The organism is Psychrobacillus sp. NPDC058041, from assembly GCF_042885655.1.
GTDB lineage: Bacteria > Bacillota > Bacilli > Bacillales_A > Planococcaceae > Psychrobacillus.
The window spans coordinates 230,687-271,811 of record NZ_JBHVRO010000001.1; the positions used below are offsets into that span (position 1 = coordinate 230,687).

The following is a 41,125-nucleotide window of genomic DNA, read 5'->3' on the forward strand; positions in this document are numbered from 1 at the left end:
ATCCCTTTCTACTATTCATTTTGTTATGGTAAACTTAGTGCATTCGAATTGTAGGGAGGTATTGGCGTGAAAAAAGAATTTGTTGTCATTGGTTTAGGGCGTTTTGGAGGAAGTATAGTAAGAGAATTAGTTGATCAAGGCGCCGATGTGATGGCAATTGATAAAGTAGCTGATCGAGTAGATGAATTTGCTCCAATTGCTACCCAAGCAGTTGTAGCAGATACTACAGATGAAACAACATTAAAATCTTTAGGTATTCGAAACTTTGAACATGTAATTATAGCTATAGGTGATGATATTCAATCTAGTATATTAACTACACTAATGCTAAAAGAAATAGGAGTTAAAAAGATTACTGTAAAAGCCCAAAATGATTATCATGAAAAAGTACTTCGAAAAATTGGTGCAGATCAAGTAGTACATCCAGAACGCGATATGGGGATTCGTATTGCTAATAACATCCTCTCAAATAATGTTCTCGATTATTTAGAGTTGTCTGATGAACATTCAATAATGGAAATTAAAGTGAATGAAAAAATTGCAAGGCACACTATAATCGATTTAGATATTCGTGCGAGATATGGAATCAACATTGTTGCAGTGAAAAGAGGGAACAATATTATTGTATCTCCACAAGCAGATGAGCAGCTGCAATTAAATGATGTACTTATTATCATTGGTGCAGATGTCGATATTAATCGTTTTGAGAAAAAAGTTTTATCTTAATGGAAAATAATGGATATTTAACTCTTAAAGCAAAGTTCAGTGCTTCTAGTTGAAAGAAAAAAGGTTTCGAGAATGTCAAAAATCTCGAAACCTTTTGTCGTAGTGACCACTTTCTTATGCCATGAACAGGTTGATTGTCGCTACAGACGGAAGATTTCTTACCTCTATTCAAGGGTAATTTCTATAAAAAACAAATTAAAGATAGTGATCCATGCATCGAGTTGTTGCTTTCCGTTCCGGCGCTCGCTTTCCGCGGGCATGGCTTGAGCCTCCTCGTTCGTTTCGCTTCCTTCGGGGTCTCAAGGCTCATGCTATTCAAGGGTTAGGATTTGATGCAGTGCTACTTATAGATGTGGATGAAAGACACTATAAGGATACAAAGCAGGAGGCAAAATTATTATATGTTGGATGTATGAGAGCTCTCCATGATTTGAGGATATTCTATTCTGTAGAAGCATCACCTTTAATTCAAGTAAGTCATAGTGGGAATAATAAACAGTAGATAAAACGAAAGGTGTCGTGAACAGTCTTGTTTTTTTGTAACAAAAAGCTAATTAATGATTCTATAAATTGAAAGCCACCAGTTAGACTGGTGGCTTTCATTATTGTTTTGATTATAGTAATCTGAGGTTTACTACTACCTATTATACTTCCATTATGATAGGTAAAATCATTGGACGTCTTTTTGTTTTTTCATATAAATATGGGCTTAAAACATCAGTAATTTCATTTTTTAACTCTGACCATTCAGCAGGTTTATCTTGAATTGTAAAGCGTAAATGTTTGTTTAACATTTGCTGTGCTTCATTAATCATTGTACCTGATTCACGCATATACACAAATCCACGGGAAATGATATCAGGTCCAGAAACAATTTTTTTCTTTTCCATATCGGCACTTACAACTACGATGACTAAACCTTCTTCTGATAAAATACGGCGATCTCTAAGTACAATATTGCCTATATCGCCAATACCACTTCCATCAATATATACATCTCCAGAAGGGATCCGGCCAGCTACATGAGCTTCATTTGCACTTAATGCAAGAACATCCCCGTTTTCCATAATGAAGGTATTTTGCGGAAGTACATCACAGTCTACAGCAAGTTCTGTATGAATTTTTAACATACGGTATTCACCATGAATCGGCATGAAAAATTTAGGTTTCATTAGACGAAGCATAAGCTTTTGTTCTTCTTGAGAACCGTGTCCAGATGTATGAATATTATTCAGAGACCCATGTATTACTTCGGCACCAGCACGATAAAGGAGGTTAATTGTACGATTAACACTTGATCTATTACCAGGGATTGGAGAAGAAGAAAATACGACAGTATCTCCTGGCTGAATCTGAATTTGGCGATGAGTTCCATTTGCAATTCGAGAAAGTGCCGCCATAGGTTCTCCTTGACTACCAGTACATAAAATTAGTACTTCGTTAGCAGGCAAACGATTTAATGTACTAACATCGACAAATGTTTCTTTAGGTGCAGTAATATAGCCTAATTCACGACCAATTGTAATTGCGTTGTCCATACTTCTTCCAAAAACCGCTATTTTCCGGCCATGTTGTACAGCTGCATCTGTTACTTGTTGAAGTCTATGAATATTTGAAGCAAAAGTAGCGAAAATAATTCGTCCATTTACTTTTCTAAAGATGGAATCCATACTCTCTCCAACTTTACGCTCTGACATTGTAAAGTTCGGAACTTCTGCATTCGTACTATCTGAAAGTAAACATAAAACGCCGTCACTTCCGATTTCAGCCATTTTTGTCAAGTTTGCTGGTTCGCCAACAGGAGTAAAATCAAATTTAAAATCACCTGTATGTACTATATTCCCAGGTGGTGTTTTTACAACAATTCCGAACGCGTCAGGAATACTATGTGTCGTTCTAAAAAAACTAACTGCTGTTTTTCTAAACTTAATGACATCATTTTCTTCGATAACATTCATTTTAGTTTGACGAAGTAATCCATGTTCTTCTAATTTATTTCGAAGTAAGCCAAGAGCTAATTTCCCACCATAAACAGGTACATTGATTTGCTTCAATAAATAAGGTATTCCACCAATATGATCCTCATGACCATGTGTAATAAAAAGACCTTTTATTTTATCCACATTTTTTACTAAATAAGTGTAGTCTGGGATAACATAATCGATTCCCAATAAATCATCCTCTGGAAATTTAATCCCAGCATCAATCAAAATAATTTCATCTTGAAATTGAACAGCATAAGTATTTTTGCCGATTTCGCCTAGTCCGCCGAGGGCGAAAACTGCTGTTTGATCATTCTTTACAAACTTCATAGATTATATCTTCTCGACTTTAAAATTCAAACTTGCTTGTTCGTATTCTAAATGATTACCTTCAAGAAGTTGAATTAACTCGATATTATACTTACGATCTTTTAGAATAGAACGAACTTCACGCTCTGATTCTGCTTCAACATATAGGCTTTTTGTGTTTTCGCGAACTGGTACTTCTAGTGCATTTTCTTGATAATAAACTTTATAAATCATTTTATACTCTCCTTTTTCACGTTCAAAATAAATCAATTCTCTTTATATTATCATGCCGCTTATTTAAAATAAAGAAAAGCCCTCCAAAATATGAAGGGCATAAAAATTTAGGCAATCGTTTTTTTTCTGAGTATTCCACCGAGCCGTCTCAACAATTTCCTTTTCAGGCGTTTCAACATGGCCACCCACTCCTTGAACCCTATTATATATGGGATCGAAAAATATGTAAAGTATCTAAACTGAAAAGTCAAATAATTAGTAATATGAAATGAGGTTTTTTTATGGAGAAGAAAATATTATTTTTTGATATTGATGGAACAATATTAGACGAAGATAAAAATATACCTGTAGGAGTAAGTGAAGCGATAAATGAAGCAAAGAAAAATGGTCATGAGATAGTTATTGCAACAGGGAGGTCTCCTTTCACCGCAAAAAATGTTTTAGATCAATTAAACATAGACTCATTCATTTGTTATAATGGTCAAATCGTTCAGTTTAAAGGAGAAGTTATTCACAAAGGTATGATAGCTAAAAATGAGCTGCAGAGGTTAACTGATTTTGCAAAAAAACGTGAGCAACCAGTAGTTTATATGGATAGTTTCGAGTTTGTGTCGAATCTACCGAATAGTGAATACGTTTTCGAAAGTTTATCCACTTTGAAAATCTCGATGCCAAGAACCGAAGAAAAGTTTTTTTTATCAAATGATATTCATCAAGCACTAATTTTTTGTGATTTTCATGATCAAAAGCTATATGAAAAAACTTTTCCAAATTTAAAGTTTGTCCGTTGGCACCGAGTATCATGTGATGTTCTCCCAAAAGGTGTGTCCAAAGCCAAAGGAATAAAATTTCTTTTATCCTATTTAAATAAAACACCTGAGGATGCAATCGCATTTGGTGATGGACTAAACGATTTAGAAATGTTTGAATATGTAGGAACTAGTGTGGCAATGGGGAATTCCATAGAGGAATTAAAAAAATATGCGACATTAATTACAGATCATGTTTCGGAAAATGGTCTCATTAACGCAATGAAACAGTTACAACTCATTTAATAATAGTAAGGAGATTTACATGAGCAGTTCATCAATAAAACATGTATTAATATACGGAGATGCGTTTGTGGATTATATCGGAGATGACTCGACTAATAAGCAATTTAGCAAGTTTTTAGGAGGAGCCACAGTAAATGTTGTAGCTGGAATTTCCAGACTTGGTGCAAATTCATCTTTTATAACAATAACAGGAGAAGACCCAATTTCGAAGTTTGTTACTGAAGAACTTGAAGCAGAAAGGGTAGATCTGTCCTATGCATTAATAAATCCCGAAAAACGGGTAAGTGGTGTATATGTTCATTTGACCGAAAATAATGATCGAATTTTTCATTCATATGTGGATGAAACGCCAGATATTCAAGTAGAATTCTCGTTATTAGATGAAGAAGCTTTTCAAAAGGCATCTGTTTTTCATTTTTGCTCCGGCACTTTATTCCACCCAATAGCACTTAATACTACCAAACAGATAGTAGCTAAAATTAAGGATTTGAATGGATTGTTGTCTTTTGATGCAAATATTCGACCGTTAAGATGGAAAAGCGAAGAAATTTGTAGAGAAACAATTATTTCATTTTTTTCACAAGTAGATTTATTAAAATTAACAGAAGAAGAACTATTCTTTCTAACTAAAACGGAAACCTTGGAAGCAGGAATTGAACATATACAAATGTATCAAATTCCAGTTGTACTTATAACTGTAGGTGAAGAAGGAACTTATGCGGTAATAAATAATGAAATGACACATGTCCCAGTAAAAAAAGTAGAACCTGTTGATACGACAGGAGCTGGGGATGCATTTATGGCAGGTATACTTAATCAGATTCATTTGAAAGGTAAACCAAAAACCAAAGATGAGTGGGTAGACTATATTTCATTTGGTAATAAACTTGGTGCCATTTGTGCAACAAAGTTTGGAGCGTTGTCAGCAATGCCTCGAATAGAGGATTTGAATAATTAATAAGAAAACGTGCTCATTTACAGTGATAAATGAGCGCGTTTTAAGATGCTTTGCTTATTAGGAACATAATAATAGCGCGGATTTACGTTTCAGGTGGACGCGTTCCGCGGGAAGGTGACGGACAAACATCCGGCACAAGATTACCGAAAAAAATAGCTCGTGAAGTGATGCAATCACTTCACGAGCTAAAATACTACGGTAATAGTGTAGTCAGTGTTTCGTCCAAAGCACCTTGGAAATAGTAAAGACAAAATGCACTTAAAGGACGCTTGCGTTGTTCTTATTAAGATCGGTCATATGCTACTGCGTCTGGTATTTCTGCATACGGATTGATTTTATTAATATGGTCATAAAACATTATGCCATTTAAATGATCTAACTCATGTTGGAAAGCTATTGCAGTTAGTCCCTTTAAACGTTTTTTAAATGGTGTTCCGTCAGACAAAAATCCAGTAGCAGTGATACGTGAATATCTTGGAACATAACCTTCAATAACTTCATCTACAGATAGACAACCCTCACCAGCAGTAATATAAGTTTTTTCTACAGAATGGCTAATAATTTTTGGGTTAATTGCAACAAAGCTTACTATGTTATCTTCTTCATCTGTTAAATGTAATGCAAACATTCTTTTTTCAGCATTGACTTGAGGAGCTGCAATGCCTATACCTGGTCTTAAATTGTATTTTTCTACCATCTCGTCGTTTTGACTATTAATTACATACTCTAATAAATCAGATGCTAGTTTTTGATCTTCTTCCGATAATGGAAAATTCATTTCTGTTGTTTTTTTACGAAGAGACGGATGACCATCTCTCACAATATCTTTCATTAATATCATATGGATCGTCCTTTCAAAGTTCATATTTCTATTATATCGAAAAATGATCATTAACTAAACAAAAAGAGCCAATTAGTCAGTTGAATTTAGAAGCTAGAACAATTATAGTGAAATAAATATGGGAGGGTGTTTTGTGAAAAAAATGAAATATATTGTAACGGTGAGCTTAGTTTTATTGTTATCAGCTTGTTCTTTCAGAGAAAATACGGAAGAAAAGTTATCCAACATTTTAACTGAAATTTATAATTCAGAGTCGGATTATAGAGATGTGCAATTAGAACTTAGCGAAACTGAAAAAAAGGAACAAGCAAATTTTCAAAGTATGATGGAGCTAACAAAAGATCAAAAAGAGAAGTTGACAAAACAGGTAGAAGAAAATGCAAATTTATTGGAAAAGCGTTTAGAACTAGTGAAAAAAGAATCTGCATCTATAAAAAAAGCATCTGAAAAAATGGTAGATATTGATACACTTATTTCCAATACAAAAGATGATTCGGAAAAGGATAATCTTAAAAAAATGGAAGAAGCATTGAAAAATAGATATGCAGCCTACGATGCATTAACAGAACAATATAATAATCTTGCTAATTTACAAGATGAGTTATATAACATGTTAATAGAAGAAGACTCGGAAGTTAAGACGATTCAAGATAAAGTTGCAGAGGTTAATGAACAGAATGAAGTTGTCCAAAAAGCTGTAGAAAAATTCAACGAGCTTACTACACAATTAAACCAAGTAAAAGAGAAAGTTTTTGCTTCATTTGAAGAAGATAAATAACGAAAGCAGACTAAAGTAAGGTTAGCTTGAGGAAAAAGGTTTCGTGAATGTCAAAATTCTCGAAACCCTTTTGCTTTTTATAAGAGAGCACTCCTTGATTAGAAACTAGAGGAAAAAGATACCTGATTCAAGTGGAAGAACGGACTAGCGACAAGTCTCCTCCTTCGCTTGGAACTGAGCTAAAGAATAAGGTAAATAAAAAGCACCTTACGTTGAAAAACGGGTATAGAATACATAATTAAACAATATGAAGGTATTTGTGTGGGGTCTCTTTTGTCTCTCTAATCCCACTGGTCTCATGCTCCAGCACAAGCTTGCGCAAAAGCAAAATCCTATTTTAGTAGAAAAATTTCATAGAATAGTTACATCAAAAATCAAATTTATTATTTTTCTGTGCACTTAAGCATGAATTGTAAGGGAGTCTCGATGATACGTACGCGGAAAGCAAACATCTTTTTTCCAGATTCGCTTTGTCTTCCTGACTATTTTTTCAGAGGTTGTTTACAGTCTGAGTAACCAGTATTTGTGTTGTCTGTATTATATCAGATTGATAGTCTGATATAATACAGACAAAAATATGCACTAGTACAGCGATGAAGATTTTCAATTTTCTTTCAAAAGGAATCGTTCGTTTTAGATGATTGACCGAAGTTTTAAACTTGAGTATACTAGAAATGAAATATTGTTGTATTACTTATTGTAATAAGAAATTTTAATACAGAAGAAAAGGAGAGTTGCTATTATGGCTGCAAAAAAGTCACCGCAGTTAGATCCACAGAAAACGCTTCAAGAAATTGAAGAAAAGTTTGAAATGTTCCAGATTTTAAACGAAGAAGGGACAATTGTAAACGAAGAAGCAAACCCTAATTTATCAGATGAAGAATTAGTAGAATTAATGAGTCGTATGGTTTATACGCGAATTCTAGATCAACGTTCTATCTCATTAAACCGTCAAGGACGTTTAGGATTCTATGCTCCAACAGCTGGGCAAGAAGCTTCTCAGTTAGCATCTCAATTTGCACTTGAAAAAGAAGACTTTATCCTACCAGGTTATCGTGATGTTCCTCAAATCGTATGGCACGGTTTACCATTATGGCAAGCATTTTTGTTTTCAAGAGGACATTTCATGGGGAACCAAATTCCTGAAGGTGTGAATGTTTTCCCACCTCAAATTATTATTGGTGCACAATTCATCCAAGCTGCTGGTGTAGCTCTTGGAATGCAGAAACGTGGTAAGAAAGCGATTACAATTACATATACAGGAGACGGTGGATCTTCACAAGGTGATTTCTATGAGGGAATTAACTTTGCTGGAGCTTACCGAGTACCTGCGGTGTTTATCGTTCAAAACAACCAATATGCTATTTCTACACCTCGTGAATTACAAACAGCTGCGAAAACAATTGCTCAAAAAGGTATTTCTGCAGGTATTCCAAGTGTCGTTGTAGATGGTATGGATCCATTAGCAGTTTATGCTGCAACAAAAGATGCAAGAGAGCGTGCGCTTAGAGGTGAAGGGCCAACATTAATCGAAACTGTATGTTACCGTTATGGCCCACATACGATGGCTGGTGATGACCCAACTAGATATCGTACTTCTGAAACAGACTCTGCGTGGGAAAAAAGAGATCCACTTGTTCGTTTCCGTACTTTCTTAGAAGGTAAAGGTTTATGGAACGAAGAAAAAGAAGCAGAAGTTATTGAGAAAGCAAAAGAAGAAATTAAAGAAGCTATCAAAAAAGCAGATGGCGCACCAAAACAAAAAGTAACAGATTTGATTAATATCATGTATGAGGAAAATCCATATAACTTAGATGAGCAATTAGCTTATTACACAGAGAAGGAGTCGAAGTAACCGATGGCACAATTGACGATGATTCAAGCAATTACGGAAGCACTACGTACAGAGCTTAAAAATGATGAAAACGTTCTAGTCTTCGGTGAAGACGTAGGCGTTAACGGAGGAGTATTCCGTGCGACAGAAGGATTGCAAAAAGAATTTGGAGAAGATCGAGTATTTGACACTCCTCTAGCTGAATCAGGAATTGGTGGGTTAGCAGTAGGTCTATCTCTTCAAGGATTCCGTCCAGTTCCTGAAATTCAATTCTTTGGTTTCGTTTTTGAAGTAATGGACTCTATTAGTGGTCAACTTGCTCGTATGCGTTTCCGTACAGGAGGAGCATTTAATGCCCCTGTTACGATTCGTTCACCTTTTGGAGGCGGAGTACATACACCTGAAATGCATGCAGACAGCTTAGAATTATTAATGACATCAACTCCTGGAGTAAAAGTCGTTATTCCTTCTACACCTTATGATGCAAAAGGTTTATTGATCTCAGCTATCCGTGACAATGATCCAGTTATTTACTTGGAGCATATGAAATTATATCGTTCATTCCGTGGCGAGGTTCCGGAAGAAGAATATACAATTCCACTTGGTAAAGCAGATGTAAAACGTGAAGGAACTGATTTAACCATCATTTCTTATGGTGCAATGGTTCATGAAAGCTTAAAAGCTGCTGAAGAGTTAGAAAAAGAAGGTCACTCTGTAGAAGTTGTGGACCTACGTACAATTCAACCACTTGATATTGAAACAATTATTGCATCAGTTGAAAAAACAGGTCGCGCTATGGTTGTTCAAGAAGCACAAAAACAAGCTGGTATCGCTGCAAATGTAGTTGCAGAAATAACAGACAGAGCTATTTTAAGTTTAGAAGCGCCAGTATTACGCGTTGCTGCTCCAGATACTGTATTCCCATTCTCTCAAGCAGAAACAGTTTGGTTACCTGGAGTTAAGGATATAGTAGAAACAGCTAAAAAAGTATTAACATTTTAATAACACAATTTTTAAATAGAAAGGGTGAATACTATGGCATTTGAATTTCGATTACCGGATATCGGAGAAGGTATACATGAAGGCGAAATCGTTAAATGGTTTGTGAAAGCAGGAGACGAAGTTGCAGAAGATGATATTTTATGCGAAGTCCAAAACGATAAAGCAGTCGTTGAAATTCCATCCCCTGTTAAAGGGAAAGTTACGGAAGTTTTAGTAAGCGAAGGTACAGTAGCAGTAGTTGGAGACGTGCTAATAAGATTAGATGCTCCTGGATATGAAGATTTACATTTTAAAGGACATGACAACGAGTCTAATGCTGCAACTGAAAAAACTGAAGCACAAGTTCAATCTACAGCAGAAGCAGGTCAAGCGATTGATAAAGAAGCAACAAAAGCTCCTGAGAAGAAAGAATTATCAAATGAACAGCCAAAAGAAGTAGCGAAAGGTAGCAAACGCATAATCGCTATGCCATCAGTACGTAAATTTGCACGTGATAACGAAGTAAACATCGCTGAAGTTTCTGGTACTGGGAAAAATGGTCGTATTCTAAAAGAAGATATCGAAGCTTTCTTATCAGGTGATCAAAAGCCTGCTGAAGTTGCAATCGAAACAAAAACGGAAGAAGCACCGAAAGAAACGAAGATTGAAGAAAAAGCTTCTGCACCAATTTCATTAGAAGGTGAATTCCCAGAAACGCGAGAAAAGATTTCTGGTATTCGTAAAGCAATTGCAAAGGCAATGGTTCATTCTAAACACACTGCTCCTCATGTAACATTAATGGACGAAGTAGATGTAACAGAACTAGTTGTCCATCGCAAAAAGTTCAAAGACATTGCTGCTGAGAAAAATATTAAATTAACGTACTTACCATATGTAGTAAAAGCATTAGTTAGTACATTACGTGAATTCCCTCAATTGAACACATCATATGATGATGCAACAAGTGAAGTTATTCAAAAGCATTATTTCAATATTGGAATCGCTGCAGATACGGACAAGGGATTATTAGTTCCTGTTATTAAACACGCGGACCGAAAATCAGTATTTGCTATTTCAGATGAAATTAACACACTTGCAGGTAAAGCACGTGATGGAAAATTATCACCTTCTGAAATGAAAGGCGCATCATGCTCTATTACGAATATCGGGTCTGCTGGTGGCCAATGGTTTACACCAGTTATTAACCATCCAGAGGTTGCAATTCTTGGGATTGGTAGAATTTCAGAAAAACCTGTAATAAAAAATGGTGAAATTGTAGCCGCTCCTGTGTTAGCATTATCTTTGAGCTTTGATCATCGTATGATCGACGGTGCGACTGCTCAACATGCGTTGAACCATATTAAACGTTTGCTAAGCAGTCCAGAATTATTATTAATGGAGGCGTAAAAAATGGTAGTAGGAGATTTCCCGATTGAAACAGATACTTTAGTTATTGGTTCAGGTCCCGGGGGATATGTAGCTGCAATTCGTGCTGCACAAACTGGACAAAAAGTAGTAGTTGTAGAAAAAGAACATATCGGTGGCGTTTGTTTAAACGTTGGTTGTATACCATCTAAAGCGTTAATATCTGTTGGACATCGTTTTGAACAAGCGAAACATGCAGATGACATGGGTATTACAGCTACTGATGTGAAAATTGACTTTTCAAAAGCTCAAGCTTTCAAGGATAGCGTTGTAAAAAAATTAACTAGCGGTGTTTCTGGTCTCTTAAAAGGAAACAAAATCGATGTAGTCATGGGTGAAGCATATTTTGTTGATGCTAACACTGTTCGTGTAATGGATGAAAAATCTGCTCAAACATATACATTTAAAAATGCAATTATAGCAACTGGATCTCGTCCAGTAGAAATTCCAACGTTTAAATACACTAAACGTGTACTTAACTCAACGGGTGCTTTAAGCTTACCTGAAATTCCAGGAAACCTTGTTGTAATCGGTGGAGGTTATATTGGTACAGAACTAGGTTCTGCATTTGCTAACCTAGGATCTAATGTAACAATTATTGAAGGCGGCGATGACATTTTAGCTGGTTTCGAGAAACAAATGACTACTATCGTTAAAAAAGGCTTGAAGAAAAAAGGCGTTGAAATCGCGGTTAAAGCTTCTGCTAAAGGTGTAGAAGAAACTGAAACTGGCGTAGTAGTAACATATGAAGTTGGCGGAGAAGAGAAAAAAGTTGAAGCTGATTATGTATTAGTTACTGTTGGACGTCGACCTAACACTGACGAAATGGGTCTAGAAGAGCTAGGTATCAAATTTGCTGAACGCGGATTATTAGAAGTAGATAAACAATGCCGTACAAGCATAAATAATATTTATGCAATCGGTGATATTGTAGCAGGTCCTCAACTTGCTCATAAAGCATCATATGAAGGTAAAGTTGCTGCAGAAGCAATTGCTGGTCAATCTTCTGTTGTGGATTATTTAGCAATCCCAGCAGTTTGCTTTACAGATCCAGAAATGGCTACAGTTGGTTTAAATGAAGCTCAAGCAAAAGAGCAAGGATATGACGTTGCAGCTGGGAAGTTCCCATTTGGTGCAAATGGTCGCGCACTTGCACTAAATGCTGGTGATGGTTTCGTTAAACTAGTTTCTCGCAAAGAAGATGGATTACTTCTTGGGGCACAAATTGTAGGTCAAGGAGCTTCAGATATGATTGCTGAACTTGGTTTAGCAATTGAAGCTGGTATGACAGTGGAAGATATTGCAATGACAATTCACGCACATCCAACACTTGGAGAAATTGCAATGGAAGCTGCAGAAGTTGTTATGGGTCATCCAATCCATATTCTTTCAAAATAAAATTATAAGAAAAACTACTTGATAGATGGGATTTTCATCTTCAAGTAGTTTTTTTGTTTTCTATATTCACTAAAAATTCCTCTTCTAAGTAGGGAGTCGTTAGGCCAGCTGCTAAAGAATCAATTCTAGCTAGTAGAAAAGTTGCTAACTTTTTAAAATCAAATTTTTTATTATACATAATAATTAATTCAACATACCCCTTAATGATTCCTTTAATAATTACAGTCATATCAGGAACATGACTTTGTATTGTTGAACCATATGCCTCTACTAACAAAGCTTTTAAAGCATCATTTAGTTGTTTATCCATTTCTTTCATTAATATGAATAACTCTCTGTCATCAGGTTTTGTTTGTTCTCTCAAAAGCATTAATATAAAGTCGGAATATTGATCTATTTCTTCAAATTGAATACATAAAAATAGTTTAAGTTTCTCTTTTGGTGAACTATCCATATCAAATACGCTCGTAATTTTTTTAGAAACTCTGTCAATAAATAATTCAAATATGCAGAAAAGTAAACTTTCTTTTGATTTGAAATATAAATAAAATGCTCCTTTGGAAATGCCGCAAGCTTCCGTAATTTCTTGAACAGAAGTTGTTTCAAAGCCATTTTTTGCGAATAGTTCAACTGCTTTTTCAATTATTAATAATTTTTTATCTGGCAAATGAACACCCTGCTTTCTAAAAAGTTGACGAATGACTGACTGGTCATTTACTATTATAAAGTAATGTGACTGACTGGTCAAAATAAACAAACATGGGGGAGAATAATGAATTCCATAATTAACTTCGTAATGAAGAATAAATTAGCAGTATGGCTTTTAACATTAATAATAACTGTTGCAGGTATTTATGCAGGTACTCGAATGAAACTTGAAACAATTCCAGATATTACAATACCAGTAATTACTGTAACAACTGTTTACCCTGGTGCTACACCTGAACAAGTTGCACAGGACGTATCCGAACCGTTTGAAAAAGCAGTTAGTAATCTAGCAGGTGTGAAAACGGTTAGTTCAACTTCTTTTCAAAATGCCTCTTCACTTCAAATTGAGTATACATATGGAGTTGACATGAAGGAAGCGGAAACCGAAGTAAAAGACGCATTAGACAAGATAAAGAAACCAGATAATGTGAAAGATCCTTCGGTTGCAAGAATTAGCATAAATGCATTCCCAGTTATCGCATTAAGTGTTTCAAATAAACAAAAAGATTTAGATTCGTTAACAAACGATGTAGAAAAAATAATTGTTCCTAAACTAAAAGGTATTGAAGGCGTGTCTTCCGTAGCGGTTTCAGGACAACAAGTAGAAGAAGTAAGTTTAGTTTTTGACCAAGAGAAACTGGCTCAATTAGGACTAAATGAATCTACGGTTAAAATGATTGTACAAGGAACTAATGTAACAATGCCTTTAGGATTATTTCAATTTGATGATGAAGAACAATCAGTTGTAGTAGACGGGAAAGTTACCACATTAGAAGACTTGGAAAATATTAAAATTCCTGTAGCAAGTCCTACTGGAATGAGTTCAGTTACATTAAAGGAAATCGCTAAAATTAACTTTATTGGTAAAGCGGAATCTATTTCACGTACAAATGGTCAAGAAGCGATTGCTATTCAAATTGTGAAAGCACAAGATGCAAATACCGTAGAAGTAGTAAATGCTGTAAAAGATATGATCCCTGAGTTAAACAAAGATTTTGATGGCATAGATATTAAGGTAACATTAGACCAAGGAGAGCCAATTGAAGCTTCTGTTGATACGATGATCAATAAGGCGTTGTTTGGAGCACTATTTGCAGTCTTAGTTATTTTATTATTTTTACGTAACTTTAAGTCAACAATCATATCGATTATTTCAATTCCATTATCCATATTAATTGCGTTTATATTATTGAACCAAATGGATATTACATTAAATATGATGACTTTAGGTGCGATGACGGTCGCGATCGCTCGGGTAATTGATGATTCGATTGTTGTAGTGGAGAATATCTATCGTCGAATGAGTTTACCAAGCGAAAAACTAAAAGGTAGAGATTTAATTCGTGAAGCGACAAAAGAAATGTTTATTCCGATTATGTCATCCACTTTAGTAACGATTGCTGTATTCTTACCACTTGGCTTAGTAAGTGGCATGGTAGGAGAGCTATTTTTACCATTTGCATTAACGATGGTATTTGCCCTACTTGCATCTCTTTTAGTTGCAGTTACAATAGTTCCAATGCTATCCCACACTTTATTCAGAAAGAATATGGAAAAAGGGGTAGGAGCACATAAAGAAACACAAGGAAAACTTGCAACAGGTTATAAAAAAATATTGAATAGTGCATTAAATCATAAAGCAATTACGTCCATTTCAGCTGTTATTGTTTTAGCAGCAAGTTTGTTTTTAATTCCAGTTGTGGGAGTAAGCTTCTTGCCTGATGAAGAACAAAAAATGATGTATGTAACATATACACCTGACGCTGGTGAAACTACTAAGGATGTAAATGCTAGTGTGGAAGAAGTAGAAAACTATTTCTTGAAGAAAGACAAAGTGGATATTGTTCAAGTATCTATCGGTGGAGCAAATCCAATGTCTCCAGGTGCTTCTAATAGCGCTTTAATGTATGTTACATTCGATTCAGATACTGCGGAATTTTCCAAAGTTAAAGAAGATGCATTGAAAGATATTCAAGCATTTGATGTGAAAGGTGAATGGAAATCACAAGAATTCTCTACAAGTGGTTCAAGTAACAAAGTAAGTTACTACATTTATGGAAATAACAAAAAAGATATTGAACCAGTAGTAGAAAAAATTGCAACTATATTAGAGGATGATAAGGATTTAAAAGATGTCGATACAAGCTTATCAAAATCATATAAAGAATATACATTTGTTGTTGATAAAGAAAAATTGACACAATATGGTTTAACAACAGCACAAATTGGTATGAAGTTAAACCCAAACGTCCCACGTGAAGTGTTAACAACTATTACAAAAGATGATCAGACCGTGGATGTGTATATCGATCAGCAGAAGGAAAAACCATCTTCCGTAGATGACTTACTAAAACAAACTATTGCAACTCCAGTTGGGCTAGAAGTTCCTATTTCTGAATTAGTAACAATTCAAAAAGGAAAAAGTTCAGACACAGTTAGTCGTCGAGAAGGAAAAATCTTTGCTAGTGCTTCTGGTACTTTAACTGCCAAAGATGTAGCTAAAACTACGAAAGATATTCAAGCTAAAATTGATAAATTAGATGTACCTGCAGGAGTAGAAATCAAAACTGCTGGTGTTACGGAAGATATTACACAAGCATTTACACAATTAGGATTAGCAATGCTTGCTGCAATTGCAATTGTGTATTTAATACTAGTGATTACATTTGGTGGAGGGCTTGCACCGTTTGCTATCCTGTTCTCTTTACCATTCACTGCGATTGGAGCTCTAGTAGGTTTAGCAATTGCTGGTGAAACATTAAGTGTGTCTTCGATGCTAGGATTGCTAATGCTGATTGGTATTGTGGTAACAAACGCTATTGTTTTAATTGACCGAGTAATCCATAAAGAAAAAGAAGGACTTCCAACGCGTGAAGCCATTTTAGAAGCTGGTGCAACTCGACTTCGACCAATCTTAATGACTGCACTTGCTACGATTGGTGCTTTAATACCACTTGCCATTGGAGCAGAAGGTAGCGGTCTAATTTCGAAAGGTTTAGGAGTTACGGTTATCGGTGGTTTAACAAGTTCTACTTTATTAACATTAATTTTCGTACCAATGGTATATGAGTTTTTTGCAAAATTTAGAAGAAAAAAAGGTTCAAATAACTAAAGATACTGAAAATGGCTGTGTGGATATACTCTACACAGCTATCTTTTTTTAATGGTAGAATTAGGATGGAAAGGAATGGTGATTAAATTGAAACTTATAAAATGGTTTGTATTTGTAGCATTAGTGCTTGTCCTATCAGCATGTACAGTGGATCAAGAAAAAACGAAAGTTGATAAAGAAAGTAAAGAATCATCTGGAGTGGCATCAGTAGAACCTATTGAGGAAACACCAGGTGAAAATGTAGAACAACCTGTAGAAGAGGAGAAGCAAGAAGTCCTCTACGAATTAAACCCAGCAAATTGGACTTTTAAACCTATCGGTGATGCAAGTCCAAAGGTCATACTTTTCACGATTGATGATGCTCCAGATAAATATGCAGTAGAAATGGCAACGACTTTAAAAGAATTAAATGTACCTGCTATATTTTTTGTAAATGGCCATTTTCTCGATTCGGAAAAAGGAAAATCCGATTTAAAAGCTATTCATGATATGGGATTTCTTATAGGAAATCATACACAAACACACGCGAATTTAAAAAATAGCACTGAGGACAAACAAAGGGAAGAAATCCTAAAAGTGAACGAAACTGTGGAAGCCATTATTGGGGAAAAACCTAAATTCTTCCGTGCTCCATTTGGTGTAAATACGGATTTCAGTAGAGCACTTGTTCAAAGTGAAGGAATGCTTCTTATGAACTGGACATACGGCTATGATTGGGAAAAACAATATATGGATTCTGCTAAATTAACAGATATTATGTTAAATACTGAGTACTTGACGAACGGTGCAAATTTATTAATGCATGATAGAAAGTGGACTTCTGAAGCCCTAAGAGGAATGGTAGAAGGTTTTCGCGAAAAAGGATATGATTTTATCGATCCGCATACGATTAAGGGAATAGAATAGTAAGGGGTAATACATTTGCGTGAATATTATTTCACGTAAATGTATTTTTTTTAAGCAAAGAACAAGTTTATATCCGTTGCAGGCGAACGCTTTCCGCTCCAATCCAACGTGCAAATGGATTTTCGTCCTGTGAAACCAGTGTTCATAGTACTTAAAAGAATTAAATAATACCGTGGATTTCCGTTTCAGGTGGACGCGTTCCGCGGGGTGAGCGATGAACCATCACCGTCGCATTCGCGTCGTTTGTGATGGCTCATCTGTCTCACAGAGGGACAAAGGCTAAGAGCGCCACATCGTGTGGCAACGCCTTCGTGACCAACATCCTGTTGGCCTCCGACTGTAGTCGCCACCTTTCACTACTATGCATTAAGTGAGTAGTAGCTAAAAGAGGATTTAGCCCAGCTATTGCGAAGAGGATAGAAATAGTCTAATAGTGCATGCCATCCTATAAACGTTGTGGATAAGAGTTGCTATTGCTTAGTGAAATTTTGTGCGTCCGGATAAAATGTAGTTCCCTAACTAATGTTCATAGAATTTAAATGTCATCTATCTTACTAAGCAAGAATCAATCGTCCCATACATACTAGTTGATAGGAACACAGGCGGCGACTTCTGCGGGAATAGCAGATGTTTTCTGCACGCAAAGCGGAGCGGCAGGTGCATGAGCGGAAGGCCTCGCAGGAACGCAGGATAGGGAAGGAAGACTAAAGGCGCCTCTTCCCTGAGGCAACGCCTTCATGACCAACATCCTGTTGGCCTAGGTGACTGTAGCCATGCCCGCGAAAGCGTCCGCCGCAGCGGAAAGCAACGTCATTTCCAAGTGGCTCTTTTTAAAAGGACCTGGAGTCTTCTTGCCCTGTTTTTCTAGGAATAACAATAGACCTCGAGAAATAATAGGAGTAAAATAGTGCATATTCAAAGTGAGTAGGAGGTTTGGCTTTAAGGGGATTCCTTTTAAAGTAATTTGTATGAAGCGATATATAAGAGTAATTATTCAAGTTGGTATATTATTTATATTTTCACTTATAGGCACACTCATTGTGCATTCATTACATATTAAATTTCCAGGAAGTATAGTAGGCTTAATTTTATTGTTTATTTCTTTATATTTCAAATTAATACCAGTTTCTTTCATAAAAGAAGGAGCAGGTTTTTTACTTAGTATATTGGCGTTATTTTTCGTTCCCGCAACGGTTGGAGTTATGAATTATCCAGAGCTATTGTCTGTTCATGGATTTTTAGTACTAATTGCAGTAATGGTCAGTACGATATTTACAATTGTAGTTTCGGGAAGGATATGTCAATATTTAGAAAATAAAGAAGGCTCAAAGGTGGAAGAATAATGATTGCTATTGGAATGATTTTGGGGACTATTTTCATTTATTTTCTAATGAGAAAAATAAATGTTCGCTTTACAACACCTTTTTTATTACCGATATTAACAACCACAATTCTGATCATAATATTATTAAGCATTTTTTCTTTTTCTTATGATTCCTATATGAGTGGTGCAAAATGGATTGACACCATGCTAGGTCCGGCTGTTGTAAGCCTTGCATATCCATTATATATGCAAAGGGGTCTTATAAAAAAATATAAGCTTACCATTTTAACAAGTATTATTGTTGCGATGTTTTCTGGTTTAGTAAGTATCATAACATTTGCTAAACTGTTAAGAATGGAACATAAATTAATTCATTCGTTGCTCCCGAAATCCATTACCACGCCTGTTGCTATGCAAATTAGTGAATCGATTGGTGGTAATCCTGCATTGACTGCTGTTTTCGTAATTATAGCGGGTTTAACAGGGGCATTGCTTGGCCCATTAATTTTTAAAATATTTCGTATTGAAACGCCAATTAGTAGAGGGGTTTCGATCGGAAGTGCTTCACATGGTTTTGGTGTTTCAAAGTTAACTGAATATGGAGAGCAAACATTTTCCTTGGGTTCTGTATCAATGACAATTAGTGCAGTGATTGGAGCTTTTATATGTCCATTAATTGCAATGTTTATATAATAAAAAGAGAGTTGAAGTTTAAACTTCATCTCTCTTTTTGTATATTGTATTATTTAATCGCTTGTTGCTCTTTAATAACGTGAATCATTTCTAACGTATCATCTTCTGGACCTTGAACAGGCAGACCAGCTTCTATATTCATCTGGATATAATCGATATTTCCTTGGGTAATTATTTCCCCGGGAATAAAAATAGGAATTCCAGGTGGATAAACCATCACAAACTCAGCAGATATCCGTCCTTCCGCTTTTTTAAGAGGAATAGATTCTGTTTGGGCATAGAATGCATCACGTGGTGACATCGCTAGTCCAGGTATATCAGGTAAAGTAACTGATGGCTCTACTATAACTGCATCGGATTCAAAAGCAGTTACCATTCTTACAAGTGCGTTCACTAGTAAGTTTGCTTCTTTTTTTGTATCTCCTAGTGTAAACAAGCAGAGAATATTGTATAAATCAGATAGCTCTACTTCGATATTTGCATTTTCTCTTAACCACGACTCTGCTGCATATCCAGTAATCCCTAAATTTTTCACGCTTATTAATAATTTTGTTGGATCCATGTCATATGTAGCGGAAGAATTTAAAATTTCCTCTCCTACACAACGAAGATGTGGTATTGCATTAATTCGCTTTCGTGTATCCTTTGCGAGCCTTATTGTATCTCCTATTAAATCCTCCCCATGGATTGCTAACTGGCGTCTTGCAGTGTCTAATGATGCTAATAATGGGTAGGAAGTAGAAGTTGTTGTTAGCATAGATATAATTGACTGAACACGTTTTGCTGAAACTAAACCTTCTTTTACATTTAAAACAGAGCTTTGTGTCATCGATCCGCCAAGTTTATGAACGGAAGTAGCAGCCATGTCTGCTCCAGCTGACATTGCAGAAATTGGTAAGGAGGGATGGAAATGAATATGTACTCCATGTGCCTCATCTACTACTACAGGAATTCCATGTTCATGGGCCATATCAACTATCTTTTTTAAGTCAGCAGCAAAGCCAAAATATGTTGGGTTTATAACGAGTAACCCTTTAGCATCTGGATGAGCCTCCAAGGCTTTTTCAACAGATTCCGCTGAAATACCATGAGAAATACCTAACTCTTTATCTACTTCCGGATGAATAAATACTGGAATAGCTCCTGCAAAAACGATTGCTGACATAATAGATTTATGAACATTTCGTGGGACTAATAATTTATCGCCAGGTCCACAAATAGTAAGGATCATTGTCATTATTGCACCGCTTGTACCTTGAACAGAAAAAAATGTTTGATCTGCACCAAATGCTTCTGCAGCTAATTGTTGTGCTTGTTTGATGGCACCTTTAGGGGAGTGTAAATCATCTAAAGGGGCGATATTGATTAAATCTATGGAAAGTACATTATCTCCAACAAACTCTCGAAATGCAGGATCCATCCCTTTCCCTTTTTTATGCCCAGGAATATGAAACTGGATAGGATGACGGTTACGATGCTTTAGTAATGCATCGAACAAAGGAGTTTCTAATTGTGACAACGTTCATACCACCTCTAATATTATTTTCTAAACTATTCATTGCAAATTGCTTCCGTGCAAGCTCATCACGAACAAAAGCATGGGTGACAGAAGATATAAATTTTTAAACCATCATTTGCTTGTTGTGCCTAAAAGGCCCCTTGCACTTTTTTTAAAACAAGTGAATTATAGCATTTCCTTACCTACGTGACTATAAAAATATTTGTTAATTGAATCAGATTGCTATTTCTTTTAAACTTAAGGACAATGGGGGGATTAATGTGACATTTCATACGAGGATATCAGATTTGTTAGGAATTGAATTTCCAATTATCCAAGGTGGGCTTGCTTATTTAGCTTATTCCGAACTATGTGCAGCTGTTTCGAATGCAGGAGGACTGGGTCAAGTGACAGCAATGAGCTTAACAACACCCGAAGAACTAAGAAATGAAATAAATAAGGTTAGAGAATTAACGAATAAACCGTTTGGTGTAAATTTTGCTGTAGGACAAATGGGAAGACCTTATGAGCATATGTTGCAGGTTGCAATAGATGAGAATGTCCCAGTTATTACGATGACAGGAGGAAACCCATCTCCAATTTTAAAGAAACTTGAAAATACAACTATTAAAAAACTTGTATTAGTAGCGGCAAAACGTCAAGCTCAAAAAGCTGAACAACTAGGTGCTGATGCTGTAATGGTTGTAGGGCAGGAAGGAGGAGGACATTTAGGGAGGGATGACATTGGCACAATGGTGTTGATTCCTCAAGTGGTTGATGCGGTATCTATACCTGTAATAGCTTCGGGAGGTATTGCGGATGGCAGAGGTTGGATGGCTGCTCACGCACTAGGAGCAGAGGGAATTGAAATGGGCACACGTTTCATCGCGACAAAAGAATGTGTGCATGCATCTAATGCATATAAAAATGCAATAATAGAAAGTGGAGAAATGGATACTGTTGTCATTAAACGTTCAATAGGTGCCCCTGCGAGAGCTATTAAAAATAGTTGGACAGAAATGATTCTAAGTATTGAAAAAGAGAATTCGACATATGATGCTTTAAAGGACTACATTAGTGGTAAGGCAAATAAGCAATTTATTTATGAAGGTAATTCAGAAAAGGGATTTGGATGGGCAGGTCAAGCGATAGGTTTGATAAAAGATATACCTACTGTTGAAGAATTAATTATGCGAATGGTAAATGAGGCAACAGAGATACGAAAAAAATGGAAATTATAGGAGGCTACATAAATGGAATATACTTATCCATTTTCCCTAGACTGGTCGACAGATGAAATAGTAGATGTCGTGCAGTTTTTTGAGGCAATTGAAAATGCGTATGAAAAAGGTGTTAAACGAGAAGAACTATTGAAAAAGTATCGCCGTTTTAAAGAAATCGTTCCATCAATTGCCGAGGAAAAAACTTATTTTCGAGATTTTGAAAAAGAAAGCGGCTATGCAAGTTATCCAATTATAAAAAAAATGAAAGAAAATGAGGATGGAGTTTTAATTAGAGGCTGAAAAATACCTCCAATAGCTGTTTATTAAGCAAGTTATTGGAGGCATTCTTTTACTTAATATTAATCATGGTTTTATAAATTGGTAATAACTGTTCAAAGGTCTCTTCCGCTAGAAGTAAAAATTCCTCTTCAGAGAGTTTTACTGCTTCGTCTCTAGTTATATGTCTACCCACAAGAAATTCTCCTTTTTTTATATCACGCAGCCTAGTTAATATCTGGTTAATATCAGTTTTTTTGGCGCCCTTCAAAGGAATTGCATCTTGCTTCATATGATCACCAGAAATAATAAATTCATCTGGAAGTTTTGTTAACAATGACTTTTTCTTTAATAGTCTTTCGGCAATGGCGACTTTATCAGGAGCTTCATAAATAACAGCTACGATAATAAATAAATGACTCCCCCATAAACCAATTTGAAAATGAGGTAATGCTTTATAGCCTCTTTTATATGGAGCAAATGCTACCCAGCTATCTTTAGGAGGATTTACAGATCGCCTAGCGTGTTTTGCAACATGTGCAAAATATTCATCCCCTAGAGCGCCAGAAAAGTATAAACTATACTTCTTTCCTAGTTCGTCAAATTTTGGTCGTATATTTTTGATTAACGCTTCCATTCTATTTTCTAATCCATCAATTTGGAATACGTTAAAATCTTTGTCTTCCCAAAAAGTTTTACTCATTTTATAAACTCCTTTCCCTTTGCATGTTTATTTTATAGTAATTATGGGTAAAAATCATGTAAGTAGATTTTTTGGTTAATAAATGTTTATTAATTTCTAGAAAGCGTAAATCATTATAAAATTTTTGAATATTATGATAAAAAGCAAAGGGGTGTAGTGATGAGACAGGTTGTTCATATTATTCGTAAAAATGACATGGAAAAAGAAAAGATTAATACATTGAAATTAGAGCTGGATTATGAATTGGCAACACTTTTTGATGCTATTAATAGTAAAAATGAAAAAGAAATACATGCTACTAAGGTAAGACTAAAAGAAATTCATTATTTATTGAGAGAACTAAATGCACTTGACTGAACGGTTATTAATGAATATCACTTAAAAAACACCTGCTAAATTGAAAGACAGCCGGTGTTTTTTTCTTTATACTTAGAAGTCAATGGGAAGAAAGGATGGGTATAGTGAACGTACATAGATTGGATAAGTATGCAAAATCATTAATTAAAGTAGCCGCAGGAAGAATAAAATCCTCTTTTACGACGGATCTTTTAATTGAAACGAAATCAGAAGCAAATGATTTAGTAACAAATATCGATAAAGAAACGGAACAATTTTTTATTCATCATATTAAACGAGATTTTCCAAACCATCGTATTTTGGGGGAAGAAGGATTTGGGGATGACTTACATGATTTAGAGGGATATATATGGATACTTGATCCAATTGATGGAACAATGAATTTCATCCATCAAAAAAAGAATTTTGCAATCTCACTAGGTATTTATAAAGATGGTATTGGAGTACTTGGTTACATTTATAATGTTATGGAAGATGAATTAATATCTGCCGCCATGGATGAGGGAGCATATTTTAATGATGTACGAATCCCTGCTGTTAAAAAAGCAAACATAGAACAATCTATTATTGGTATTAATGCAAGTTGGGTAGTTCCAAATAAGCACATTGAACATGAAGGAATGATTAAGCTTTTACAAAAAGTTAGAGGTACGAGATCATATGGTTCTGCAGCTTTAGAGATATCGTATGTGGTGACTGGTAAATTAGATGCCTATATGTCGATGCGTTTATCACCTTGGGATATTGCAGGAGGAATGGTGATTGCTAAAGAAGTAGGGGCAATTGTGACAAATCTTGCAAATGAACCAATAAATTTATTAGAACAAAATACTTTTATAATTTCTAAACCGGGTTTGCATAAGGAATTAGTAACCAATTACATTCGCCTGAAACAATAAAAAGGTCGGCAAAAAATATTTGCCGACTCTTGCTATAATAATCCTTGATCACGCATTTTTTTCTTAGTTTTAAAACCATAGCCCATTACTACACAAAGTAGTACAATGCCCAGAATAATTAGTGGGATATTTCTTAATGCGACCGCAACACCAATAAATGCCATAGCTAAAATAGCGCCTAGAGAAAATAGAACAAAGATCCACTTAATGTTACCCAATTCATTACCTCCAAAAATAATGTTTAAAAAAATTATTACTTTAGTTTCACCTTGTGATATAATAACACAGTTATGGACTCGAAAAAAGAATATGGAGTGGAAATATGACAAAATTACGTCAAGATTTAAGAAACATTGCAATTATTGCACACGTTGACCATGGGAAAACGACATTAGTCGACCAATTATTAAAACAATCTGGTACGTTCCGTTCGAATGAGCATGTGGATGAAAGAGCTATGGATTCTGGTGATATTGAACGCGAACGTGGGATTACTATATTAGCAAAAAACACAGCGATTCAGTATAAAGAAACAAAAATCAACATTTTAGATACACCTGGACATGCCGATTTCGGTGGTGAGGTAGAGCGTATCATGAAAATGGTAGATGGTGTTCTATTAATCGTAGATGCATATGAAGGTTGTATGCCACAAACTCGATTTGTGTTGAAAAAGGCTTTAGAGCAAAATATTAAACCAATCGTAATTGTGAACAAAATTGACCGTGACTTTGCACGTCCTGCAGAAGTAGTGGACGAAGTGCTTGAATTATTCATTGAGCTTGATGCAAACGATGAACAATTAGAATTCCCTGTTATATATGCATCTGGTATTAATGGAACAGCAAGTCTTTCTGATGATCCTGCTGATCAAGAAGAAAACATGCAAGTTATTTACGATGCAATTGTAGATAAAATTCCTGCACCAATCGATAACAGTGAAGATCCATTACAATTCCAAGTATCACTACTTGACTATAATGACTATGTTGGTCGTATCGGTATCGGTCGTGTATTCCGTGGGAAAATTCATGTTGGACAACAAGTATCACTTATGAAACTAGATGGTTCCGTAAAAAACTTCCGCGTTACAAAAATCTTTGGATTTATGGGACTAAAACGAGTGGAAATCGAGGAAGCTTCTGCTGGTGATTTAATCGCTATTTCTGGTATGGAAGATATCAATGTTGGAGAAACAATTTGTCCAGTAGAGCATCCAGATGCACTACCAATTTTACACATTGATGAGCCAACTCTTCAAATGACTTTCTTAGTAAATAATAGTCCATTTGCTGGTCGTGAAGGAAAATGGGTAACATCTCGTAAAATTCAAGAGCGTTTAGATGCACAACTTCAAACAGATGTATCTTTACGAGTAGATCCTACTGACTCTCCAGATGCTTGGATTGTGTCAGGTCGTGGAGAACTGCATTTATCGATTTTAATCGAAAATATGCGTCGCGAAGGATTTGAATTACAAGTTTCTAAACCAGAAGTAATTGTAAAAGTGATAGATGGAGTTCGAAGTGAGCCAGTAGAACGTGTACAAATTGACGTACCTGAAGAAAACGTTGGTTCTATTATTGAGTCAATGGGTGCTCGTAAAGGCGAAATGTTAGATATGGTAAATAACGGTAGTGGACAAGTTCGTTTAGTATTCTTAGTTCCAGCACGTGGACTTATCGGTTATACTACAGAATTTTTAACTTTAACTCGTGGTTATGGTATTATTAACCATACATTCGAAGATTATCGTCCAATGGCTGCAGGCCGTGTAGGTGGTCGTAGTAAGGGTGTTCTTGTATCAATGGAAACAGGTACAGCATCTACCTATGGTATTTTAGGTGTTGAAGACCGTGGTACAATTTTCGTAGAACCAGGTACTGAAATTTACGAAGGTATGATTGTAGGTGAGCATACTCGTGATAACGATTTAACAATCAATATTACAAAAGTAAAAGCTGCTAACAATATTCGTTCTGCAAATAAAGAACAAACAACAACACTGAAAAAACCACGTCTAATGACATTAGAAGAATCTCTTGAATATTTAAATGACGACGAGTACTGTGAAGTAACACCTGAATCTATTCGTTTACGTAAAAAAATTCTAGAGAAAAATGAACGTGAACGTGTTACGAAGAAAAAGAAAAGTGCAGAACTTGAATAGTAACTGAAAGGGTGAAAAACCTTGGAGGAAAAGCAATTCGTATTTGGCAGAATGTCTAGTATTGCAAGATTCATTTATGAATCTATGCCAACTTACGCTATAGCGGGTTATGTATTATTTTTTATAATTTTCTTGCTTTCTGTGGTTGTTTACAAGCTTGGATTTGCAAAAAAATTACGTTTAGGACAAAACATAGTCATTTATGCATTTTTGTTGATAGGATGTTTAATGTTAACATTCTTAGCGTTTTTCCTTCCAGTAGTAGAAGGTCTAATTGTAGCTGCATTAATCCTTATCATATACAAAATTCGTTTACGACTAGAAAGAAAACAAAGTCCGACTGCATAGAAAAGATTTATAGATTAATACAAACTAGCTCCAGCTACGATAGTAGTGGAGCTTCAGACTGTAGGTAGATTCGGTAAAAATCGAGTTTGCCTTCAGTTTTTTTTATTGTAAATAATGAGTACGGAAAAACACACGCTCTCCACAGATAATCCATTAGGCGCCTCATTTACTGTATTTGAGGAATGTTTAGGTAGCCATGCAATTGGTAAGTGCTTGCGGATAGATTAAGTTTAGCTGGTCAAGGCAATTGGTAGGTGCTTATGTATTTGCTTTAATCTAAGTAGTGGTTGATCTGGATTGATTTTTTCTTTTTTACTTTTTCGATACCAAGTTAAAATAAATCAGAGGAATTCTTTAGAGTTAGTAAAGACAAGGGAAAATACTAGTGTTTATTGACAAAGAAGCGCGGATAATCCGAAATTATGTCTTCTGGATTATCTACATTGGATAGAATCTTCTCATTAATTCCTCGATGGTGAAGGAATCATCTGCCACAAGATTAACGAAAAATGGATCATAAAGTGGCTTAGTCACTTTATGATCCATAAAAATTCTATCCATAATTGTAGGGCCTTTAAGCTTTTCTTAATTAAAATTCATTTTCAATGAGTTTGGAGCTTTTATAAAAAATGAATTTACCTGTCGCTAATCGAGTTTTTGTTTTTTCTTCAATTCGGTCGTGACATGTAGGGCACATATAAGTGTGAATAGGACGATTTCTCAATTTTTTAGCAAGTGGCAAATCATTAGAAAGTTCATCAATTCGATCGCAAATGGCACACTGTACCTTCATATAATCAACTCCTATTCTATGCGGAATGCTGTAACATGCTTTATCGGATTATTGATATTGGATCCGTCTTTTTTGAGAACATGAACTGGACCATCTTCGCGAAGTGGTTTTCCTTTATGACTAAACTTTAATAACAAAGAATCTAGTTCGTTAAAAGAAAATGAATGTTCTCCCTCTTTAGTTTCAATAACAAGCGTAGTGGCACCTTTTAGTGGCTCAGCATTTAATATAAATTGCTTTGGTTCAACACCAAAACTACTCGTTAATACTTTAGTACGCTCATATTTTTTTTCTGTTTGTAGGGTTGGGGGGAAAGTAGCCCCTTCTATTATTTCTCGAGACCAATGAGCGGAAGTCACTTTTGTATATTCTTCTAACTCATCCTTATATTCATACTTACCAGAAAAAAAGTCATCTAAGTCGATTCTTCGATCATCAAAAATCCATACTGTTGGATCAAGTGTAATATTGAATTTGACAGCACCTTTAATAGGGATAATATGTTCCAAAAAAATTGCCTCCTCTAAACTATCTAATCTAAATAAGTATACCGTTAAATTGTGAAGTCTAAAAGAATAATTAATTATAAAAGAAAAAGCCAGCGATAGATGCTTTTAAGGATAAGTGATGAAGTATAAATAGTTGCAAATTAAAAGTTATAAATTCTTATCAGTTAAAATATGAATGAGAGAAAACTTGCATTTTTTCATTGCAAAAGATACACTTTAGGGAGGTAAAGAAATAGAAATCATAAATAATGGGGGCGTCCTCATGGATACTAATATACAACTTTCGTATCAAGACAAAGCATTAGAACTTTTAAAAAAAGATGCCGAAAAAATCGCACAGCTTATAAAAGTGCAGATGGATAATTTAACTATGCCTCAATGTCCTCTATATGAAGAGGTTCTAGACACTCAAATGTTTGGTTTATCACGTGAAATTGATTTTGCAGTTAAGCTAGGATTATTAGAGAAGGGTGAAGGAAGAGAAATTATGGCTTCACTTGAAAAAGAGTTATCAATTTTACATGAGATCCATACAGAAAAATAATTACAAAACTCAAACAAAATTTCTGTTTGAGTTTTTTTACTAGAAATATTTAATATACTCATAGATTAATATGTCCGCTCCAAATTATGAAATAGAGGTTTTACAAAATGATTCCATATATTAAACGTTATTTAAAAAACTTTGATTATCCCTTATTTTTTATTTATTTAGCCCTGTGTTTATTTGGCCTTGTGATGATTTATAGTGCTAGTTATGGTTGGTCAGTGCTTAATTATGGCTGGGAGCCTGATTATTTCTTCAAAAAACAAAGATTAAATCTATTGCTCTGCATACCTGCGTTTTTTTTAACTGCTTTTTTCCCCTATAAGCATTATAAAAATAAAACAATGATGAAAATAATGCTATTTATCATGTTTACTCTTTTATTCTTAGTGCACATTATCGGAACTGGTGGAGAAAGTGGTGCTCAGAGCTGGATTCATTTAGGTTTTGGAAACATACAACCTTCAGAAGTTGCAAAGATAATAATTGTTTTATATTTTGCTGGAATATTTGCGAAAAAACATGAAAATGGAACGTTAGATAAGTTAAACGAATCAGTTGGTCCACCACTAATTGTATTGTTTTTTGTTTTTGTTTCCGTAATGCTGGAAACCGACGTTGGGAATACAATGATTATTGGTTTTGTTGCAATTTCTGTTATTGCAGCTAGTGGTATAAAATTCAAGTCATTTGCAAAATTTATTGGATTAATAGGTGTTGTTTTAGCGGTAGGTCTGTTTGTAATTTATATGATGAAAGACAAATTGATTACTGAGAAACGACTTGGTCGATTAGAAGCTTTCTTCCATCCTTTTGATTTCGAACAAGGCTACGGTTATCAAATTGTAAATGGTTATATTGCAATAGGAGCAGGTGGTTTAAAAGGGCTTGGCCTAGGGAATTCCAATCAAAAATTTGGGTATCTTCCCGAGCCACATACAGATTTTATCATGGCCATTATTGCTGAAGAACTTGGCTTAATAGGAGTTCTGATTGTTCTATGTGGACTATTTTTCATTGTTTTCAAAGCGATCAAGATTGCTATAACTACAAAAGATCCACAAGCACGTATGATTGCTGCGGGAATTGGTAGTATTATTGGTTTTCAAACATTTGTGAACTTAGGTGGCATGTTGGGAATAATCCCACTTACCGGAGTGCCTCTACCTTTTATAAGTTATGGGGGAACTTCCGTTATATTATTATCTGCTGCAATTGGTATATTGATGAATGTTTCTATGTTTGTAAAGTATGAAAAAACCAAGGGGTAAGGGGTGTAGTTTTGGGGAGAATTAATAAAATTGTCGTAGCAAACAGAGGCGAAATTGCGATTCGAATATTTCGAGCATGTACGGAGTTAAATCTTCGAACAGTTGCTATATATTCTCGAGAAGATAGTGGGTCCTTCCATCGTTTTAAATCAGATGAATCATATTTGGTTGGGGATGGAAAAAAACCTATTGATGCTTATTTGGATATTGAAGATATTATTCGGATTGCAAAAGACAGTAAAGCAGACGCAATTCACCCAGGATATGGTTTTTTATCTGAAAATGTAGATTTTGCAAGACGTTGTGAAGAAGAAGGAATTATTTTTATTGGGCCAACTTCCGATCATTTAGATATGTTTGGTGACAAAGTTAAAGCTCGTGAGCAGGCAGTCAAAGCTGGAATTCCTGTCATTCCTGGTAGTGATGGTCCAGTTGGAAGTATTAAAGAAGTTCAGGCGTTTGGTCAAACGCACGGATATCCGCTTATGATTAAAGCCTCTCTAGGTGGTGGTGGTCGTGGAATGCGCGTTATTTCTTCTGAAGAAGAACTTGAAAGCGCCTATGAACGTGCTAAATCTGAAGCAAAAGCGGCATTTGGTTCAGATGAAGTTTATGTAGAGAAATTTATTAACCAACCAAAGCATATTGAAGTCCAAATTCTTGGAGATACAACAGGTAACTTAATTCATTTATACGAGCGTGATTGCTCGATCCAAAGAAGACATCAGAAGGTAGTTGAAATAGCTCCTTCAAATTCTTTAAGTCCAGCACTCCGTGATAAAATATGTCAAGCTGCAGTTCAATTAATGAATAATGTATCTTATATAAATGCAGGTACTGTTGAATTTTTAGTAACAAATGATGAGTTCTACTTTATTGAGGTAAATCCTCGTATTCAAGTGGAACATACGATTACTGAAATGATTACAGGCGTAGATATCGTCCATGCGCAAATAAAAATTGCGGAAGGTTTAGCGTTAAATAGTGAAGAAATGGGAATACCAAGTCAAGAGAATATTCCTCTTTTTGGTTTCGCTATTCAATCTCGAGTAACAACAGAAGATCCCTCAAATAATTTCATGCCTGATACAGGAAAACTAATGGTATATCGATCTGGAGGAGGATTTGGAGTCCGCTTAGATGCTGGAAACGGATTCCAAGGTGCTGTCATTTCGCCTTACTACGATTCATTATTAGTTAAAGTTTCTACTTGGGGCATGTCATTTAAAGAAGCTGCAGCTAAAATGGTCAGAAATTTGCAAGAATTCCGAATTAGAGGGATTAAAACAAATATTCCTTTTCTAGAAAACGTAGTGAAGCATCCGAGTTTTTTATCAGGTAATTTTAATACAAGTTTTATTGATACTACGCCGGAACTATTCTTGTTCCCAAATAGAAAGGATCGTGGAACAAAATTATTAAGTTATATTGGGAATGTAACAGTTAATGGTTTTCCAGGAATAGAACAAAAATCTAAACCTATTTTTAATGCTGTTAGAAAACCAAAGATGGATATTTCCATTCCACCAACAGCTGGAACAAAACAGATATTGGAACAACAGGGAGTTCAAGGTGTCATTAAGTGGGTGAAGAAACAGAAAGGTGTTCTGTTAACAGATACTACATTTAGGGACGCACATCAATCGCTTCTTGCTACGAGAGTACGTTCACATGATATTTTTGGAATAGCTAAAGAATCAGCAAGAGGGATGCATGATTTATTTTCTTATGAAATGTGGGGTGGTGCAACATTTGACGTAGCCTATCGTTTCTTAAAAGAAAATCCTTGGGATCGTTTATTAAAAATGAGAGAAATGATTCCTAACGTTCTTTTTCAAATGTTATTTCGAGGTGCAAATGCAGTTGGTTATAAAAACTATCCTGATAATGTAATTCGTGAGTTTATCCAAGAATCAGCGGAAGCGGGTATAGATGTATTCCGTATCTTTGATAGTTTGAACTGGATTAAAGGAATGGAAGTAGCAATCGACGCTACTAGACAATCGAGTAAGATTGCTGAAGCGGCTATATGTTACACAGGAGACATTTTAAATGACTCTCGAGCTAAATATACAGTTCAGTACTATAAAGACATGGCCAAGGAGTTAGAGGCTGCAGGAGCGCATATTTTGGCTATTAAAGATATGGCAGGTTTACTAAAACCAGAAGCTGCATATCGGCTCGTTAGCGAACTTAAAAGTGCAACAGACTTACCAATACACTTACATTCCCACGATACTAGTGGAAACGGCATCTTTATGTACGCGAAAGCAATTGAAGCTGGGGTCGACATCGTGGATACTGCGATAGGTGCAATGGCTGGATTAACTTCTCAGCCTAGTGCGAGTACTTTAAGTTATGCGTTAAATGGCGGAAGTAGAGAAGTGATTGGTGATGTAAATGCGTTTGAAAAAATCTCTTATTATTGGGAAGATGTTCGCAAATACTATAAAGACTTTGAAAGTGGCATGATTAGCCCGCATACAGAGATTTATGTACATGAAATGCCAGGTGGTCAATATAGTAATCTTCAGCAACAAGCAAAAGGTGTTGGTTTAGGAGAACGATGGGAAGAAGTAAAAGAGATGTACTCCCGTGTAAACTTACTATTAGGTGATGTAGTGAAAGTTACACCTTCCTCTAAAGTTGTTGGGGATATGGCATTATTCATGGTACAAAACAATTTAGATGAAATTTCAGTTATAACTAGAGGGAAAACAATAGACTTCCCTGATTCTGTTATCGAGTTTTTTGAAGGATATATTGGTCAACCGTACGGTGGTTTTCCAAAAGAGCTACAAAAAGTAATTTTAAAAGATCGCCAAGCGATTACAGTCAGACCAGGAGAGTTACTTGAACCAGCGGATTTTCAAACTATTAGAGAAAATCTAATCAATAAATTAGGTCGTGCTGTTACAAGTCAAGAGATACTAGCATATACATTATATCCAAAAGTATTTGATGAATATTCTACAACGGAAAATAGTTTTGGTGATGTATCTGTACTTGACACTCCAACATTCTTATATGGAATGAGACTCGGTGAAGAAATAGAAGTTGAAATTGAAAAAGGGAAGACATTAATAATTAAATTAGTTTCAATAAGCGAGCCAACGAATGATGGTAATAGGATTATTTACTTTGAATTAAATGGTCAACCGCGTGAAATTTCGATTCAAGATATGACAATTGAAGTGAGTCATTTATCTAGAGCAAAAGCCCAAGTGGCGAATGAGCAACAAATTGGTGCCACAATGCCAGGAACTGTACTGAAGGTCGCTGTGTCGATTGGAAGTAAAGTAAAAAGAGGGCAGCATCTACTTATTACGGAAGCGATGAAAATGGAAACAACAGTTCAAGCTCCATTCAATGGAGCGATAAAAGAGATTCATGTAGTTGCAGGTGACACAATCGCTACTGGAGACTTGTTAATCGAAATAGAAAAAGAATAAAAAAAGCTTTTTCGACGATTGAGATTGGCAAGCAACCTAAGACTGTAGAAAAACTCCCTAAAAGAGTTGGTCTACGGTCTTTTTGAGAGATGTATACCAATTGAGGTGTGATAAACAGGTTTATTTCCGCTGCATGCAGACGCTTTCCAGTGGCCAGATTTGCTAACTAAATTCTCTAGGAGTCGATGCATTGCGCTCCAATTAACCGTGGAAATAAGAAAGGCAAGATGCCTCGTCCAATCAATGAACTGGCTACTTAGGCAAGTGAACATAGAGAAAAATAGGTAGTAACCATTGATAAAGTATCAAAACCGCGTCCGAAATTGTAACTTCGGACGCATTTAAAAGAGTAGGGAAGAATTTTATCTCTCATTATCAAAACGCAATGCACGATGTCCATTCACTTTCCAAGAGAGCGAAGGACAAACATTTGCCAAAAGATGACCAAAAATGAGGAGTTGGAAGTGGTAGTCACTTCCAACTCCTCAAAATCTATTGAAAATAGTGTAATTAAGGTTTAGTACAAAGCACACTCGGGAATTGAAGAAGACAAGATGCGCTTTTCTAAATTTTTAACCGACTTCTGGATAGAAGTAATACCATATAGCACAACAATCCAAAAAGTAACGAAACAAATAAAGAATGCAACAATGCAATATATAAATTTAATTTAGTGAATACTATTAACATACCAGTGCAAGCCTGGCAGAGAACTAGAATTAATGCAATAATCCAACTCCAATAAATTGCTCGTTGTTCTTTATAATTTCTAATTACATGAATGGCAATAATGAGAATCCATAAAATAATCAATCCGGCTGCAGCTCGATGTCCCATTTGAACCCACTCATATAAATTTGTAGGTAACGTAAATTCATTATTTCTACAAAGTGGCCAATCCTTACAGACAAGACTTGATTTTGTATGACGAACAAGTGCGCCTGTGTATATAACGATATAGGAATAAAGTGCAACACCAATTGTATGAAACTTTAATGTTTTACCTATTCTTATTTTATCCGTGTCAAATTTTCTATCTACCTCAAAAATAAGTAGTGTAAGTAATAGAACTGCTGCAAAAGAAATGAGAGATATACCAAAATGCAAAGCGAGTATAAAATCTCCTTGTCCCCATTTTACTTGAGCTGCACCGATTAGTGCCTGTAGTACTAAGAAGAAAACTGCCATAGTTGATAAAAATTTTGTTTCACGAACGTGACCCAATGCACGCCATGCCCAAATTGCTAATACAACAATTAGAATTCCAACGCCACCAGTTACTACTCGATGTGAGAATTCAATAAGTACTTCAGTTGTTATTTTATCTGGTATAAGTTGTCCATTACAGCCGGGCCAATGTCTGCCGCAACCCATCCCGCTGTCGGTTTTTGTAACAAGAGCTCCTCCTAATAGAATGAGAAGCATTCCAACAGTAGAAGCTACAGCTAACCATTTTAAGATTTTATGAATATGCAATGTGCCACCTACTTTATGTATCTTGATCGTCTAAAAAGACGGTATCTGCTTTTTGATAATATCGAAATATGAAAGAAAAAACAATGTTTATACTTTGAACAGTAAAAGATGCTATAACCATTTCACAAATTGTTCATAAATTCGTGCTTGAACCTTCACAAAAGAGTAGAAGAAATGATTTACTATTGATATTGTTCTATATAATAAAAGTAATCTTCTAGAACTTATTATTCGAAAAACTTTATTCACTATGGAAATTAATAAGGTTTTTCGATATAGTAAAGGGTAGCGGAATATGCTTACAACTTTGAAAGGAGGGGCAGTATGTCAAATAGTCATTCAATTACCGCTACTACCGAGACTGACAAAGTTCCAGAAACAACTTCTTTCATCAAAGACTTTCTAGCACTTATTAAGATTGGGATTGTCAATTCGAATTTAGTAACGACGTTTACTGGTATCTGGTTAGCTTTTCAATTTACTAACCGTAATTTTCTACAGGAATTAGATCTATTGTTTTATACGCTTTTAGGTGCAGCATTTATAATTGCTGGATCAGGTGCCATGAATAATTACATAGATCGTGATATTGACCCTATAATGAAAAGTAAAAGAGCAAGACCTACAGTTACCGGAAGGTTTAAACCGACTGCCGTTCTGACAACTTCTCTTACTTTATTAGTTGTAGGCGAAATTTTGTTATTCCTTGCTTCAACATCTGCTGGAGTTTGGGGACTGGCGGGCATCATTAGTTATGTAGTTCTTTATTCTATGTGGTCAAAAAGAAAACATGTTAGTAATACGGTAGTAGGAAGTATTTCAGGAGCAATACCACCACTTATCGGTTGGGCTGCAGTTGAGCCGGGTTTAAGTTACGGAGCTCTTGCATTATTCTTAATTATGTTTGTATGGCAACCACCGCATTTTTATGCACTTGCCATGAAACGAACAGAAGAATATAGAGCTGCTGGTATACCAATGCTACCAGTTGTAAAAGGATTCGCACGTACTAAACGTTCAATGCTTCTATGGGTAATTTTTCTATTCCCTTTACCATTTTTATTGATGAATTTAGGAATTGTCTTTATTGTTCTAGCTACTATACTAAATATAGGTTGGCTATTACTTGCAATTAAAGGATTCAGGGTGAAAGATGACTTGAAATGGGCAACTGGTATGTTTGTTTATTCACTAAACTATATGACCATCCTATTCGTATCAATGATTATCTTTTCAATTTTTATTTAACTATTGGGATTCTTTCTTTACTCAACAAGAATTCATATAAAATGAACCACAGTCCAACAACACATGAATACAACTATGAAAGAGGGGTTTGATTTAGCTATGATGAAAGGGCTTAAAAAATGGCGACTTTTTTCAGTGTTAGCAGCTCTAACGATTTTCCTATCGGGTTGTGGCGAAGAATACCTATCTACGCTTACACCTGCTGGACAAGTTGGAAGAGATCAATTTAATTTGTTACTACTTTCTTCTGCTATTATGGCTTTAGTTATTATTGTAGTAGTAATTATCTATGTACTTGCTATCGTGAAATTCCGTCGTTCAAAAGTAGGAGAAAATGTTATTCCTAAACAAGTTGAAGGAAGCCATACATTAGAGGTAATTTGGACAGTTATTCCAATTATTCTTCTATTAATTCTTGCTGTACCTACAGTTTATTATACGTATAAACATGCAGACGTAGCTGGAATGCAAGAAGTAAATGCAGAAGGAAATAAAACTGCTATTACAGTAAATGTAACTGCTAAACTTTATTGGTGGGAGTTTGAATACCCAGATTTAGGGGTAGTAACTGCACAAGAATTAGTAGTACCTACAAACGAAAAAGTTTACTTCAATTTGAAAGCAGCTGATGTAAAACACTCATTTTGGATTCCAACAGCTGGTGGTAAAATGGATACAAACGTAGACAATGTAAACCAATTTTATTTGGAGTTTGATAAAGAATCTGCTGGCTTAGAGCAAGGCGTTTTCTATGGTAAATGTGCGGAACTTTGCGGTCCTTCGCATGCATTAATGGACTTCAAAGTAAAAACAATGAATCGTAAAGATTTTGATGCATGGGTAGCAAGCGCGAAAACTACGGAACATGTTGCAGTTGGAGATACTGCTAAGCAAGGTGAAGCTTTATTCACTGGTGCAGGTTGTATCGGATGTCACGCAGTTTCTACAGCAGGTTCAGGTGGAGGCGTTGGTCCTAACTTAGGTGCATTTGGAGACCGTAATCGTGTTGCTGGATTCATGGATCATACGAAAGAAAATATCAAATCATGGATTAATGATCCACAAAGTTATAAACCAGGTAACAAAATGCCACAACCTGAACAATTAAACAATGGTAAAAAATTTACTGATGAGCAATTAGATGCTCTTGCTGAATACTTAATGGGATTATCTGTTGAAAAGTAATGCAATAGATAAAAATTAAAGGAGGTTAAAGTTGTGAGTTCAATCGCAAAGAAAAAAGGCTTTGGCGCAACAGTATGGGACTTCTTAACGACAGTAGACCATAAAAAAATCGCTATCCTTTACCTCGCTGCCGGCGGTTTGTTTTTCGTAATCGGTGGAATCGAGGCAATGCTAATTCGTATACAATTAGCAAAACCGGATAATGATTTTGTAAGTGCTGGCTTATTTAACGAAATTATAACAATGCATGGTACAACGATGATTTTCCTAGCGGCGATGCCGATATTGTTTGGATTTATGAATGCCGTTATGCCATTGCAGATTGGTGCACGTGACGTTGCATTCCCATTTCTGAATGCTCTAGGTTTTTGGTTATTCCTATTCGGAGGAATTTTCCTTAACTTATCATGGTTCTTAGGCGGTGCACCTGATGCAGGATGGACTTCATACGCATCATTATCGTTAGCTTCACCAGGACATGGTATTGACTTTTACGCGCTAGGCCTTCAGATAGCCGGTGCTGGAACTTATATTGGAGGTATTAACTTCCTTGTAACAATCATTAATATGCGTGCTCCAGGTATGACCTATATGCGTATGCCATTAATGACTTGGACAACATTTGTTGCAAGTGCGTTAATTCTATTCGCTTTTCCACCTCTTACAGTTGGTTTGTTTTTCTTAATTTTTGACCGTATGTTCGGTGCAAACTTCTTTGAACATACGATGGGTGGTAATACAATAATTTGGGAGCATTTATTCTGGATTTTCGGGCATCCTGAAGTATATATCTTAATATTACCTGCTTTTGGTATATTCTCTGAGATTTTCTCTATATTCTCACGTAAACGTTTATTCGGTTATTCATCCATGGTTTTTGCAACTGTATTAATCGGTTTCTTAGGATTCATGGTTTGGGCTCACCATATGTTTACAGTTGGTTTAGGACCAACAGCTAATGCTATATTCGCTGTTGCTACAATGGCTATCGCTGTACCTACTGGTATGAAAATCTTTAACTGGTTGCTTACAATTTGGGGAGGAAGTATTAAAGTCACAGTTCCAATGCTATATGCTTTAGGATTTATTCCTTCATTCGTAGCAGGTGGGGTAACTGGTATTATGCAAGCTGCCGCTCCATTAGATTATCAGTTACATGATTCATACTTTATCGTTGCCCATTTCCACTACGTAATCGTAGGTGGAGTAGTACTTGCTATTTTAGCAGCATTACACTTATATTGGCCTTTAATGTTTAACCAAATGTTAAGTGAAAAGCTTGGAAAATGGACTTTCTGGTTCTTCTTCCTAGGGTTCCACTGCACATTCTTTATTCAACATTTCTTAGGACTAATGGGTATGCCACGTCGCGTATTTACATTCCGAGAAGGTCAAGGTTGGGATTTATTCAACTTAATAAGCTCTTTAGGTGCCGCATTAATGGCAATTGGTGTAATCATTTTAGTAATTAACATCATTATCACTATTGCTAAAAATGAAAAAGTTGGAAACGACCCTTGGGAAGATGGCCGTACGTTAGAATGGGCTATCCCACAGCCAGTTCCTTATTATAACTTTAAACAAACTCCACTTGTACGTGGACTAGATACTTACTGGATTGAGAAACAAGAAGGTAATAAAGAAGGAATGACATATGCAGAACCAATTTCTGACATACATATGCCGAACAACTCATTTATTCCTTTCGTAATGTCATTTGGTTTATTTGTAGCCGCATTTGGTGCTCTATATCATGCCGAAAGTTCATTAGGTACATTAGTTATTGTAATTGGTATAGGTATTACGATAATTTCAATGGCAGTTCGTTCAGTTAAAGATGATCACGGTTATCATATTCATAAAGAAGAATTATTGAATGAAAAAGGGGGTAAATAATAATGGACTATAATACGAAGTACACCCCACAATCTTGGCCTGATCATCCAGAGCAAGTAACCTTAGAAGGTAAAAATAAATTCTTAGGTTTCTGGTTATTTCTAGGTGGAGAAACTGTACTGTTCGCTAGTTTGTTTGCTACTTATTTAGCTCTTAAAGACAAGGGACCAAGTGGAATGGAATTTTCTACTCATTCTCTTTATGAGTTGCCACTTGCTTTTGTTATGACTATGTTGCTTTTAACTTCTTCTTTAACAAGTGTATATGCAATGTATCATATGAAGAACCATAACTTTAAAGGAATGCAAACATGGTTGGCGGTTACTGTTTTACTAGGTCTTGGATTCTTAGCTTTAGAGATTTATGAGTTTAATCATTACGTTCACCTAGGTTTTAATTATAGCCAAAGTGCATTTTCATCCGCTTTCTTTACATTAGTTGGAACGCATGGACTTCACGTAGTAATTGGTCTAGGTTGGATTGTTTTACTGCTTTTACGTAATTCTAAACGCGGATTTAGCTTATATAATGCACCAAAATACTATACTGCTTCTTTATATTGGCACTTCATCGACGTTGTGTGGGTATTTATCTTTACAGTAGTATACTTGATGGGAGTTGTTGGTTAATATGTCTCACGACGCTCACGTTTATGTGAAATCTCAAACAGAGTATGAATATACTCGTCGTAAAAGAAGAGAAGAAATGCGTGGTCAAGTAACTACATTTGCAATTATGATTTTTATGACATTAGTTGCATTTACCTCAGTTGCAGCTGACTTTTCAAAGTACTTTGTTGTACCAATAATTTTATTACTTGCTGTAATCCAAGTAGTATTACAACTTTATTACTTCATGCATATGAGTGAAAAGAATCACGGTATTTCTGCGTTCTTCTTATATCTAGGTGCTACATTTGCATTTACTTTTATCCTTACATTCTTAACGATTGTTTGGTGGTAATTCAATTCATAAAACGGGGCTAAGATTATTCTTAGCCTCGTTTTTGTTTTAATAAATGGATTTCTTGCTCTTTCTTTTCTTGAAGATTAAGACAGTATGTTACAACGGCTGCTAAGAAACCAGTATTCGCAGTGCTTCGTAATGTTTTCTAAAGGTGGTTCTTAAGAAAGTATATAAATTTTTTATTCCATGAACAGGTTGATTTCCGCTACAGGCGGGCGCTTTCTTATCTCTAGTCAAGTGTAATTTCTACAAAAAGCAAATTAAAGATAGTGATCCATTCAACGAGTTGTTGCTTTCCGTTCCGGTGCTCGCTTTCCGCGGGCATGGCTTGAGCCTCCTCGTTCGCTTCGCTACCTGCGGGGTCTCAAGGCTCATGCACCTGCCGCTTCGCTTTCGATGCAAAAAAAAACATTTGCTATTCCCGCAGGAGTCGAGCACCTGCACTCCAAGCAACAATGAACACTAAACAAGGGGGCTTATCAATAATCATCTTTAAATTTAATTACTTTATTAGGATTTTCTATTTCTAATTTGCATGCCAAACAGACCTAACGAATTTCTGTGCTATAGTTGGATTATCCTGTTACGAACTGATTTTGGCTGATTCGTAATCATATAGGATATCGTATTGAATAAGGTGAAATGCGACTTTCAGGAACTTATTCTCACATGCGATTACCGCAAACTTATGATGCTTACTCTAAGGTTGCTTTTTTAGTTGATCATAATAATCTACAATTTAATTTCGGGAACTTTTTCGCTGCGATATTATCGATATTATCATGAAAAATAGGATTTACCGCAACCTCCTATTTCCGAGTTTATTAATACGATCCTGATACTGAAGCTTTCCGGATTGATGAAGTTGAATATCGATGCCCGCATACCAGGGGGCAAGCATCAAGCCGCTTCCCTTGCTCCTGCGCAAAGCTCGTCGCAGAAAGGATTTTGCTCCTGCGCAAAGCTCGTCGCAGAAAGGATTTTGCTCCTGCGCAAAGCTCGTCGCAGAAAGGATTTTGCTCCTGCGCAAAGCTCGTCGCAGAG

The 41,125-nt window shown here is 35.7% G+C and carries 36 protein-coding genes and 2 pseudogenes; 27 read left to right on the top strand and 11 right to left on the bottom strand.

The annotated features are described in order from the left end of the window. Positions 1-66: 66 nt before the first annotated feature. Together ACFVR1_RS01030 and ACFVR1_RS01035 are read left to right on the top strand one after the other, a co-directional pair. Positions 67-726, top strand: a complete 660-nt coding sequence (locus tag ACFVR1_RS01030; RefSeq protein ID WP_387579216.1) for a potassium channel family protein — start codon at positions 67-69, stop codon at positions 724-726. Between the two features lie 316 nt (positions 727-1,042). Continuing rightward, a pseudogene (locus ACFVR1_RS01035) lies at positions 1,043-1,228 on the top strand (hypothetical protein); the annotation flags it as partial. Positions 1,229-1,370: 142 nt separating this feature from the next. Here ACFVR1_RS01035 and rnjA read toward each other — a convergent pair. Together rnjA and ACFVR1_RS01045 are read right to left on the bottom strand one after the other, a co-directional pair. Continuing rightward, positions 1,371-3,038, bottom strand: a complete 1,668-nt coding sequence (rnjA, locus tag ACFVR1_RS01040; RefSeq protein WP_387579218.1) for a ribonuclease J1 — start codon at positions 3,036-3,038, stop codon at positions 1,371-1,373. A gap of 3 nt (positions 3,039-3,041) precedes the next feature. Beyond that, complete coding sequence (locus ACFVR1_RS01045) at positions 3,042-3,251, bottom strand: DNA-dependent RNA polymerase subunit epsilon (RefSeq protein ID WP_387579221.1); 210 nt, start codon at positions 3,249-3,251, stop codon at positions 3,042-3,044. Between the two features lie 281 nt (positions 3,252-3,532). Between ACFVR1_RS01045 and ACFVR1_RS01050 the strand changes: the two genes are divergently transcribed. Together ACFVR1_RS01050 and ACFVR1_RS01055 are read left to right on the top strand one after the other, a co-directional pair. Beyond that, positions 3,533-4,306, top strand: a complete 774-nt coding sequence (locus ACFVR1_RS01050) for a Cof-type HAD-IIB family hydrolase (protein WP_387579223.1) — start codon at positions 3,533-3,535, stop codon at positions 4,304-4,306. A 19-nt stretch (positions 4,307-4,325) separates the two neighbouring features. Then, positions 4,326-5,264, top strand: coding sequence for a carbohydrate kinase family protein (locus tag ACFVR1_RS01055; protein WP_387579225.1), 939 nt, complete (start codon positions 4,326-4,328; stop codon positions 5,262-5,264). 283 nt (positions 5,265-5,547) lie between these two features. Here the strand turns inward: ACFVR1_RS01055 and def are convergent, their stop codons facing one another. Beyond that, positions 5,548-6,105, bottom strand: a complete 558-nt coding sequence (gene def / locus ACFVR1_RS01060) for a peptide deformylase (RefSeq protein ID WP_387579227.1) — start codon at positions 6,103-6,105, stop codon at positions 5,548-5,550. 142 nt (positions 6,106-6,247) lie between these two features. Between def and ACFVR1_RS01065 the strand changes: the two genes are divergently transcribed. The 5 genes from ACFVR1_RS01065 (at position 6,248) to lpdA (ending at position 12,521) form a co-directional block, all read left to right on the top strand. Continuing rightward, positions 6,248-6,883, top strand: a complete 636-nt coding sequence (locus tag ACFVR1_RS01065; RefSeq protein ID WP_387579938.1) for a YkyA family protein — start codon at positions 6,248-6,250, stop codon at positions 6,881-6,883. 742 nt (positions 6,884-7,625) lie between these two features. Then, positions 7,626-8,738, top strand: coding sequence for a pyruvate dehydrogenase (acetyl-transferring) E1 component subunit alpha (gene pdhA, locus ACFVR1_RS01070; protein WP_387579230.1), 1,113 nt, complete (start codon positions 7,626-7,628; stop codon positions 8,736-8,738). Between the two features lie 3 nt (positions 8,739-8,741). Continuing rightward, complete coding sequence (locus ACFVR1_RS01075; protein WP_387579232.1) at positions 8,742-9,719, top strand: alpha-ketoacid dehydrogenase subunit beta; 978 nt, start codon at positions 8,742-8,744, stop codon at positions 9,717-9,719. 33 nt (positions 9,720-9,752) lie between these two features. After that, positions 9,753-11,105, top strand: a complete 1,353-nt coding sequence (locus tag ACFVR1_RS01080) for a dihydrolipoamide acetyltransferase family protein (RefSeq protein ID WP_387579234.1) — start codon at positions 9,753-9,755, stop codon at positions 11,103-11,105. Between the two features lie 3 nt (positions 11,106-11,108). Continuing rightward, positions 11,109-12,521: a dihydrolipoyl dehydrogenase gene (gene lpdA, locus ACFVR1_RS01085; protein ID WP_387579236.1), complete on the top strand. Its 1,413-nt coding sequence runs from the start codon at positions 11,109-11,111 to the stop codon at positions 12,519-12,521. A gap of 40 nt (positions 12,522-12,561) precedes the next feature. Here the strand turns inward: lpdA and ACFVR1_RS01090 are convergent, their stop codons facing one another. Next, positions 12,562-13,188, bottom strand: a complete 627-nt coding sequence (locus ACFVR1_RS01090; RefSeq protein ID WP_387579238.1) for a TetR/AcrR family transcriptional regulator — start codon at positions 13,186-13,188, stop codon at positions 12,562-12,564. A 105-nt stretch (positions 13,189-13,293) separates the two neighbouring features. On the opposite strand from ACFVR1_RS01090, the gene ACFVR1_RS01095 reads away from it, so the two are divergent. The 4 genes from ACFVR1_RS01095 (at position 13,294) to ACFVR1_RS01110 (ending at position 19,264) form a co-directional block, all read left to right on the top strand. Next, positions 13,294-16,341 (top strand): efflux RND transporter permease subunit, encoded by a 3,048-nt coding sequence (locus ACFVR1_RS01095; RefSeq protein ID WP_387579241.1) that lies wholly within the window; start codon positions 13,294-13,296, stop codon positions 16,339-16,341. Between the two features lie 75 nt (positions 16,342-16,416). Beyond that, a complete protein-coding gene (locus tag ACFVR1_RS01100) occupies positions 16,417-17,247 on the top strand; it encodes a polysaccharide deacetylase family protein (protein ID WP_387579244.1) in 831 nt (276 codons plus the stop codon). A 968-nt stretch (positions 17,248-18,215) separates the two neighbouring features. Continuing rightward, on the top strand, positions 18,216-18,590 hold the full coding sequence (locus tag ACFVR1_RS01105; RefSeq protein ID WP_387579246.1) for a CidA/LrgA family protein: 375 nt from the start codon (positions 18,216-18,218) through the stop codon (positions 18,588-18,590). Continuing rightward, the gene (locus ACFVR1_RS01110; RefSeq protein ID WP_387579249.1) at positions 18,590-19,264 is read left to right on the top strand and encodes an LrgB family protein; all 675 of its coding nucleotides are present in this window, start codon (positions 18,590-18,592) and stop codon (positions 19,262-19,264) included. The genes ACFVR1_RS01105 and ACFVR1_RS01110 overlap by 1 nt, the downstream gene beginning before the upstream one ends. 49 nt (positions 19,265-19,313) lie before the next feature. Here ACFVR1_RS01110 and ACFVR1_RS01115 read toward each other — a convergent pair whose 3' ends face one another. Then, positions 19,314-20,783 (bottom strand): aminotransferase class I/II-fold pyridoxal phosphate-dependent enzyme, encoded by a 1,470-nt coding sequence (locus ACFVR1_RS01115; protein ID WP_387579251.1) that lies wholly within the window; start codon positions 20,781-20,783, stop codon positions 19,314-19,316. Between the two features lie 260 nt (positions 20,784-21,043). Here ACFVR1_RS01115 and ACFVR1_RS01120 point away from each other — a divergent pair, with 260 nt between their 5' ends. Both ACFVR1_RS01120 and ACFVR1_RS01125 read left to right on the top strand, forming a co-directional pair. Continuing rightward, positions 21,044-22,003, top strand: a complete 960-nt coding sequence (locus tag ACFVR1_RS01120; protein ID WP_387579253.1) for an NAD(P)H-dependent flavin oxidoreductase — start codon at positions 21,044-21,046, stop codon at positions 22,001-22,003. Positions 22,004-22,015: 12 nt separating this feature from the next. After that, on the top strand, positions 22,016-22,285 hold the full coding sequence (locus ACFVR1_RS01125) for a UPF0223 family protein (protein WP_387579256.1): 270 nt from the start codon (positions 22,016-22,018) through the stop codon (positions 22,283-22,285). A 49-nt stretch (positions 22,286-22,334) separates the two neighbouring features. Here ACFVR1_RS01125 and ACFVR1_RS01130 read toward each other — a convergent pair whose 3' ends face one another. Further along, positions 22,335-22,964 carry a YktB family protein gene (locus ACFVR1_RS01130; protein WP_387579258.1) on the bottom strand — a complete coding sequence of 210 codons (630 nt, stop codon included), beginning with the start codon at positions 22,962-22,964 and terminating at the stop codon, positions 22,335-22,337. A 159-nt stretch (positions 22,965-23,123) separates the two neighbouring features. Between ACFVR1_RS01130 and ACFVR1_RS01135 the strand changes: the two genes are divergently transcribed. Next, a complete protein-coding gene (locus tag ACFVR1_RS01135; RefSeq protein WP_387579261.1) occupies positions 23,124-23,321 on the top strand; it encodes a hypothetical protein in 198 nt (65 codons plus the stop codon). A 104-nt stretch (positions 23,322-23,425) separates the two neighbouring features. Further along, complete coding sequence (locus tag ACFVR1_RS01140; RefSeq protein ID WP_387579264.1) at positions 23,426-24,220, top strand: inositol monophosphatase family protein; 795 nt, start codon at positions 23,426-23,428, stop codon at positions 24,218-24,220. Positions 24,221-24,252: 32 nt separating this feature from the next. On the opposite strand, the gene ACFVR1_RS01145 is transcribed toward ACFVR1_RS01140, so the two are convergent. Beyond that, positions 24,253-24,438 carry a YlaF family protein gene (locus tag ACFVR1_RS01145; RefSeq protein ID WP_387579266.1) on the bottom strand — a complete coding sequence of 62 codons (186 nt, stop codon included), beginning with the start codon at positions 24,436-24,438 and terminating at the stop codon, positions 24,253-24,255. A 104-nt stretch (positions 24,439-24,542) separates the two neighbouring features. On the opposite strand from ACFVR1_RS01145, the gene typA reads away from it, so the two are divergent. Together typA and ACFVR1_RS01155 are read left to right on the top strand one after the other, a co-directional pair. Then, positions 24,543-26,390 carry a translational GTPase TypA gene (gene typA / locus ACFVR1_RS01150; protein WP_387579269.1) on the top strand — a complete coding sequence of 616 codons (1,848 nt, stop codon included), beginning with the start codon at positions 24,543-24,545 and terminating at the stop codon, positions 26,388-26,390. A 21-nt stretch (positions 26,391-26,411) separates the two neighbouring features. Beyond that, the gene (locus ACFVR1_RS01155; protein ID WP_387579271.1) at positions 26,412-26,738 is read left to right on the top strand and encodes a YlaH-like family protein; all 327 of its coding nucleotides are present in this window, start codon (positions 26,412-26,414) and stop codon (positions 26,736-26,738) included. A gap of 589 nt (positions 26,739-27,327) precedes the next feature. Here ACFVR1_RS01155 and ACFVR1_RS01160 read toward each other — a convergent pair. Next, the gene (locus tag ACFVR1_RS01160; protein ID WP_387579274.1) at positions 27,328-27,531 is read right to left on the bottom strand and encodes a YlaI family protein; all 204 of its coding nucleotides are present in this window, start codon (positions 27,529-27,531) and stop codon (positions 27,328-27,330) included. Positions 27,532-27,542: 11 nt separating this feature from the next. Then, entirely contained in the window at positions 27,543-28,040 is a 498-nt protein-coding gene (locus ACFVR1_RS01165) for a peptidyl-prolyl cis-trans isomerase (RefSeq protein ID WP_387579276.1), read from the bottom strand. A gap of 262 nt (positions 28,041-28,302) precedes the next feature. Between ACFVR1_RS01165 and ACFVR1_RS01170 the strand changes: the two genes are divergently transcribed. The 3 genes from ACFVR1_RS01170 (at position 28,303) to pyc (ending at position 33,310) form a co-directional block, all read left to right on the top strand. Beyond that, on the top strand, positions 28,303-28,584 hold the full coding sequence (locus tag ACFVR1_RS01170) for an Fpa/YlaN family protein (RefSeq protein WP_387579279.1): 282 nt from the start codon (positions 28,303-28,305) through the stop codon (positions 28,582-28,584). A 107-nt stretch (positions 28,585-28,691) separates the two neighbouring features. After that, positions 28,692-29,858 (top strand): FtsW/RodA/SpoVE family cell cycle protein, encoded by a 1,167-nt coding sequence (locus ACFVR1_RS01175; RefSeq protein WP_387579282.1) that lies wholly within the window; start codon positions 28,692-28,694, stop codon positions 29,856-29,858. A gap of 11 nt (positions 29,859-29,869) precedes the next feature. Further along, positions 29,870-33,310 (top strand): pyruvate carboxylase, encoded by a 3,441-nt coding sequence (pyc, locus tag ACFVR1_RS01180; RefSeq protein ID WP_387579285.1) that lies wholly within the window; start codon positions 29,870-29,872, stop codon positions 33,308-33,310. A 564-nt stretch (positions 33,311-33,874) separates the two neighbouring features. On the opposite strand, the gene ACFVR1_RS01185 is transcribed toward pyc, so the two are convergent. After that, on the bottom strand, positions 33,875-34,786 hold the full coding sequence (locus ACFVR1_RS01185; protein ID WP_387579287.1) for a COX15/CtaA family protein: 912 nt from the start codon (positions 34,784-34,786) through the stop codon (positions 33,875-33,877). A gap of 324 nt (positions 34,787-35,110) precedes the next feature. Between ACFVR1_RS01185 and cyoE the strand changes: the two genes are divergently transcribed. From cyoE to ctaF, 5 genes are all read left to right on the top strand, one after another. After that, positions 35,111-36,034, top strand: a complete 924-nt coding sequence (gene cyoE / locus ACFVR1_RS01190) for a heme o synthase (protein WP_387579289.1) — start codon at positions 35,111-35,113, stop codon at positions 36,032-36,034. A gap of 99 nt (positions 36,035-36,133) precedes the next feature. Beyond that, entirely contained in the window at positions 36,134-37,219 is a 1,086-nt protein-coding gene (gene coxB, locus ACFVR1_RS01195) for a cytochrome c oxidase subunit II (RefSeq protein WP_387579291.1), read from the top strand. Positions 37,220-37,252: 33 nt separating this feature from the next. Next, positions 37,253-39,115 carry a cytochrome c oxidase subunit I gene (locus tag ACFVR1_RS01200; RefSeq protein WP_387579293.1) on the top strand — a complete coding sequence of 621 codons (1,863 nt, stop codon included), beginning with the start codon at positions 37,253-37,255 and terminating at the stop codon, positions 39,113-39,115. A gap of 2 nt (positions 39,116-39,117) precedes the next feature. After that, positions 39,118-39,744, top strand: a complete 627-nt coding sequence (locus ACFVR1_RS01205; RefSeq protein WP_387579295.1) for a cytochrome (ubi)quinol oxidase subunit III — start codon at positions 39,118-39,120, stop codon at positions 39,742-39,744. 1 nt (position 39,745) lies between these two features. Continuing rightward, positions 39,746-40,078: a cytochrome c oxidase subunit IVB gene (gene ctaF / locus ACFVR1_RS01210; protein ID WP_387579297.1), complete on the top strand. Its 333-nt coding sequence runs from the start codon at positions 39,746-39,748 to the stop codon at positions 40,076-40,078. 799 nt (positions 40,079-40,877) lie between these two features. On the opposite strand, the pseudogene ACFVR1_RS01215 reads toward ctaF, so the two are convergent. Further along, positions 40,878-41,125: pseudogene (locus ACFVR1_RS01215) on the bottom strand (hypothetical protein); the annotation flags it as partial.

What these genes read in the sequence shown, in the direction of transcription:
- lpdA (WP_387579236.1), top strand. Translation starts at nt 11,109, where the DNA reads ATGGTAGTAGGAGATTTCCCGATTGAAACAGATACTTTAGTTATTGGT.
- ctaF (WP_387579297.1), top strand. Translation starts at nt 39,746, where the DNA reads ATGTCTCACGACGCTCACGTTTATGTGAAATCTCAAACAGAGTATGAA.
- cyoE (WP_387579289.1), top strand. Translation starts at nt 35,111, where the DNA reads ATGTCAAATAGTCATTCAATTACCGCTACTACCGAGACTGACAAAGTT.
- ACFVR1_RS01170 (WP_387579279.1), top strand. Translation starts at nt 28,303, where the DNA reads ATGGATACTAATATACAACTTTCGTATCAAGACAAAGCATTAGAACTT.
- ACFVR1_RS01160 (WP_387579274.1), bottom strand. Translation starts at nt 27,531, where the DNA reads ATGAAGGTACAGTGTGCCATTTGCGATCGAATTGATGAACTTTCTAAT.
- ACFVR1_RS01175 (WP_387579282.1), top strand. Translation starts at nt 28,692, where the DNA reads ATGATTCCATATATTAAACGTTATTTAAAAAACTTTGATTATCCCTTA.
- pdhA (WP_387579230.1), top strand. Translation starts at nt 7,626, where the DNA reads ATGGCTGCAAAAAAGTCACCGCAGTTAGATCCACAGAAAACGCTTCAA.
- ACFVR1_RS01105 (WP_387579246.1), top strand. Translation starts at nt 18,216, where the DNA reads ATGAAGCGATATATAAGAGTAATTATTCAAGTTGGTATATTATTTATA.
- ACFVR1_RS01135 (WP_387579261.1), top strand. Translation starts at nt 23,124, where the DNA reads ATGAGACAGGTTGTTCATATTATTCGTAAAAATGACATGGAAAAAGAA.
- ACFVR1_RS01075 (WP_387579232.1), top strand. Translation starts at nt 8,742, where the DNA reads ATGGCACAATTGACGATGATTCAAGCAATTACGGAAGCACTACGTACA.
- ACFVR1_RS01130 (WP_387579258.1), bottom strand. Translation starts at nt 22,964, where the DNA reads ATGAGTAAAACTTTTTGGGAAGACAAAGATTTTAACGTATTCCAAATT.
- typA (WP_387579269.1), top strand. Translation starts at nt 24,543, where the DNA reads ATGACAAAATTACGTCAAGATTTAAGAAACATTGCAATTATTGCACAC.
- def (WP_387579227.1), bottom strand. Translation starts at nt 6,105, where the DNA reads ATGATATTAATGAAAGATATTGTGAGAGATGGTCATCCGTCTCTTCGT.
- ACFVR1_RS01055 (WP_387579225.1), top strand. Translation starts at nt 4,326, where the DNA reads ATGAGCAGTTCATCAATAAAACATGTATTAATATACGGAGATGCGTTT.
- ACFVR1_RS01050 (WP_387579223.1), top strand. Translation starts at nt 3,533, where the DNA reads ATGGAGAAGAAAATATTATTTTTTGATATTGATGGAACAATATTAGAC.
- ACFVR1_RS01095 (WP_387579241.1), top strand. Translation starts at nt 13,294, where the DNA reads ATGAATTCCATAATTAACTTCGTAATGAAGAATAAATTAGCAGTATGG.
- coxB (WP_387579291.1), top strand. Translation starts at nt 36,134, where the DNA reads ATGATGAAAGGGCTTAAAAAATGGCGACTTTTTTCAGTGTTAGCAGCT.
- ACFVR1_RS01205 (WP_387579295.1), top strand. Translation starts at nt 39,118, where the DNA reads ATGGACTATAATACGAAGTACACCCCACAATCTTGGCCTGATCATCCA.
- ACFVR1_RS01080 (WP_387579234.1), top strand. Translation starts at nt 9,753, where the DNA reads ATGGCATTTGAATTTCGATTACCGGATATCGGAGAAGGTATACATGAA.
- ACFVR1_RS01045 (WP_387579221.1), bottom strand. Translation starts at nt 3,251, where the DNA reads ATGATTTATAAAGTTTATTATCAAGAAAATGCACTAGAAGTACCAGTT.
- rnjA (WP_387579218.1), bottom strand. Translation starts at nt 3,038, where the DNA reads ATGAAGTTTGTAAAGAATGATCAAACAGCAGTTTTCGCCCTCGGCGGA.
- ACFVR1_RS01100 (WP_387579244.1), top strand. Translation starts at nt 16,417, where the DNA reads ATGGTGATTAAATTGAAACTTATAAAATGGTTTGTATTTGTAGCATTA.
- ACFVR1_RS01125 (WP_387579256.1), top strand. Translation starts at nt 22,016, where the DNA reads ATGGAATATACTTATCCATTTTCCCTAGACTGGTCGACAGATGAAATA.
- ACFVR1_RS01065 (WP_387579938.1), top strand. Translation starts at nt 6,248, where the DNA reads ATGAAATATATTGTAACGGTGAGCTTAGTTTTATTGTTATCAGCTTGT.
- ACFVR1_RS01110 (WP_387579249.1), top strand. Translation starts at nt 18,590, where the DNA reads ATGATTGCTATTGGAATGATTTTGGGGACTATTTTCATTTATTTTCTA.